This is a genomic window from Steroidobacter sp., from assembly GCF_036402275.1.
Taxonomy (GTDB): domain Bacteria; phylum Pseudomonadota; class Gammaproteobacteria; order Steroidobacterales; family Steroidobacteraceae; genus Steroidobacter.
Map to the genome: position 1 here is coordinate 171411 of NZ_DASWTF010000009.1, position 57671 is coordinate 229081.

Annotated in this window: 50 protein-coding genes and 1 pseudogene (2 of these 51 cut by a window edge); 20 read left to right on the top strand and 31 right to left on the bottom strand. The window is 62.8% G+C overall.

All coding sequences use genetic code 11. From position 1 onward, the window contains the following. The 9 genes in view from VGD45_RS03380 to VGD45_RS03420 are tightly spaced (at most 10 nt apart) and all read right to left on the bottom strand, a layout consistent with a single transcriptional unit that may run on beyond the window. A protein-coding gene (locus VGD45_RS03380) for a TIGR04290 family methyltransferase (RefSeq protein WP_331153859.1) crosses the window boundary here: on the bottom strand, nt 1-234 show its start. It extends 558 nt beyond the left edge of the window; only the first 234 of its 792 coding nucleotides appear in the window; the start codon lies at nt 232-234; its stop codon lies off the left edge, out of view. 10 nt (nt 235-244) lie between these two features. Further along, a complete protein-coding gene (locus VGD45_RS03385) occupies nt 245-1378 on the bottom strand; it encodes a CgeB family protein (RefSeq protein ID WP_331153860.1) in 1134 nt (377 codons plus the stop codon). Beyond that, the gene (locus tag VGD45_RS03390) at nt 1365-2501 is read right to left on the bottom strand and encodes a CgeB family protein (protein WP_331153861.1); all 1137 of its coding nucleotides are present in this window, start codon (nt 2499-2501) and stop codon (nt 1365-1367) included. The genes VGD45_RS03385 and VGD45_RS03390 overlap by 14 nt, the downstream gene beginning before the upstream one ends. Continuing rightward, nucleotides 2498-3622, bottom strand: coding sequence for a CgeB family protein (locus VGD45_RS03395; RefSeq protein ID WP_331153862.1), 1125 nt, complete (start codon nt 3620-3622; stop codon nt 2498-2500). Before VGD45_RS03395 ends, VGD45_RS03390 begins: the two co-directional genes overlap by 4 nt. Then, a complete protein-coding gene (locus VGD45_RS03400; protein WP_331153863.1) occupies nt 3619-4719 on the bottom strand; it encodes a glycosyltransferase family 4 protein in 1101 nt (366 codons plus the stop codon). The genes VGD45_RS03395 and VGD45_RS03400 overlap by 4 nt, the downstream gene beginning before the upstream one ends. After that, nucleotides 4716-5735 (bottom strand): Gfo/Idh/MocA family oxidoreductase, encoded by a 1020-nt coding sequence (locus VGD45_RS03405; protein WP_331153864.1) that lies wholly within the window; start codon nt 5733-5735, stop codon nt 4716-4718. The genes VGD45_RS03400 and VGD45_RS03405 overlap by 4 nt, the downstream gene beginning before the upstream one ends. Further along, nucleotides 5732-6709 (bottom strand): MDR/zinc-dependent alcohol dehydrogenase-like family protein, encoded by a 978-nt coding sequence (locus VGD45_RS03410; RefSeq protein ID WP_331153865.1) that lies wholly within the window; start codon nt 6707-6709, stop codon nt 5732-5734. The genes VGD45_RS03405 and VGD45_RS03410 overlap by 4 nt, the downstream gene beginning before the upstream one ends. Nucleotides 6710-6719: 10 nt before the next feature. Further along, on the bottom strand, nt 6720-7835 hold the full coding sequence (locus VGD45_RS03415; protein WP_331153866.1) for an NAD-dependent epimerase/dehydratase family protein: 1116 nt from the start codon (nt 7833-7835) through the stop codon (nt 6720-6722). Then, nucleotides 7832-8986 (bottom strand): NAD-dependent epimerase/dehydratase family protein, encoded by a 1155-nt coding sequence (locus tag VGD45_RS03420; protein WP_331153867.1) that lies wholly within the window; start codon nt 8984-8986, stop codon nt 7832-7834. Before VGD45_RS03420 ends, VGD45_RS03415 begins: the two co-directional genes overlap by 4 nt. A gap of 299 nt (nt 8987-9285) precedes the next feature. Between VGD45_RS03420 and VGD45_RS03425 the strand changes: the two genes are divergently transcribed. The 7 genes from VGD45_RS03425 to VGD45_RS03455 are packed head-to-tail and all read left to right on the top strand — an operon-like array spanning nt 9286 to nt 15948. Further along, nucleotides 9286-10425 carry an inositol-3-phosphate synthase gene (locus tag VGD45_RS03425; RefSeq protein ID WP_331153868.1) on the top strand — a complete coding sequence of 380 codons (1140 nt, stop codon included), beginning with the start codon at nt 9286-9288 and terminating at the stop codon, nt 10423-10425. Then, nucleotides 10373-10972 carry a histidine phosphatase family protein gene (locus VGD45_RS03430; RefSeq protein ID WP_331153869.1) on the top strand — a complete coding sequence of 200 codons (600 nt, stop codon included), beginning with the start codon at nt 10373-10375 and terminating at the stop codon, nt 10970-10972. Before VGD45_RS03425 ends, VGD45_RS03430 begins: the two co-directional genes overlap by 53 nt. Next, the gene (locus VGD45_RS03435; RefSeq protein ID WP_331153870.1) at nt 10969-12105 is read left to right on the top strand and encodes a CgeB family protein; all 1137 of its coding nucleotides are present in this window, start codon (nt 10969-10971) and stop codon (nt 12103-12105) included. The genes VGD45_RS03430 and VGD45_RS03435 overlap by 4 nt, the downstream gene beginning before the upstream one ends. Before the next feature lie 2 nt (nt 12106-12107). Beyond that, the gene (locus VGD45_RS03440; RefSeq protein WP_349263203.1) at nt 12108-12899 is read left to right on the top strand and encodes a sugar phosphate nucleotidyltransferase; all 792 of its coding nucleotides are present in this window, start codon (nt 12108-12110) and stop codon (nt 12897-12899) included. Next, complete coding sequence (locus VGD45_RS03445; RefSeq protein WP_331153872.1) at nt 12896-13825, top strand: glycosyl hydrolase; 930 nt, start codon at nt 12896-12898, stop codon at nt 13823-13825. The genes VGD45_RS03440 and VGD45_RS03445 overlap by 4 nt, the downstream gene beginning before the upstream one ends. Further along, entirely contained in the window at nt 13822-15057 is a 1236-nt protein-coding gene (locus tag VGD45_RS03450) for a phosphopentomutase (protein WP_331153873.1), read from the top strand. Before VGD45_RS03445 ends, VGD45_RS03450 begins: the two co-directional genes overlap by 4 nt. Nucleotides 15058-15063: 6 nt before the next feature. Then, nucleotides 15064-15948 (top strand): hypothetical protein, encoded by an 885-nt coding sequence (locus tag VGD45_RS03455; protein WP_331153874.1) that lies wholly within the window; start codon nt 15064-15066, stop codon nt 15946-15948. 7 nt (nt 15949-15955) lie between these two features. Here the strand turns inward: VGD45_RS03455 and VGD45_RS03460 are convergent, their stop codons facing one another. After that, nucleotides 15956-16996: a sigma-54 dependent transcriptional regulator gene (locus VGD45_RS03460; protein ID WP_331153875.1), complete on the bottom strand. Its 1041-nt coding sequence runs from the start codon at nt 16994-16996 to the stop codon at nt 15956-15958. Between the two features lie 161 nt (nt 16997-17157). Here VGD45_RS03460 and VGD45_RS34035 point away from each other — a divergent pair. The 3 genes and pseudogenes from VGD45_RS34035 to VGD45_RS03480 all read left to right on the top strand — a co-directional run bounded on the left by VGD45_RS34035 (nt 17158) and on the right by VGD45_RS03480 (nt 19772). Next, nucleotides 17158-17705: pseudogene (locus tag VGD45_RS34035) on the top strand (MBL fold metallo-hydrolase). Between the two features lie 96 nt (nt 17706-17801). Continuing rightward, nucleotides 17802-18977 (top strand): hypothetical protein, encoded by a 1176-nt coding sequence (locus VGD45_RS03475; protein ID WP_331153877.1) that lies wholly within the window; start codon nt 17802-17804, stop codon nt 18975-18977. Nucleotides 18978-19016: 39 nt separating this feature from the next. Then, nucleotides 19017-19772, top strand: a complete 756-nt coding sequence (locus VGD45_RS03480; RefSeq protein ID WP_331153878.1) for a ferritin-like domain-containing protein — start codon at nt 19017-19019, stop codon at nt 19770-19772. An 85-nt stretch (nt 19773-19857) separates the two neighbouring features. On the opposite strand, the gene VGD45_RS03485 is transcribed toward VGD45_RS03480, so the two are convergent. Next, a complete protein-coding gene (locus VGD45_RS03485; protein ID WP_331153879.1) occupies nt 19858-20097 on the bottom strand; it encodes a hypothetical protein in 240 nt (79 codons plus the stop codon). A 21-nt stretch (nt 20098-20118) separates the two neighbouring features. After that, nucleotides 20119-20301, bottom strand: a complete 183-nt coding sequence (locus VGD45_RS03490) for a hypothetical protein (RefSeq protein ID WP_331153880.1) — start codon at nt 20299-20301, stop codon at nt 20119-20121. Between the two features lie 114 nt (nt 20302-20415). On the opposite strand from VGD45_RS03490, the gene VGD45_RS03495 reads away from it, so the two are divergent. Continuing rightward, a complete protein-coding gene (locus tag VGD45_RS03495; protein ID WP_331153881.1) occupies nt 20416-21003 on the top strand; it encodes an alpha-ketoglutarate-dependent dioxygenase AlkB in 588 nt (195 codons plus the stop codon). Here VGD45_RS03495 and VGD45_RS03500 read toward each other — a convergent pair. Beyond that, the gene (locus VGD45_RS03500) at nt 20993-23059 is read right to left on the bottom strand and encodes a TonB-dependent receptor (protein WP_331153882.1); all 2067 of its coding nucleotides are present in this window, start codon (nt 23057-23059) and stop codon (nt 20993-20995) included. The genes VGD45_RS03495 and VGD45_RS03500 overlap by 11 nt on opposite strands. 188 nt (nt 23060-23247) lie before the next feature. Between VGD45_RS03500 and VGD45_RS03505 the strand changes: the two genes are divergently transcribed. The 3 genes from VGD45_RS03505 to VGD45_RS03515 are packed head-to-tail and all read left to right on the top strand — an operon-like array spanning nt 23248 to nt 26549. Continuing rightward, entirely contained in the window at nt 23248-23775 is a 528-nt protein-coding gene (locus VGD45_RS03505; protein ID WP_331153883.1) for a YfiR family protein, read from the top strand. Then, complete coding sequence (locus VGD45_RS03510; RefSeq protein ID WP_331153884.1) at nt 23772-26147, top strand: hybrid sensor histidine kinase/response regulator; 2376 nt, start codon at nt 23772-23774, stop codon at nt 26145-26147. Before VGD45_RS03505 ends, VGD45_RS03510 begins: the two co-directional genes overlap by 4 nt. A gap of 42 nt (nt 26148-26189) precedes the next feature. Next, entirely contained in the window at nt 26190-26549 is a 360-nt protein-coding gene (locus VGD45_RS03515; RefSeq protein WP_331153885.1) for a hypothetical protein, read from the top strand. A gap of 125 nt (nt 26550-26674) precedes the next feature. On the opposite strand, the gene VGD45_RS03520 is transcribed toward VGD45_RS03515, so the two are convergent. From VGD45_RS03520 to VGD45_RS03600, 17 genes are all read right to left on the bottom strand, one after another. Then, the gene (locus VGD45_RS03520; protein ID WP_331153886.1) at nt 26675-27442 is read right to left on the bottom strand and encodes an SPOR domain-containing protein; all 768 of its coding nucleotides are present in this window, start codon (nt 27440-27442) and stop codon (nt 26675-26677) included. A gap of 19 nt (nt 27443-27461) precedes the next feature. Next, complete coding sequence (locus VGD45_RS03525; protein WP_331153887.1) at nt 27462-27776, bottom strand: hypothetical protein; 315 nt, start codon at nt 27774-27776, stop codon at nt 27462-27464. A 108-nt stretch (nt 27777-27884) separates the two neighbouring features. Further along, nucleotides 27885-28655, bottom strand: coding sequence for a type III pantothenate kinase (locus VGD45_RS03530; protein WP_331153888.1), 771 nt, complete (start codon nt 28653-28655; stop codon nt 27885-27887). A 6-nt stretch (nt 28656-28661) separates the two neighbouring features. Further along, the gene (locus VGD45_RS03535; RefSeq protein WP_331153889.1) at nt 28662-29699 is read right to left on the bottom strand and encodes a biotin--[acetyl-CoA-carboxylase] ligase; all 1038 of its coding nucleotides are present in this window, start codon (nt 29697-29699) and stop codon (nt 28662-28664) included. A gap of 19 nt (nt 29700-29718) precedes the next feature. Beyond that, nucleotides 29719-30363 carry a glycerol-3-phosphate 1-O-acyltransferase PlsY gene (gene plsY, locus VGD45_RS03540; protein WP_331153890.1) on the bottom strand — a complete coding sequence of 215 codons (645 nt, stop codon included), beginning with the start codon at nt 30361-30363 and terminating at the stop codon, nt 29719-29721. Between the two features lie 10 nt (nt 30364-30373). Next, nucleotides 30374-31330 (bottom strand): citrulline utilization hydrolase CtlX, encoded by a 957-nt coding sequence (gene ctlX / locus VGD45_RS03545; RefSeq protein ID WP_331153891.1) that lies wholly within the window; start codon nt 31328-31330, stop codon nt 30374-30376. A 157-nt stretch (nt 31331-31487) separates the two neighbouring features. After that, nucleotides 31488-33506, bottom strand: coding sequence for an alginate lyase family protein (locus tag VGD45_RS03550; protein WP_331153892.1), 2019 nt, complete (start codon nt 33504-33506; stop codon nt 31488-31490). A gap of 10 nt (nt 33507-33516) precedes the next feature. Next, nucleotides 33517-34902, bottom strand: coding sequence for a hypothetical protein (locus VGD45_RS03555; protein ID WP_331153893.1), 1386 nt, complete (start codon nt 34900-34902; stop codon nt 33517-33519). Continuing rightward, a complete protein-coding gene (locus tag VGD45_RS03560) occupies nt 34877-35989 on the bottom strand; it encodes a glycosyltransferase family 4 protein (RefSeq protein ID WP_331153894.1) in 1113 nt (370 codons plus the stop codon). Before VGD45_RS03560 ends, VGD45_RS03555 begins: the two co-directional genes overlap by 26 nt. Next, a complete protein-coding gene (locus VGD45_RS03565; RefSeq protein ID WP_331153895.1) occupies nt 35982-37172 on the bottom strand; it encodes a glycosyltransferase in 1191 nt (396 codons plus the stop codon). The genes VGD45_RS03560 and VGD45_RS03565 overlap by 8 nt, the downstream gene beginning before the upstream one ends. A gap of 4 nt (nt 37173-37176) precedes the next feature. Continuing rightward, the gene (locus tag VGD45_RS03570) at nt 37177-38313 is read right to left on the bottom strand and encodes a glycosyltransferase family 4 protein (protein ID WP_331153896.1); all 1137 of its coding nucleotides are present in this window, start codon (nt 38311-38313) and stop codon (nt 37177-37179) included. 29 nt (nt 38314-38342) lie between these two features. Beyond that, nucleotides 38343-39650: an O-antigen ligase family protein gene (locus VGD45_RS03575; RefSeq protein WP_331153897.1), complete on the bottom strand. Its 1308-nt coding sequence runs from the start codon at nt 39648-39650 to the stop codon at nt 38343-38345. A gap of 253 nt (nt 39651-39903) precedes the next feature. Beyond that, entirely contained in the window at nt 39904-40935 is a 1032-nt protein-coding gene (locus VGD45_RS03580; RefSeq protein ID WP_331153898.1) for a sulfotransferase, read from the bottom strand. A gap of 116 nt (nt 40936-41051) precedes the next feature. After that, nucleotides 41052-42557, bottom strand: coding sequence for a lipopolysaccharide biosynthesis protein (locus tag VGD45_RS03585; RefSeq protein ID WP_331153899.1), 1506 nt, complete (start codon nt 42555-42557; stop codon nt 41052-41054). Further along, nucleotides 42517-44547: a glycosyltransferase family 39 protein gene (locus tag VGD45_RS03590; RefSeq protein ID WP_331153900.1), complete on the bottom strand. Its 2031-nt coding sequence runs from the start codon at nt 44545-44547 to the stop codon at nt 42517-42519. Before VGD45_RS03590 ends, VGD45_RS03585 begins: the two co-directional genes overlap by 41 nt. Before the next feature lie 30 nt (nt 44548-44577). After that, nucleotides 44578-46110: an undecaprenyl-phosphate glucose phosphotransferase gene (locus VGD45_RS03595; RefSeq protein WP_331153901.1), complete on the bottom strand. Its 1533-nt coding sequence runs from the start codon at nt 46108-46110 to the stop codon at nt 44578-44580. A 191-nt stretch (nt 46111-46301) separates the two neighbouring features. Then, a complete protein-coding gene (locus VGD45_RS03600) occupies nt 46302-47666 on the bottom strand; it encodes a hypothetical protein (RefSeq protein ID WP_331153902.1) in 1365 nt (454 codons plus the stop codon). Between the two features lie 356 nt (nt 47667-48022). Between VGD45_RS03600 and VGD45_RS03605 the strand changes: the two genes are divergently transcribed. The 3 genes from VGD45_RS03605 to VGD45_RS03615 are packed head-to-tail and all read left to right on the top strand — an operon-like array spanning nt 48023 to nt 52746. Further along, a complete protein-coding gene (locus VGD45_RS03605; protein WP_331153903.1) occupies nt 48023-49813 on the top strand; it encodes a glycerol-3-phosphate dehydrogenase/oxidase in 1791 nt (596 codons plus the stop codon). Continuing rightward, nucleotides 49810-50868 carry an NAD(P)-dependent oxidoreductase gene (locus tag VGD45_RS03610; protein WP_331153904.1) on the top strand — a complete coding sequence of 353 codons (1059 nt, stop codon included), beginning with the start codon at nt 49810-49812 and terminating at the stop codon, nt 50866-50868. Before VGD45_RS03605 ends, VGD45_RS03610 begins: the two co-directional genes overlap by 4 nt. A gap of 6 nt (nt 50869-50874) precedes the next feature. After that, a complete protein-coding gene (locus VGD45_RS03615; protein WP_331153905.1) occupies nt 50875-52746 on the top strand; it encodes a protein kinase domain-containing protein in 1872 nt (623 codons plus the stop codon). Nucleotides 52747-52762: 16 nt separating this feature from the next. Here VGD45_RS03615 and VGD45_RS03620 read toward each other — a convergent pair whose 3' ends face one another. Further along, entirely contained in the window at nt 52763-53524 is a 762-nt protein-coding gene (locus tag VGD45_RS03620; protein WP_331153906.1) for a class I SAM-dependent methyltransferase, read from the bottom strand. Nucleotides 53525-53668: 144 nt separating this feature from the next. Here VGD45_RS03620 and VGD45_RS03625 point away from each other — a divergent pair, with 144 nt between their 5' ends. The 3 genes in view from VGD45_RS03625 to VGD45_RS03635 are tightly spaced (at most 17 nt apart) and all read left to right on the top strand, a layout consistent with a single transcriptional unit that may run on beyond the window. Beyond that, nucleotides 53669-54856, top strand: a complete 1188-nt coding sequence (locus VGD45_RS03625; RefSeq protein WP_331153907.1) for a glycosyltransferase family 4 protein — start codon at nt 53669-53671, stop codon at nt 54854-54856. A gap of 9 nt (nt 54857-54865) precedes the next feature. Further along, nucleotides 54866-56812, top strand: coding sequence for an asparagine synthase (glutamine-hydrolyzing) (gene asnB / locus VGD45_RS03630; RefSeq protein WP_331153908.1), 1947 nt, complete (start codon nt 54866-54868; stop codon nt 56810-56812). Nucleotides 56813-56829: 17 nt separating this feature from the next. Then, on the top strand, nt 56830-57671 hold the 5' portion of the coding sequence (locus VGD45_RS03635; RefSeq protein ID WP_331153909.1) for a lysylphosphatidylglycerol synthase transmembrane domain-containing protein. The gene runs 163 nt beyond the window's last position; 842 of the gene's 1005 nt are visible here — the first part of the coding sequence; it begins with the start codon at nt 56830-56832; its stop codon lies off the right edge, out of view.

Genomic DNA, 57671 nt, shown 5'->3' on the forward strand with positions numbered 1-57671 from the left:
GGCGCCGCGCCTCGCCAGCTCGAAACTGTAGAAGCCCGCGTTGCAACCGATATCGAGAGCCGTCCAGCCGGATAAATCGTCGGGCACGGCGTCCGCCACGTGGCGCCATTTGAAACTGGGGAAGTCGCCGAAGGGATGATCGGGCGAGGTCTGCGTCCCGTCCGGGAGATGCAAGTTGTGAAACCACGGACCTAGGTCCGCGATCTGTTGTCGAATCGACGCCTGCGCCAGCATGTTCGATTCCTCAAGGAGCGGCGACGGCGTGCTCACCGGCTCCGGAGATCAGAGCTTTTCTTCGATCGGGACCGCCTCGCGCCGCGTTGAGGTAACGTTCGAGCTCCTCCGCACGGTGCACACTGCTGTGCTCGGCGCAGACGCGCTCACGCGCCGCGATTGCAATCTGCCGGGCCTGTTCGTCGCTCACCTCGTCCAGATAACGGGTGACGTCGTCCGTGGAGCTCGCCAGCAGAATCTCCTTGCCCGGCTCCAGCACATCGCTCAAGCCGACCCATTCATCCGAAATGATGGGCGTGCCGCAGGCGGCTGCCTCGAACAATCGAACGCTGGGTGAATACCCGGCCTTGCGCATATCGGCGCGCGTGAGATTCAGAGTAAAACGCTGACGCCCGTAGAACTGTGCATGCGAGCCCGGCGCCATGTGATCGATGCGCTGGACGTTTTTCGGCCAGGTCAGATGCGCTGGATACTGCGCGCCGACTACGGCGAAGCGACGTTTCGGCAAGCGGCGCGCCGGCTCGTTCAACAACTGCTCCAGCGCAGGCTGACGGTCGACGCTGTACGTGCCGAGATAACCCAGCTCGATATCGCGACGCACGTCTTTCGGCTGGTGCTGATCGACGTCGACACTGCAGTACAAAGGCCGCGCGCACCTCGCTCCGAAATCGCGCTCCAGGCGCTGCAGAGTGGGGCCGCCCGTGAAACTCAACATCAGATCGAACTCCGGAACTTGCGAAGCGGCCAGATATTCGCAACTGTCGTCTCGCAGTTTTGCCAATGTCACTGGAGTGTCGATGTCGTAAAACGCTTTGACACCCGTGGCATGCTCGAGCACCCACTCGCACACACTTCGGCCATCGTCCACATAGGAACCGACGATCACCGCCGCGGCCGCACGAATGCGCGGCGTGAATCGCGCGCGCAATTCCTCTACGTCCACATACAAGCGCGACTGGCAAAACGGCAGGATCGGCGCGTCCCGATTGCTCGCATACCACGGTTGATCGCGTTCCAGAAACAACACCTTGTGGCCGCGCCGATGCAGCCCGCGGATCAGCGAACGATACGTCGAGGCATGGCCATTGCCCCATGACGACGTGATCGACAGGCCGATAAAAATGATTTCGTCAGAGCGCCGCACGGTGCCTCTCCTCGTCAACTCGGGTCGACCGGACGCGGCCGGACAATTGCTCTACCAGTAAGGTCTTCACCTGCTGCGCGCGGTGTCGATAGGTGTGCTCGCCCAATAACCGACGACGGGCGCGTTCCCCGATGCGGCGCGCCTGTTGCGTCGTCAGCCGTGACAGCACCGCCGCCACCTCCTCGCCATTCGCGACGCGCAACACTTCCTCATCCGGCTCCAGGAACTGCTCCAGTCCTTCCCAGGCGTCGCAGAGCAAACACGCGCCGGCGCCGGCCGCCTCGAATACCCGCGTTGGCGGCGAGTAACCGACGTGCGCCATGCTGTCGCGATTGATGTTCAACACCGCGAGGGTGGAACAGTTGAATGCATTGTGGTCGCGTGTATAAACGTGGCCGACATAGTTGATGTTGGGACTCAGGGCGACGTTGCTGTCCCAACCTGCCCCGCCCATCAGGAAACTTTGCTTGGGCAGCAGAGCAGCGGGTTTGAGGAAAAATTCACGCACGCGGGCCTCGCGATCGGGCAGCCGGTTGCCGAGAAAACCCAATGCGCCATGGAATCGCGACTCCGCCGGGACGGGGTGATGCGTCATTGGGTCTAGCGCGTTGTATATAGGAACGCACCGGCGCGCCCCAAAGTTCACATAAGACTGAACGACGGGCGGCCCGCCGCCATACGTCAGCACCAAGTCATACTTCGAAACCTGGGCATGGAACGGGTCCTGGGGATTGTCGCGCATGCGCTGCAGCGTCGCCGGCGCGTCCACATCCCAAAAAACGGTCAGATTCGACGCTCGTCGCAGGCGCGGGACTTCGGATTCCAGTGCTTCGTCGAACACACCGACGCCGCTTGCCTTGACGATGATGTCTGCGTCGCGCGCCTGTTCGAGTGCGGTATGCATGCCGTCGGGCGTGGCTGGATAAACGACCGATTTGGCCCAGGGCGGATCGGCCATGTCGCGATGCTGTTGGCGTTCGAATGCGTCCGGCTCGTAGAAAGTGACATCGAAGCCGCATTCGTCCAGCGCCCGAATCATGCCCCGATAATAGGTCGCCGCGCCGTTCCAGTACGCCGACACCAGGCTCGAGCCGAACATCGCCAAGGTTACTTTCGCAGTCATGCCAACCCTCCAGCGGCGGAGCGGCGCACGGGCTGCGCTCGCAAACTCGTGAGAATGTTCAGCAGCTCGTCGACGCGATGCGCGCAGGAATGACGAGCTCGAATCGTTTCCAATCCCTGGCGCACGAGGCTTTCAGCCAAAGCGGCATCGGTCAGGACGGCGCGCAAGTGCCGCTGCATCTCGCCGCCATTGTTCGCGACGAGGTAGTCGATGCCCGGGCGGAACAGCGCCTCTGCGTCCTGCCAGGGAGCACTGATCAGCGGGATGCCGCAAGCCAGCGCTTCGAACATCCGGATCGTGGGGATGCCGTGCAGTTGGTTTGTATAGGTTTGTCGTGGCACATGGACCGTGCATCGATGCCGCGCAAATGTTTCTGGCACGAGATGGTTGGGAAGCCAGCCTCGATAGTCGATGCCCGCCTCTCGCAACAGGCCCAACGCGTGCCGTGGATAACGAACGCCGTATGCACTCGCGCTCAAGCCGAGCTGCTTCACGGGTTCGATCAGGAATTCCGACAGTTCGGCGCTGCGCTCGTCGTCGCCCCAGTTGCCGATCCAGACCAGATCGTTGCGAGACTTAGGGTGCGGCAATGGCTTGAACCGGCGAAGATCCGCCGCCTCGTGCCACACCCATGCTCGTGCTGCCCAGCCCTGCCGAATATATTGATCCGCGACGGCTTGACCGAATGCGAGCACGCCGTCGTAGTGACTCAGATCGATCGTCGCCATGGTGCCCGCATCGGTCACGCTGCGATGATGCGTATCATGAAACAGCGCTGTGCAACCCAACCGATCCGCGCGTTCGCCGATCCGTGAGATCCATTGCGGCTCGTTCCATTCGTGGACGATGACGACGTCGGCGTCTTGTAATGCCGCATCGAGATCCAGGCTTTTCGCGTCGTATCTCGTACTTCTCAACTCGGGGAACGTGGCTTCGAAGTCTCCGATCGCGGCCTCGCCGCGTTCGGCGAGCAGGTTGGTCAGGCTCCAGGCGTCCTCGGGCTCGTACACATGCACATCGTGCCCCCGATCGAGCAGCTCGCTGACGACGCCTCGCAGGAAATGGGCATTGCCGTGGTTCCAGTCCGAAATCAATGAGTGATAGAACAATACGAGCTTCATGCCACCGCTCGCTTGTGGCTCGCATGGTGGCCAAGTAGCTTTCGATATACGTCAACGTACTCGGCCACTGTTGTCTCGATGCAATATCGGTTGGCGCGCTCGGCAGCTGCAGCCGCCACGATTGTTATCTGCTCTGGATGCGCGATGAGCTGGTCGAGTACGCCGCGCAGATGTCGGCTGTCACGAGGCTCGAAGAATTCGGCTGCGCCATCCCAGAGCTCGCGCAGAGTCGGAATGTCCGCCAGGACCAGCGCGCAGCCGGCCATGGCGGCTTCGAGCACCGCCAATCCGAAGGGCTCGTACAGTGCCGGGTGTACGAAGATGCTGGCTCGTCGCAGCCACGCCTCGACGTCATCAGTCGGCAACGTGCCCAGACAACGCAGCGACACGGGCGCAAACGACTGGCCGTCCGGCCCCGTGACGTTTCCAATGACATACGCCGACCAAGAGGCGCCCGCCGACGCATCATCGAGCACATGCATGTTCTTGGACGCGTCCCAAGGACGGCCACAAGCCAGTACGATCGCTTCGCGATCGCCCGGCCAAGTGCGGCGCGCGGCGCGAGCTCGCGCGTTGTGAATTACTCGGACAGGTGCGTGAAATTCATAGCAAGCGCGCAACTGCTCCAAGAAAGCGGCGGTCGGCGCGATGACACAATCGGCGGAGTTCAGTCCACGAGCGACATTGTTTCGATACTCATCCCACCGCGCGGGTGCGGCTTCGCCGTGCACAGCCTGCCACCATGTCGCCACACACGAGTGGGCAACGCAGACCACCGGCCGACGCCAGGCCAACGACGCGTGTGTGTAGCCGTTCAAGTGGACCAGATCGACGGCATTGCCGGATGCGAGATCGAGCAGCCAGTCGCCGGCCGCGGCCACATCGCTCCATGGATCATCCATCCACTCGAGCCGATAATCCGATTCGACCAGGCTCACATTCTCGAGCGACTGAGCAGCCACGCGCTGCTCTTCCGACGGCCGTGGCCCCATCGTCGCCAGCACGACGCGTACATCGTACTCACGCAAGGCCGAACACAGGTCTAACGCATAGGTCCACACGCCACCGACCGCATCCGCTGTCATCAAGACCTTCATGCGGCGTAGACCTCGTCGATGAGCGCGGCGCTGCGAACGATGTGTTCAGCCTCAGGGTCGAACCGATTGCTAACCTGCAGCTGCGCCAGCCAGGCGCACAGCGCCCGCGAACCCCAGTCATCGCGCGACATGCCCAGCTTCTCGCAATCCGTGCCTCGAAAGATCTGCGTATCGAAGTCGTAGAACGAACCGCCGACATTGCTCCACGACGCGCCGCCCCGCGTGCCAGTCAACGTCATCTGAATCTGCGCTGGCTGCCCGATCTGCGCATACCACGAGCACGCCAGGCGAACGATCGCGCCATTCGCCTGAATGAACTCGGCATACGCCAGGTCTTCCAACGCACCGTTGCATCCCTGCACCGGCTCACCCTGCGCGAACAAACGGCTACGCACGCGTTCCGTCGGCGGCATGCCTTGCACCCATAACGCCAGATCGAGCAGATGCACGCCGAGATCCAGCAGGCAGCCGCCGCCTGCGAGGAATCGATCCTGACACCAGGCCTTATCGGGCCCGTAAGCGTTGTGGAAACAAAGATCGACAGCGACGATGTCGCCAATCGCGCCCGACATCACGCGTTGACGCAGTTCATGCATGCCGCTGACGTGGCGATAACAAAAGTCGATCCCGAGCAAACGATCGGCCGCGCGGGCCGCGGCGATCACTCGCTGCACATCGGCGAGCGTCGTCGCCAAAGGCTTCTGGCAGAACACCGCCGCCCCGCGCTCCAGGCAAGCGACGGCCTGACGAGCGTGCAATCCGTTCGGCGTGGCAATGACCACCGCATCGATATCTTCGTCGAGCGCAGCCTCGATGGTGGGCGATGCAATCGCTTGCGGATGCGCCAGCGCTGCCGCCTGTAAGCGCGTCGCATCGCTATCCACCAGCGCGGCAACTTCGGCCCGAATATCGGTTCGGAGTGAAAGTGCATCCAGTCGTTTGCGCCCGATCCATCCCAACCCAACGAATGCCACCCGTGGCGGCGCATCGACCAACGTTTCCAGGCGCGCGCTCACACGCGCCCCTCGTTCATCAGCAATGCCTTCACGAACCCCTCCGGCCGCTCACGCATCAACTTGAAACCGTCGTCCATCGAGCCCAGGGAGACCGTGTGCGTCAGCAAAGGAAATGGATCGAGCCGGCCCTCCAGCGCCGCCTGGATCGCCTTCTGCACGCCAGTGACATAACGGTCCATGGTGCGTTCGTGCGCATTGATCACATCGAGACCGCGCCAGTTCCATTGCTGCATATTCACTTGTCTCGGTCCATCCTGGTGATAGCCAGCGATGATGAGCCGCGCGTGCTCGGCGGTGATCTCACTGGCGAGGTCCAGCGCGGACTGCAAGCCGGCGACCTCGATCACCCGATCGAAGCCGCGCCCGCACGTGAGTTGCAGCGCACGCTCCGCGTCATGGCCGTCGTCCTGAGTCGTTATCGTGTCTTCGGCTTCCATGGTCAGCGCCAACTGCAACGCGAACTCGCGATGTGACAACACAACCACGTGCGCCCCCGCGTCCGCGGCGAGCTGTGTCAGCAGCAATCCCAGGAAGCCGCCACCGACCACCGCCACGTTCTGCCCGCTATGGATATCGCTGCGATCGAAGATATTCATCACGCAACCGAACGGCTCGCCCGGGAATGGCTCGTCATCCAGCTCTTCCGGGAGCGGCACCACGCAGTCGCGTGAAGCGAGGTCATATTGGGCATATGCATGTCCCGACATCATCGCAACACGCTGCCCCACTTCGATATCGTCGACTCCCCGCCCGACCGCATCCACCAGCCCCCAACCCTCATGACCCGGCGAGCCGGCTTCGAGCGGATATTTGAACCAGTTCCGACCTTCCCACACCGGCAGACCCGACGCGCAAATCCCGCAGCCCTGCAATCGCACGCGTACTTCGTTGTCCGCCGGCTCCGGCAGTTCCACCTCACGCACTCGCGTGGTCATTGGCCGCAACAGCGTGGCCGCTCGTTGTATGCCGCTCATGGTCGTTCTCTCATCCAGACACTCCGAGCCGCCCGGCATCCATGGGGGCGGCAGACGCAGCCATGTGCCCGTACGAAAGCTGTGGCTCGGAGCTCGCGAGCCAGTCGCACAAGGCTTCGATGCCCGATGCGATCTCCGTCCGGGGCTGCCAGCCTGTCGCTGCCTGGAAGCGGCCGGTGTCCGATACGTAATAACGTTGGTCGCCGATGCGCCAGCCATCGAACGAAAGCGCGACGCGCCGCTCGAGCAACTGTTCCAATTGGCGGATCAGCTCGAGCAAGCTGACCGTGTTGCCGGCGCCGCCGCCGATGTTGAAAGCCCGTCCTGAAAGCTTGTCGATGTCATGACGCGCCTTGGCGAACGCGTCGACCAGGTCGTCGACGAACAACACGTCGCGCACCTGGCGGCCGTCGCCATAAATCGTGATCGGCTCACGCGCCAGCGCTTTGCGGATCATGTGAGCCACCCAGCCTTGATCCTCGTTGCCGTTCTGATGCGGGCCATAGATGCAGCTCATGCGAAACACGGTGGTTCGCAAACCGAAGCTACGGGAGTAGTCGAGCACGTATTGCTCGGCTGCTCCCTTGGAGCAGCCATAGGGACTGTGAAAATCCAGGCCCCGCGATTCGTCGATGCCGCGGGCGCGGACGCGCTCCGTCAAGGGCATATAACGTTGGCCCTCGGCGCGCAGGCGCAGATCTTCCAACCCGCCATACACTTTATTCGTCGACGTGAAAATCAACGACGGCGCACGCACGCTGCGGCGGGCCGCTTCCAGCACGTTCAATGTGCCCGACGCGTTCACGTCGAAATCGAACACCGGGTTCACCAGACTGCTGGTTACCGCCACCTGCGCAGCCAGATGCACCACGTGCTCGACGCCTTGCATGGCCGTGGCCACTGCGTGCGGGCTTCTCACATCCGCATGCACAAAATCCAGACGATCGGAATAGTGCTGCTGCAACCATTCGAGGTTGCGTTCGCTGCCCGGACGTATCAATGAATCGAGAATGCGGACGCGCTCGCCGCCGGCCAGCCAGTGCGCCGCCAGATTGACGCCGACGAAGCCGGCGCCGCCCGTGATCAGGACGCTGCATGCCCGCCCGTTGCCTGCAGCGGCCGTCACAGCGTCAATCCTCTGCGATCCAGCTCGGCATTGGCTCGCATGAAGTTGTCATTCGCCGAGGTGCGTGCCAGCCATTCGGATAATTCCAGCAGACCTTCCTCAAACCGAACTTTTGGCGAGTAGCCCAGCAGACGCCCTGCCTTGGTGATGTCCGCGAAACAGTGGCGAATGTCCCCGCAGCGACACTTGCCCGTGATCACCGGCTCGACGCGGGCATTCACCGCATCGATGACGCTCGTGGCAACTTCCAGCACCGTGCGCGGCTCGCCCGAGCCAATGTTGAATGTTTCGCCGACGGCAGTGGTCGTCAGAGCGAGCTGACATGCTCTGGCCACGTCTCGGACGCTGACGAAGTCGCGTCGTTGCATGCCGTCTTCGAAGATCAGCGGCGGATTGCCATTCAGACAGCGCGACGCAAAGATCGCCAGCACGCCCGTGTATGGATTCGACAACGACTGATACGGTCCATAGGCATTGAAGAACCGGAGCGCCACTGTCGGAACGTTGTAAGCCGCGCCAAACATCAGGCACATCTGTTCCTGATCGTACTTCGACAGCGCATAGATCGATGCCGGCGCCACATGCTTCGTTTCCGGCGTCGCGACCGGCGCCAGCACGCCGTCCTCGGTCTGAATCTCCCATTCACCGCGGCAGAGTTGCTCCCGCGAGCGCAGGGGCGGCTCGCAATACTTGGCGCCGTTCCTGGCGTCGCGCTGTCGGTAGAGTCCTTCTCCATACACACTCATGCTCGACGCCACGACCAGGCGTTGCACCGGATGTTCGATCAGCGCTTCGAGCAGCAGAGCGGTGCCGCGATTGTTCACATCGACGTAACGCTCGATCTCGTACATGCTCTGCCCGACACCGACGGCGGCGGCCAGATGACAGACGTGAGTGATGCCAGCGAGCGCCGAACGGAGCGCGTCGCGATTGCGAATATCGCCTTCGATGCGCTCCACGTCGGCATGCAGATGGGCGGGAAAGCCTGGCTCTTCACCATGCACCTGCGCGTCGAGCGCATCGATCACTCGCACGCGTGAGCCGCTTTCCGCCAGCAGGTTCGCGACGTGCGATCCGATGAAGCCCGCGCCCCCAGTCACCAGCACCGTCGCGCCGGCGATCTCTTGATACGATGTCCAGAGCTTCGCCACTACGTTCTCCTCGCCAGATGTCAGTGAGGGCTCACGATTGCGGTGAGCCATATGCAAACGTAAGTAGCAACAAGCGTGCCGCTGCTTTCACAACGCGGCAGCGCTAAAGAAAGTCATGCGTGCAAACGCGACCGGGAAAAAAAGTTACAGACCTGCGCAGCGCTTACTCAGGTTTGCACCGCAACTCGGAATCGATTTATCGATCCGGATCCCCGCCGAGCGGCACCGCGCGCCGTGCTTTGTTCGTTTGCATGCTTCGTGCATCAGCCAGTTCGCGATCCACCGCACGGGAGACGCCATTGAACGCAGACACAGTCAACGTAGGCATCGTCGGGGCAGGCAACTGCGCCTCTTCCTTCGTGCAAGGCCTGCACTACTACCGGGACGCCGCGGACGATGCCGTGATTCCGGGGCTCATGCATCCCAGAGTCGGCCCTTATCACGTACGTGACGTTCGGATTACTTCTGCGTTCGACATTACCGCGCACAAGGTCGGCAAAGACCTGTCGGAAGCGCTACTCGCTCCACCCAACAACACGCGAGTGTTCGCCTCGTTGCCGGCGCTCGGGGTGAAAGTGGCGCGCGGCCGCACGCTCGACGGCATCGGCACTTATCTGGAAGACGAGCTGATCGAATCGGACGCACCCGAGAGTGACGTCGTGCAAGTACTACGCGACTCGGGAACCCAAGTGCTCGTTTCCTACCTGCCAGTGGGATCGCAACGAGCCACCGAATGGTATGCGCTGCGCGCGCTCGAGGCGGGCTGCGCTTTCGTCAACTGCATCCCGGTGTTCATCGCTTCCGATGCCGATTGGCGGCGCCGCTTCGAAGTCGCCGGACTGCCGCTGGTGGGCGATGACATCAAGAGCCAGGTCGGCGCGACCATCGTGCACCGGGTGCTTGCCAATCTGTTTCGCGAGCGTGGCGTGCGGCTGGACCACACATATCAGCTCAACTTCGGGGGCAACGCCGATTTCAAGAACATGCTCGAGCGCGAACGCCTGCTCTCCAAGAAGCTGTCTAAAACACGTTCGGTGACCAGCCAGATCGACGTCGCGCCCGGCGCCATTCACGTCGGCCCAAGCGACCATGTGGAATGGCTGACGGATCGTAAGTGGGCCTATATACGGATGGAGGGCACGGCCTTCGGCGGCTCGCCGCTCAATGTCGAGTTGAAGCTGGAAGTGTGGGACTCGCCGAACTCCGCCGGCGTGGTGATCGACGCTGTCCGTTGCGCGCAACTGGCGCTGGACCGCGGCGTAGGCGGCGCGCTGACAGGCCCGTCGAGCTATTTCATGAAGTCCCCGCCTCAGCAATACACCGATCACGTCGCGCGCCAGCTGACGCTCGATTTCATCGACGGCAAACCCGCTCAGGATCAAGGCCATGACCAACGAGCTCGTGCTCGTACGCCACGCCACGTGCGCGCGCATGGATGAGATGCTGTTGGGTCGCACCGTGGACGCGCCGCTCGCCGAGATCGGATTGCGGGAAGCCGAAGCCATGGCGCACGCCCTTGATCCTCACCATGAAACATTGATCGTGGTCAGCCCGCGACGGCGTGCGCAACAAACAGCCAGCGCGATCGCCGCCCGCTGCCAGGGCGAGCTGCTCACCTCGGCCGCGATCGACGAGCTGGACTTTGGCCACTGGTCGGGTCAAACATTCAGCGAGCTCGCCCACGATCCAGCGTGGCGTCGATGGAACGAGCAGCGCAATCTGGCTGCAACGCCCGCGGGTGAGCGGATCAGTGACGTGCAGGCGCGCGTCCTGGACCATCTGCAGCGACTGTGCCAGGCATTCCCCGGCCGGCCCATGGTCCTGGTCACCCACGCGGAAGTGATCCGCGCCGCGTTACTGCATTGGCTGCAAGCGCCGGTCGCTGCCTATCGGCGACTGGCGATCAGTCCTGCGTCCATGAGTCGCGTGAGCCTCAGCGACTGGGGCCCATGCGTGGACAGCATCAATTTGCGGGCACCCTTATGAGAATTGCGATTTTCGGCCTGACCATCAGTTCGTCGTGGGGCAATGGCCACGCCACGCTGTGGCGGGGGCTGTGCAAAGCATTGGCGCAGCTCGGCCACGAGTTCATTTTTTTCGAACGCGATGTGTCCTACTACGCCAGTGCGCGCGACTGGCCTTCGCTGCCGCCTTCCATGGGCGATAGCCAGCTCGTGCTGTACTCGGACTGGTCCACCATCGAGAGCCGCGCCCGACGCGAGCTGGCCAGTTGCGACACGGCCATCGTGTCTTCGTACTGCTTCGACGCGCAGGCCGCCACGGACGCCATCCTCGATGCGCAACATCCACTCGCCGTGTTCTATGACCTGGATACGCCAGTTACGCTGGATGCTTTGCGTTCGGGCAAGCAAGTTCCTTACATCCCCTGGCGGGGACTCGGCGATTTCGATCTCGTGCTGAGTTACACGGGCGGCGCGGCGCTCGAAGCGTTGCGAAGCGATCTATGCGCTCATCGAGTGCGTGCGCTTTATGGGCACGTCGATCCCGATGTTCATCAACCCGTCGACCCGGTGGCGCGCTATGAAGCGGTGTTGTCCTGGCTGGGAACTTACTCCGCGGACCGGCAAGCCATGCTCGAAGAGCTGTTCGTGGCTCCGGCGCGCCTGCGGCCGAATCGAAAGTTTTTGATTGCCGGCGCGCAATACCCAGAGCATTTTCCCTGGAGTAACAACGTTTACTTCGTCTATCACCTGCCCCCGCAGGAACACGCGGCGTTCTTCTCGTCGTCACGACTGACGTTGAACGTCACTCGCGAGCCCATGGCTCGCATGGGCTGGTGTCCTTCTGGGCGGCTGTTCGAGGCCGCGGCTTGTGGAGCGGCGGTGCTGTCGGACGAATGGTGCGGCCTGGACGACTTCTATACGCCGGGCAAGGAGGTCCTGGTGGCGCGCTATACCTCCGACGCGCTGGCCGCGCTGGACATGAGCGATGCTCAATTGCGATCGATCGGTCGCGCCGCACGAGAGCGAACGCTGGACGAGCACACCAGCCTGCACCGTGCCAAGCAACTCATTCACTATCTGGAGGAGCTTCGGTCGGCCTCGCACCCGCTGACCTCGCGGTCATCCACTCAGCAGTTCGACGCGGCGAGGCCATGACAATGTGGGGCATCGTTCCGGCCGCGGGTCGCGGCAGCCGTATTCAACCCTTGGCGTTTTCGAAAGAGCTGCTGCCGGTGGGCTCGCGCACTCTGAACGATACGCAACGGCCCTGCGCGGTCAGCGAGTACTTGCTGGAACGAATGATCCGGGGCGGCGCCGATAAAATTTGTTTCGTCATCGGCGCCGGCAAGTCCGACATCCTCGAATACTTCGGCGGACGGTTCGGCAGCGCCGATCTCGCGTACGTGGTGCAACCCCAGCCCGCTGGACTATGCGACGCCGTGTTTCGCGCGCGTGCCCTGGTCGCGCCGACCGACACTGTTGCCATCGGATTGCCCGATACGATCTGGTTTCCGGATGATGGCCTGGCAGCGCTGCCCGACGATGAGCTGTCGTTCCTGTTATTCCCAGTCGAACGCCCGGAGCAGTTCGACGCCGTGATCCTGGCGGAAGACCAGTTGCACGTGACCGAGATTCGAGTCAAGCAGCCCGACCCCGGCACGCATTGGATCTGGGGCGCTTTCAAAATGCCCGGCGCGGTGCTGCACGAACTGCATGATCTCTGGCGGCAGCGTAACGAGCGCGATGAATATTTCGGCACTCTGATCAATGCGTATCTCGCAGCCGGCGGCAACGCGCTCGGGATCAAGGCCGGAGAAGCTTACGTCGATGTCGGCACCTTGCAGGGCTATCGGTCCGCGATGCTCATGCTCAGCGAGACTCGAGGCGAAGGTATCGACGCCCCGGATGGCGGGATGCGCGAGTCCGCACGAGTCGAGGTACGCACATGATCGAAGCGGCCATGATCTGGAACGAACCCAATAACAAATCGCATTGGGATCCCGCAGTCGATCCCGATTGGGCGCGCTTCGCTCAGTTGGCCAGCCTCGCCGGTCGTGCAATTCGCTCCGCGAATCCAGACTTGCCTCGCGTGCTCGGCGGAATGTCACCTATCGATGCCTCGTTCCTCCAGAATCTGTCGGCGCGAGGCGTGCTGGAGCACATCGACGTCGTGGCAGTCCATGGCTTTCCGCTCGACTGGAATCTCTGGTGCATCGACGAGTGGCCACAAAAGATCGCCGAGATCGAGGCGGCGACTCACCTGCCGGTGTGGGTCACCGAAGTCGGCGTCTCCAGCTTCGGCGCCGAAGAGGTACAGGCTTGGGGCGTCGATCGAACCGCAGCGCTGCTGGTCGGCAGGAGCCCGCGCATTCATTGGTACAGCCTGTACGACTTGCCGCGCGCGTGGCCAGCTACGACGCGTCATCGGGAAGCGGAAGGCTCCTCGTACTACAGACACTTTTACATGGGCCTGCTGCGAGAGGACGGCACTCCGAAGCAGGCGCTGGAACGATTCGCACGCTGCACGCCGGACATGGGCATCTGCCAGTGGTTTCATTTCGAAGATCACCGACTCGACAGCGCGGTGACCTGGCTGAAGCGCATCGGCGTGCGTCACATACGCACAGGCCTGTCGTGGGCCGACAGTTTCCGGCCGAACGCGCTCGATTGGTTCGATCGGCAGATGGAGGCATTGCAGGACTTCGACGTCACCGTGACGTTCTGTTTCACGCCCGAGCATCTCGGCATCATGCCTCACCACACGAGCGCACCGCGCGAGCCGGAACTATTCGCCGAATTCTGCGCCACCATTGTGGAGCGATATGCGCCGGCCACGAACAGCAAACCCTCAATCAACCGAGTAGCAGTCGCATGAGCCGCGCTTTCATCATCGTGCTCGACTCCTTGGGAGTGGGCGGTGCGCCGGACGCTGACAGCTTCGGCGATACTGGCGCCGACACGTTGGGCCACATCGCGCAACGTTGTTCGGGCGGCGACGCCGATCGCAGCGGCCTTCGACGTGGCCCGCTATATCTGCCGAATCTCGCTGCGCTAGGCTTGGGCGAATGTTGTCGCGTGGCCACGGGCGCGGCGGCGCCTGGCATCGACGTGTCCGCTTGGCGCCATGGCGATGCCGGCGCGGCAGCAGAGGTATCCACAGGCAAGGATTCGCAATCGGGCCATTGGGAAATCGCCGGCAGTCCAGTCGATTTCGAATGGGGCTATTTCCCACGCACCCAACCGTGTTTCCCGCGAGCACTGACCGATGAGCTCTGCGAGCGCGGCGGCTTCGACGGCGTGCTCGGGAATAAACATGCGTCGGGAACAGAGATCATTGCCGAACTGGGCGACGAACATCAGCGCACCGGCTGGCCCATTTGCTATACGTCCGCCGATAGCGTGTTCCAGATTGCCGCGCACGAGCAGAGCTTCGGGTTGCAGCGTTTGTATCAGACTTGCGAGATCGCGCGCGAACTGCTCGACCCGATGCGCGTCGGCAGAGTCATCGCGCGACCTTTCGTCACGACCGAGCAAGGTTATCAGCGCACTTCGAATCGTCGCGACTATGGCGTGCCTCCGCCGTTTCCAACGTTGCTGAGTCGCGCGCGGGACGCTCATCGCGAAGTGGTCTCGGTCGGCAAGATCGGCGATCTGTTTTGCCACGCCGCCACGGGACGTGAGCTCAAGGGCAAAGACAACGACGCTGTGTTCGATCAGGCGATCGACGCCGCAAGCCAGCTCGCTCAGGGCGGTTTGATGCTGGTGAACCTGGTCGACTTCGACACGCTGTACGGCCATCGCCGCGATGTGCCGGGCTACGCCGCGGCACTGGAAGCGTTCGATGCGCGCCTGCCCGAATTCCTGCAGCAGCTGGACGACGGCGACCTGACCATCATCACTGGCGACCATGGCTGCGATCCGACCTGGAGCGGTTCCGACCACACGCGCGAGTGCGTGCCGGTGCTGGCGTTAGGAGCCGGTTTCGAACGACGATCGAGCACGCGACGTTCGTTGGGTCGGCGCGGCAGCTTCGCAGACATGGGCGCTACTGTCGCCCAACATCTGGGCTTGCCGCCCGGCGGCCATGGCCAATCTTTTCTATGGTAAGCCGCCATGGATCCATGGATCGACGCCATGCGCAGAGGCGACTTCGCGTCCGCCTGGATCATCTGTGACCGCATTCTCGCGGAGCGCACGCAGTCGGGAGAAGTGTGCACGCATCGACCGCGGCACGAACAATTCGTTTGGAGCGGCGCGCCGCTGGAAGGCCAACGCGTGTTCGTCCGCTGCTATCACGGACTCGGCGACACGGTGCAGTTCGTGAGATTGCTGGCGACGCCGCGACTGCGCGCATCGGAAATCACTCTCTGGGTTCAACCTGCTCTGTTGAAGCTGCTGCAGACGGTGCGCGGCATCGACCGGCTCCTGCCTTTGCACGAGGGCAATCCCGATGTCGATTACGATGTGGACATCGAAATCATGGAGCTGCCCCATGCCCTGCGGCTCGACGTGAGCGAGCTGCCGGGCCCCATGCCTTATATATATGTGCCGACTCCCGTCATGCCGGCGGGGCGACGGCGGCGCATCGGGGTGTGCTGGTCCGCCGGCGAATGGGATCCGAAACGATCCGTCGCAGCGTCGGACCTGCGATCATGGGCCTCGTTGACTCACATTCGCTGGTTCAGTCTGCAATACCCGCCGGAGCCCTGCGCGTTGCCGGCAGCGCCCATCGCTTCACGGGACATCGTCGAAATGGCCGCTCGCATGCAGCTGTTGGACCTGATCATCACTGTGGACACCATGACCGCTCATCTGGCGGGGGCACTCGGGCTGCCGGTGTGGCTGTTGTTGCCGTATGAGGCTGACTGGCGTTGGATGCTGGGTCGCGAGGACTCGCCTTGGTATCCCACGATGCGCTTGTTCCGCCAGCCTCGTCCGGGGGACTGGAGCACGGTGCTGGAACGAGTGCGCAGCGAGCTTGCGCACCAGGTCCATTGAAGTCGTTCTAATCCAGCGCTCGATACTCGTTCAGACGGTTGTACAGCGTCTTCACGCTGATTCCCAGCACCGCCGCGGTTCGCGTCTTGTTGCCCGAGCAGCGACGCAACGTTTCCTTGATGACGGCGCGCTCGATGTCGGAAAGCGACATGCCCTGGCGGAAAGTCACGTCGGCGTCGTGGCTGGCCGTGGGCTCGGCGATATCGGTGCCGTACTCGGAAGCGCCTCGCAGATCGACCTCGTCGTCTGCAAGAATGAATGCGCGCTGCACGGTGTTGTACAGCTCGCGGACATTGCCAGGCCAACTGTGCTCCTGCAGATATCGGATGGAGTCCGCCGAGAACTCCTTGTTCGCGCCCTCGGCTTCATTCAAGCGTCGTAAGAACGTGCGCGCGAGCAGGTACACATCGTCGCCCCGGCGTCGGAGCGGCGCGATGTGCAAATGGAACACGGCGAGCCGATACAACAAGTCTGCGCGGAATTTATTCTCGGCGAGCGCATCCGCCAGCGGACGATTGGTTGCGGCGATCACCCGGGCCTGCAACGGAATATCACGATCGCCACCGACGCGGTAGAAGCGTCTCGTCTCGAGAGCGCGCAACAACTTCACCTGCATGTCCAGCGGCATCTCGCCCGCCTCGTCCAGAAACAAAGTGCCGCGGCCGGCGCGCTCGAAATAACCGGCCTGCGAACGCATCGCGCCGGTGAAGCTGCCGCGCTCGTAACCGAACAATTCCGCTTCGACCAACGTCGCCGGAATGGCGGCGCAGTTCACCGCGACGAACGGCTGATCGCGCCCCGCGCTCAAGGAATGAATGGTTTCGGCCACCAACTCCTTGCCCGTGCCGCTCTCGCCGGTCAACAACACACTCACGCCGGTCGGAGCCACACGTTTCAAACGTTGAAATAATTCTTGCATCGGGGCGCACTGCCCGAGCAGTCGACCCAGACCATTCGCGGGCGGCGCCGTGAACTTGCGTTCTGTATCGATAGCAGGTAGCGGCCGCACGCCCGCCCAAGATTCGGAAACTGAAGGATTGATACTCACGACGGGCTCCAGGGTGCTCGGCGAAGGGAGTGCCGCGACAGGTCCCGGTCGCGAATGTACAAACAAAGTATCCGGTATTTTCGAATCGCGCATTTACATAGGATGCGCAAACCGTCGCTACTGAGCATTGCGGGAAAGCCGTGCACGGAACGCTTGCTCTCATGGACGGACACTCCATGAGCCTGCGCGGCCGGCTGACGTGTCACTGCATGCTAGTGGAAACAAATGATTGTCTCGTGCTCATAGACACAGGCTTCGGTTTGCGTGACGTCGCCGACCCGCGCTCACGCCTCAGCCGTTTTTTCCTCACGCTGCTGGCGCCGGAGTTTCGCGAAGAATTCACAGCCGTCCGGCAGATCGCCGCACTCGGCTACGACCCGCACGACGTGCGGCACGTCGTACTCACGCACCTGGATTTCGATCACGCCGGCGGCCTCGACGATTTCCCCAGTGGAGAAAAATGGTACGACTTCGAATGCTGCGTCAGCTGAGCGGCGTGCCGCCCAAGCTGTACGCCCGGCCTGCGTTTCTATCAATGGATGATGGAAAGGACCGACGCGCGCGGCTGGCGAATCAACGACGGCTGCGCGAGCTCAAACGCGATCACGCCAAGGCCGTCCGCATCATCAGCTCGCACGATGTGATGGAGTTCGAGGGTACTGCGCACCGTGCAATCGGCGCGCTTCCGGGAAGACCGGCACGCGCCTGAAAGCGCGCGATTTCGCTGGAACCCATCGCATCGGCCAGCGGTTCTCTGTTCTCGCGAGCGACCAGCTCAGCTAACACTCAGCGCGAGGACTATCAAATGACGTTGTCACTCTTCGAAGACCGCGGCACGCCGCTCGACCAGCAACGCTTCACCTGGCGCGAGCTCGCCGGCAAACCCATCAGCAAACTGGACGACGACGCGTTCACACGCGTGCGCGTCATCTTGATGAATGGCATCGAATGCGAAGCCCTGCGCTTCTCGCACGCAGCGGCGCGCTTCAACCTCGAATTTCGACGACCGCTCGCCGAAATCAGACGCGTCGAGCAACACCAGGCGACCATGATCAATTGGTTGCTCGGCGCCGATCATTCGCCCTTGGAAACGACCATCGGTTACGAGCAGGTCGCGATCGAAGTGACCGCGGCGCTGGCCCAGCAGGAGCCGGATCCGTATCTGGCGCAGGTATATCGCTTCGGGCTGCTGGAGGATTTCGATCACATGTATCGCTACTCGGCGCTGCTCGATCGGCTGGAAGGCAAGGATTCGAACAACATCCTGCAGAGCTACACCGACGTGCTCCCTGGCCGACCGACAGTAGTCGAACACCGCGCACCGGAACACGATTTGCGGCGGCCCTTCGACCGCAAGACGGCCGCGTCTCTCACCAAGCTCAACGCGCTGACCCTGACCGCGGCCGAGCATCAGACGCACGATTACTACATGAACATCGGTCCGCTGTTCGCAGACCCGGTCGCGCGGCAGTTGTATGCGGAGATTGCCTCCATCGAGGAACAGCACGTCACCCAGTACGAATCGCTGCTCGATCCTTTGCAGTCGGTGCTGGAGAACTGGCTGTTGCACGAGGCCATGGAGGCGTACACCTATTACAGCTGTCTCCAACAGGAACCCAACCCGCGGATCAAGGCGATCTGGGAACGGATGCTGAACTACGAGCTGGGCCACTTCCATCTGGTCGCCGAAATGTTCAAGAAGCATGAGCGGCAGGATCCGCAGGAAATCGTCGGCGAACGCCTGCCCGAGCCAATCAAGTTCGAGAGCCAGCGCGAGTTCGTGCGCGCCACGCTGGCGCGCGAAGTGGATCTGCGACCTCGCGGTCACGATTTCGTGGGGATGGAGCAGGAGCCGGAGCGCTCCATCACCTATCGCAATCACATGAACTCGGAAGGCTCGCCCTCGGAGACCGTCGCGTCCAACTACACCTGGCGGCCGGGGACCGAAGTGCTCACCCGCGCGCAGATACGGGCGGCCTAACGCTCATCGAGCCGAATTCGTACATGATTGGAGAAGACTATGCCTACTTCCACTGACGCCACCCGCTTGGGCATCAATCGCACGGGGCTGCAGATGTCGCCGCAACACGCGAAAGAGATGTTGGACGCTCCACAGGAGTTCGAGAGCGGTACAAGCGAGCAAGCCGATACGCTCGACGGCGAGGCTCTGTCAGCGACCCGTCTCGAATACATCGCCGACGCCGACCCCTTGGGCTCCGTGCCGGCCCCGGCAACGCTCAAAGGCGCGGCGAAGAGCGGCGCCAAAATGCTCACCGGCCGGCGGCCGCAGGTCTTCATCGACAAGCTGGCCGAGCGGCTCGCCTTCGAACGCGGCGGCACACGCCTTTACGATGCCGTTTGCGCCAAGGCGATCGCGCACACACCGGACATGAACGAGATCAATCCCGATGAGTTGCTCGAGATCCGTAATTCCGAGGCGCGCCACGCGTCGCTGATCAAGGAATGCATGGAAACATTGGGCGCCGACCCGACCGCGCAAACCCCGTGCGCCGATCTGGTCGGCGTGGAAACCATGGGGCTATTGCAAGCAGTGAGCGATCCACGCACGACGCTTGCGCAAACATTGCATGCGGCGCTTGCTGCCGAGCTCATCGACAACCAAGGTTGGGAAGACCTGATCGTGCTGGCGCGCGAGTTGGGCCACGACGATATGGCCAAGCGGTTCAAGACCGCGCTCGACGAAGAGGCAGTGCATCTCACCAAGGTGAGGAATTGGCACACGCTGCTGACGATGGAAACCAGCGAGCTGATGTAGCTCAGTCGTTACTCTCGGGCCGAAAGACCCACCCCTGCCCCCTCCCGCGCACGCCCCGCGCACGGGAGGGGGAAGTTGTTTTTTTCTACTGGTCTGGATCGGGCGGAGCGGCGGTCGTTTGCTCCGTCGACTTATCCTCCGCGTACGCGCGCTCCTGATCCGGGCGGGGATCTTGAGAACGTTCGCGTACCGACGGGCTCGAGTCCATCGGGCGACCTTCGCCCGGACCTTCGTTATTCCGCGTGGGATCGTCGCCGGCGATTTTTCCGTCGTTACAACCGGCGAGTGCGGCGAACGCGGCCACGAGCCAAAGAAATTTGCGCATGAGTGTGCCCTCGATACGATGCTAATTGCTGCCGTCACGGCGGGTTCGTTTGCGCTCCGCCTTGCTCAGCTGCACGAAATTGCGCTGCTCGTTCTTGTCTTCGTTACGGCCGCGCTTCTTGCGTGCGGTCGGCAGACCTAGCGCGCCTTTCGGGCCGGCCTTGCCGGGATTGCCACCGACGGAGGTGATGCGGGATGAGGCCATGGTTGCTCCAATGACACGGAATCATTAGGGCAACGCCGCCGCTGACGGCGGGTTCCTTGGCGAGGAGCGCGAGTCGTGAGTTTATTTTTCGGACGCCGGCCCTAGTATGGACGCATGAAGCAGGCCGAGATTTTTCCGCCGCCGCTGCCCGACGGGCTGATTTATCGTGAAGATTTCATCACGGCCGAAGAAGAGCAGCAGTTGTTGTCAGAAATCCGGCTGCTGCCATTGAAGGAATCGCAGTATCGGCAATATACCGCGCGACGGCGCACGGTGAACTTCGGTTTTTCTTACGACTTCACCCATCTGCAGTCCAGGCCGGCGCCGCCGATTCCCGAATTCCTGGCGCCATTCCGCGAGCGGGCGGCTGCATGGGCAGGCGTGCAGCCCGAAGATTTCGTGCAGGCACTGATCGCGGAATATCAGCCGGGCACGCCGCTGGGCTGGCATCGAGACGTGCCGGACTTCGAACTGGTCGTCGGCATCTCGCTCGCGGGAACGGCGCGGCTGCGCTTTCGTCCGTATCCCTGGTCGCCCGAAAAGAAAGCCCAGGTGTTCGCGTTCGAGGTAGCGCCTCGATCGGCGTACATCTTGCGTGACGAAGCACGTTGGCGTTGGCAGCATCATGTGCCGCCGACCAAGGAGTTGCGTTACTCGGTCACCTTCCGCACGGCCAGCGAGAAAGGGCGGCTCAGAACCTGATGACGATCTCGCCGCCGTAGCTCCGCCCTTCCTGCTGCAGCTGAGACTGCACGTGCTCTTCGGCGCCGGAAAACCAACGGTCCTCGTCGAACACATTGTAAACTCCGGCGGTAAGCTCGACCTTCGACCAGCGGTCGTGCGTGTTCAACGTGAAATTCGCGAGCCAGAAATCAGGACTGCGAGTGCCAGCCAGCGTCAGCGTTTCACTCTGATACTGCAGATCCAGATTGGCGAACAGCTTGCTGCGTAGAACGGGCAGCGAGGCGCTGAACTTACCCAAGTGTCGCGGCGAGTTGCTCAGCTCGAGCTCGGTGGCTACATCTTCCGCACGTTGAAGCGCCCAGCTGCCACGCAGGATGGCGCCATTGCGATACGAAGCTTCCAGTTCGATCTCGACACCCCGCGCACGCACGTCATCGACGTTGTCGTAATAAGGATTGGCATCGACGGTGGCCTCCTGCGTGATCAAGCCGTCGATGTGATACGAGTACCCCGAGAGGCTCAGGCGATACGTCGAATTGAAATAACGCTCGTAGACCAGCTCATAGGTCTGGATGGTCTCGGGCCGCAGCGCCGGCCGGTCGGCCTGATCCGGATAGTAGAAACGTTCATACGGATTGGGCGCGCGAAACGCTTCGCCATATAGCGCCTTGATCGCGGAATCGGGCGTCGGATTGTAAATCGCGGCGAAGCGCGGATTGCTGGTGCCGCCGAAGGTCTCGCCGTAGTGATCGTAGCGCACGCCAGCGGTCAGGCTGAAATCGTCTCTAAATCGAGCTTCCGCCTGAGCGAACACGCCGACCACCACGCTCGTGTCGTCATGATCCAGATACCAGACGCGCGGCTCGACGTCGTCGTAGGAAGCCTGAAACTCGCGCAAGTTGGCGCGGTACTCACCGCCCACCGCCAATGTATAACGCGCCGAAGGCTGCAAAGTGAGCTGCGCTTCCGTGCTCAGCCACTCGCCCGCCATTTCGTCGACCAACAGCGCGCCATAGTCGCCTTCGCCCAGCAACGCGTAATCGATGGGGAACTCACCCTCATACTTGTACGAGTCGTATGAGGCTCGCACCTGCATGCGGGCGCGGTCGCTGAACGCGTGCTCGTAATTCAGCTCCAGATAGCCGCGCGCATCGTCAGTCATGGTTCGAGAATCGTTGAACACAGTACCGAAAGACGCGGTCGGGATTTGCTTGTGCCGGTCGCTCAGGAACAGCGAGGCCGAGAAGTCGCCATAGCGCAGGCTGGTAAAGAACTTTGCGGCTTCTTCGTCATCCAGGCCAATCGCAAGCCCGTCGTTAGTCGCGCGGGCGTTATCGCTGACGCGCTGATCGAACTCGCGATAGTGGAAGTCCATGCCACCGCTCGAGTAATGCGAGGCGGACACCAGCCAGTCGACTCCGTTGCCGAATGTCTTGCCATAGGTGCCGCGAAACTTCTGAGTGTCGTAGCTCGCCGAGTCCACCGCGACCTCCGCGCCATCGACGCCGCGGCCGAGCTTGGTGATCACGTTGATCACGCCGAGGAACGCGCTGCTGCCGTAGAGCGACGAGCTCGGACCTCGAATGACTTCGACGCGATCGATGAGCTCGACGTCCAGCATCGACTCGCGCCCGACCGAACCGAAGTCGTAGACGTTGTCGTTCATGCGATGGCCGTCGATGAGGACCAACACGCGCGTGGTGTAATCGCCCGGTCGTAGGAAGCCGCGCACACCCAGATAGGTGTAGTTGCGGTCGTCGGTCACGTACAAACCCCGAACGCTGCGCAGAACGTCGGCGAGGTTGGTATGGCCGGAGCGCCGAATGTCCTCGGCGGTGACGATGCTGATGGATGACGGCGCTTGGGTCACGCGCTGCTCGTACTTCGACGCGCCGTAGACGGAGTGCACGTTCATCTCCATCAGTTGCTCGAGGCTCAGCGTCGCCAGGTCGCCGCCATCAGCCGCGGCCACCACCGGCCCGACCGCCAACGCAGTCAGCACACACGCTCGCACGAAAGTTCTTGCTGTCGTCGTCACAGTGGCATCTTCGGCGCGACCGCCGGCGCTGTTCATAAGACATCTCCTTAAGTAGCGCGCAGGCTCCCCGCAAATGCAGCAAAGTGAGAGCGCCATAGCATTCCGGCGCGCGCTTCGCGTCGATAACTCCAGCAGAATGCGCGCCCTGAATCGCCGGCATCGACTTCAGCTGTGAAGCGCGTTGCCGATGCAAGCGGAGCGCATTGCTACAGTTCACGATCCACATGAATTGCTTTCTGCACATCGTCTCGGCGCTCACGCTCCTGGCTTCGGCCACGGACGCGCGCGCCGATGCAGTCACGCAACGGGAAGATCAGTTCAAGGCTGCCTATGTGTTTAATTTCGTGAAGTTCGTCGACTGGCCCGAAGGCGTCGCCGCGGACACCGTGACGATTTGCTTTGCCGGCGGCGAAGGCGTCTACAAAGCATTGACGACTGGCATCGACAGGAAGCGCGTCGGCGCTCGCCGGCTCGCGACGCTCCAGATCGCGGAGCCGTCAGCGACGGGCGGGTGCAACGCTCTCTATATAGACGCGGCCATGGCGACGAGCTACACGTTCGCCAGCGAGCCGGCAGTGCTGACGATCAGTGACGCGGCGAAGTTCGCCGAGCGCGGCGGCATGATCCAGCTGTTCACCGAGAACCATCGCCTGCGCTTCTTGGTCAACGTGGACAGCGCTCAACGGGCGGGGCTGCGCATCAGCTCCGACCTGCTGAAACTCGCCGCCGGCGTGCAGCGGGAGCCGCGATGAGCGCCGCGAAGCAGTGGTTCGAACGGCTGCCCATCGGCGGCAAGCTCACCCTGCTCGCCAGTCTGGTGAGCGGCATGGCGCTGCTCATTGCCGGTCTGGTGCTGACCATCGCCGATTACCGCACCGATCAGTACGAGATGTGGCGACGGCTGCAGACTCAGGCCCAAATCACCGCTCGCGACAGTGAAGCTGCCGTTGCGTTCGACGACCAGGAAGCGGCAACCCGATCGTTGGCGGCGCTGAGCGCCGACGCGGCCATCGTCGCCGCGGAGATCCATTACACCGGCGGCGAAGTTCTAGCTCGCTACGGGCGCGATCTGACCGAAGCGGCCGACCGCGACGAATTCGTCCACGTCGAAGCGGAGATCGTGCTCGATGGTCACATCGGCTCGGTGCATTTGTGGGCCAAGCGTGACGAGTTGCATGCGGGCATTCTCAAGCGCACCCTGCTGCTCGCGGTCGTGATCGTGGGCGCGCTGCTGTTCGCCAGCCTGGCGGCTCTGCGCATCCAACGGTTCATTTCCAAGCCCATTCTGGCCCTGTCCGCGGCGGCTGAAAGCGTCACACGCTCACGCGACTACAGCCTCCGCGTGCATGCGTTCAGCAACGACGAGATCGGCCAGCTGATCGTGGCGTTCAACGACATGCTCGGTCAGATCGAAGCGCGCGATGCCGGGCTGCGGCAGGCACGAGATGAATTGGAGCAACGAGTCGCGGAGCGTACGCATGAGCTCGCGGCCAGCAACAGACTGCTCGCCGATGTCACACGGCGCGCCACCGAGTCGGCCGCGATCGCCAGCGCTGCCAACAGGGCGAAGAGCGAATTCCTCGCCAATATGAGCCACGAGATTCGCACGCCAATGAATGGCGTGCTTGGAATGACCGATCTGCTGCTCGACACCCGCCTCGACGCCACTCAGCGCGACTACGTGCAGACCATCAAGGACAGCGGCAGCGCGCTGCTGACCGTGATCAACGACATTCTGGATTTTTCCAAGATCGAGGCCGGCAAGCTCGATCTGGAGGCCGCCGACATGGATCTGCGCGACACGTTCGAAGACGTGGCGCGCCTGCTGTCGGTGCAGGCGCATGCCAAGGGGCTGGAGCTCACATTGCAGATCGATCCGGATCTGCCGCAGTCCCTCGAGGGCGACTCGGGCCGCATCCGGCAGATCCTGCTGAACCTGGCCGGCAACGCCGTGAAGTTCACCGATCGCGGCGAAGTGTCGATCGCGCTGAGCGTGCTGTCGAACGACGCGCACGGCGTGTTCATTCGCTGCGAGATTCGCGACACGGGCATCGGTATTCCCGAAAACCGCATCAAGGCGCTGTTCTCGCCCTTCACTCAGGTCGACTCCTCGATGACGCGGCGGTTTGGCGGCACGGGGTTGGGATTATCCATCGTGCGACGACTGATCGATCTGATGGGCGGCGACGTGGGTGTCACGAGCCGCGAGGGCGTGGGCTCGACGTTCTGGTTCACGGCCCGTTTCAAACTGGGTAACCCGGTGACGGGAATGTTTTCCGCGCTCACCGCGCCGATCAATGGCAAGCGCGTGCTGGTGATCGATGACAACGCCACCAATCGCAAGGTGCTGCTGGGTCAATTGGCGTTGTGCGGGATTCGTCCTTCGGCCGCCAGCAACGCTACCGAAGCCCTGGCGTTGATGCGTGAAGCGCAGGAGAAGGGTCAGCCGTTCGATGCGGCGTTACTCGATTATCAAATGCCTGACTGCGACGGCGCTGAACTGGGCAGCAAGATCGTGTCGGATCCGCAGCTCAAAGGCACCCGATTGATCCTGCTGACCTCTGCCGGACATCGCGATGACAGCCGCAGTTTTGCCGATATCGGTTTCGCGGGCTATTTGTTGAAGCCGGTGACGCAGCGGGATCTGGTGGCGTCGTTGCAGCTGGTGCTGGCACAGCAACCGGAGGTTTGGCATTTACGCTCGCAACCGATCATTACTGGCGAGCGGCTGCAGGCCGCCGGGCTGCGTAACGCAAAGGCGCGCATCCTGCTCGCGGATGACAATCTCGTGAATCAGAAGGTCGCTGTGAGGTTGCTCGAGAAGCTGAACTATCGAGTGGATGCGGTGGGGACGGGGCGAGCCGCGGTCGATGCGTGGCTCACGGGCAAGTACGATCTGATTCTGATGGATTGTCAGATGCCCGATCTGGATGGCTACGAAGCGACGCGCGAGATCCGCAAAAACGAACAAGGCGAGCGCCGCACACCCATCATCGCGTTGACGGCGCATGCGATGAAAGGCGCGGATGAGGAATGTAGAGCGGCCGGCATGGACGGCTATCTATCCAAGCCCATCGATCGCGCGTTGCTGGCCACGACACTGGCGAGTTATCTGGATCGCTGATTAACTCTCGGGATGAGAGTTGAGGTCGGTGAGGATATTTCGTTGCGCGCCATTGGAATCACGCTGGTGTCGCTCGCGCTCGCCGGATGTGTCACGGCGCCGAATCGTCCGTCGCGGCCGGCCAAGTCGTCTTATGGATGCATGCAGGCGGTCGTGCAGGACAAGTTACCGTCCGGCCTGCCGGATCCTCGTGCGCATTGTCTCGCTTCTGGTTTGATCGCTCGATATTGCAGCGGCAGCGAAGCGTATCTCGCCGGCGCCGGCAAAGAACTGCGCGACCTGCTCGGCGACGGCGATGCCGAGTGGGCCGATTGGCGCGCGGACCGCGCCGGCATCGACTGCGCCCGCTCGGCGAGTAATGACGATGCGTTAGCTACGTGCTGCGCGGACCGCGGGTACTGAGAAAAGATCAGTGGTTTTACGCAACCAGAAGACCCACCCCCTGCCCCCTCCCGTGAACGGGAGGGGATCTAAGTTTTTATTTTTTCTTCTTAGAAGATAAGGGGAAAAATCAAACTGTGGCGGCGTTAGCCCGCCTGCGGGCAGCCGCGAAGTTCCAAGCGAAGGATGCGACTCTGGCCCACCTGGAACAGGCTGGTGTCGATGGTCTCGCCGGGTTCTTTCAGGTCGACGTCGATCCAGAAGACCGAGCCGGCGCGTTTGCGGTCGCTGATCTGTGGTGTGAGGCCGATGGAGCGGACTTCTTCGGCGCGACGTTGGGCGCGCTGGTAATCGGAGAAGACGCCGAGTGACAGCACGTTCGGCGGATCCGTTCCGGGCATCAAATAAACATCGGTGATGCCGTTGTTATTGAGCTTGGTAAGCGCGGCTTCGGCATCGTCACGGGTGGGGAAGTCGCGAACGCTGACCCAGTAGCCGGTCCACAACTCGCCCTGCTCCACGCGCTGACGTGGCTGAAATCCCATGGTGCGCAAAGTGGCCTGCGCCTGCGATGCCTGCCCCAGATCGGCGAACGGTCCGACGCTGGTACAGGTCAGGACATCTTGACGCGCGGCCTGCGGGGGCAAGTCAGGCTGCACCGTGCCCGGTGACTCCACTGGCTCGACTTGCGGTGGGATCACTTCGCGAACGTCCGCGACGACTTCCTCTTCCTCAGGCTGCTGCTGGGCAGGCGCCGCGCCGTTCTGCGCTTCCTTGGCGAGGACGATGCGGGGTGGCGGCGCGGCCATGCGTATGGGCACGCGATCCAGACTGCTCACCTGCACATCGATCACTTGGGACCAGATGAAGTACAGGGCGTTGACCAGCACCAACAGCAAACAGAACGCGCGCATGGAGTAGTTATTCGAGCGGTCAACGCCGCTTCTGACCCTTCTGGCTGCTCTGGCCCCAATAGGCGGCGATGTCCGCCACTTCGGCGGGCGTCAGCTGCAACGGCTGCTTGTGCTTGACCTTGCCGGCGACGATGTCGCGAATCAGGCTTTCCAGCGAGGCCGCGCTTTCGCCTTCCCAGTCGTCCGCCTCATGACAGGAGATGCACTTGGCCTGCGAAGCTGCCTTGCCCGCCTGCACGTCGGCCGCCAGCACGGACGAGACCGACAGCGGCAACAGGCCGAGCGCGGTGAGCGCCGTACCTGCACACAGTTGTCGGGATCCAGAACTGGCCATCCAAGCATCCTCTATTCGCGGCTGCCGCCGCGCGCATGGAACGTGCCGGATGATACACGAAGGCCCCGCGATCACGGCGTTGGGGCGAAGCAGGCCTCGTGGATCAGATCATGGATGATTGGGGGATGATTCAGCTTGGGCTGCCACCACCGCCAGACCGCGCAGCACCAGGTCGGGAATTTCTCTGCTGGGCGTATGAATCGCGGCCTGGATCCGGCGGCACGCCCCACCCGTGAGGAGCAGCACCGGCGCCTCGCCCAGCTGCTTCCGCAGTGTTTCCTGCGCGCGCTCGACCAGGGCCGCGAGCGCCTGGACCGCGCCCTGCTGAATCGCGCCCAAAGTATTGTCGGCAAATAGTTCGTCGCGAGTCTGTCCGCCCGCCGCGCGCTGGGCGATGTCGCTGGTGTTCTTGAGCAGACTGGACACCATCAGATCGGGGCCCGGCACGATGACGCCGCCGAGATGCTGGCCGCTCGCATCCAGACCGTCGATGGTCATCGCCGTCCCGACGCTCACCACGCACAACGGCCGTGGCTCGATCGCCCGACCGCCCAACATGGCCAGCCAACGATCGACCCCGAGCTTGGCCGGCTCGGGATAGGCATTGCGAAGGCCGGCCTGGGCCGCCGGCGAATGAACGAACCGAGCTTCGATCTGCCAGGCGCCGGCGATGGCGGTCTGCGCGAGGTCGCCCATGCGCTTGCCGCCGACGTTGCCGATGAACACACGATCGGCGCGCGGCCCCGTGCTCAAGATGTGCTGAACGAAATCTTCGCGAGTCCAGTTGGCGTGCACGGCTGCGGCCTGTTCGCCCATGACGCCGTCGGCGAGGCGCGCCCACTTGATGCGTGTATTGCCGATGTCGATGAGCAGCAGCATCGCCGATCAGCTCTTTGCCGCCCGCAGGCTGACTTCGCCCGAAACGAACTTGCGCAGCTCGCCCTCCACTTCGACCAGCAGCGTGCCGTCTGCTTCGACACCGCGCGCCGTGCCTTGGGTGGTTTGCGAACCATTGATGACTTTGACAGGCGCGTTCGCGAGCGTGTCGAGCCCGTGCCACTCTTCTTTAAAGGGAGTGAAGCCGTGGACGGCGAACGTCTGCAGCATCTCCAACAGCTCCGCGACTATCGCGCCGATCAGCGCGTTTCGAGTCGGGGTCTTCTCATGCATGATCTCGTGCACATCGGCGATCAGCGCGGCCTCACGTTCCGCAAGTTGCATGCGCGTGGCCGCCGGCATGTGCATGTTGATACCGATGCCGATGATGACCTGCGCCGGCCCGGCCGTTTCGCCGCGCATTTCGATGAGGATGCCGCCGAGCTTCCGACCCTGCCATTGCAGATCGTTGGGCCACTTCAGGCCGACGCCTTGAACGTCGAGCCGATTGAACGCCTTCACTACCGCCACGCCGACCGCGAGACTGAGCGCCGAGAATGTCGGTGGCGCTTCCGCGAATTGCCAGCCGAGCGACATGCAAATTCCACTGCCGAAGGGCGCGATCCAGCTGCGTCCGCGGCGGCCGCGACCTGCGTTCTGCACTTCGGCCGTGCATAACTGAAAACGACCGGGCTGCGGGGGCGTGGCATCGCCGAGAAACCGATTGGTCGAATCGACGGTCAGCAACACGTCGGTCCGCTCCATGAGCGCGCGCGTCGCCGCCGGCCACGAGGAAACAATGGCTTCCTTGTCGAGCAGATCGACGGCACGCGGCAATCGATAACCCTGGCGAGCCACGGATTCGATGTCGACGCCCAGCGCCTTCAACGAGTTCATCAGCTTCCAGACGCCGCCGCGGGAAATCTTCAGCTTCTTGGCGAGCTGCTCGCCCGAATAGAACGTGCCCTCCGCGAGCATGGCGAGCAGACGCTGGCGGCGCGCCTGAGCTTGAAGCTTGGGAGTTTGGGCCTTGCTGCTGGTCGGCATCAGGATGGCTTTCGAAGGTTCAGCGAGGTCGCAGCAGCCAGAGCCGCTTGGCCCGGCTTTCGGTGCCGGTGCGCATGCGCTCGATGTTGGCGCGATGGGTGTAACAAACGAACAGCGTCATGACGCCGCCGAAGGTCAGCATGGCCGTCGACGGCGCGACTTCCGTCAGCGCCAGATACATGGGAAATGAAGCCACCGCGAGCATGGTGCCGAGGCCAACGAATCCCGAGAGCATCACGACCACCAGCCAGACCGCGAACACTGGCAGGACGGCGCTCGATTTCAGGCCGATCAGCACGCCGATCAACGTCGCCGCGCCTTTGCCGCCACGGAATCCATACCACACTGGATAAACGTGGCCGAGGACCACCGCGGTCGCGCAGGCCACCGCCAGCCAGTCGCGATCGACCTGCGGATCGATGCCGATGCCCGGCAGGTTGATGGGAGCAAGCAGCGCCGCCGCGACCCAACCCTTGCCGATGTCGATGAGCATCACCCAGGCGGCGAACGACCAGCCTTGGGTGCGCAAGGCATTGGTGCCGCCGGCATTGCCGCTGCCGAGCTTGCGAATGTCCACGCCGCCGCGCAGCTGGCCGACCAGCAGGCTGCCGATCAACGAGCCCAGTAAATAGGCGAGCAGGGTTTTGACGCCGAGTTCGAGCATGTTGCGCGAATTATAGGGGTTTCTTGCTGGGCAGATGCAGCTCGGCGAGCATGCAGCGGACGCTGCCGCCGCCGAGTCGTTCGATGGTGGGAATGGCGGCGGTGACGATGGGACCGGAGCTCGCTTCCAGGGTGGCCCGTTGCTCGGCGGTCAACGCATCGCGCGCTCGCTGGGACATGGCCACCACGCTGCCCGTCAGCGATGAGGCCAGCTCCAACATGTTGCCGGCGAAGGCGTTCATCTGGTCCAGCGACAATTCCACGATGGCACGGCCGGTGCCGCGCAACTGATTCACCACGCCTTCGCGCTCGTCTTCACGAATCGCGTTCAGGCAAACCGCGGCAAAGCGCTCCCCCACCGACATCAATACATTGGTGTGATAGATCGGCGCGCCGGCGGCGTCGAGCGCTTCGAAGGCGACGATGTCGTAATCGAGTTGTTGTGCGAAGTCGCCGAGCACGTCCAGATCCGTGCGCGGCGAGACGCAGGCATAGGCGACTCGATGAATGCGATCCAGCACCAGGCTGCCCGTGCCTTCGAGATAGCGGCCGGTGTGTTCATGGCGGGTCAGGTCGATGACGCGCGAGGTGTAAAAGCCGTGCTTCGCGCTCAATGCCTCGAGCAGATCCAGTCGCCGCTCCAAGCGGCGGTTCTCGGCCAGCATGGGGTACAGCACCACCGTGCCGTCGGCGTGAAAGCTCACCCAGTTGTTGGGAAAGATCGAGTCCGGCGTGTGTGGCTCCGGCGTGTCGTCGAACACGTGCACGTTCACGCCGGCCTGCCTCAACGCCCCGACCAGGGCGTCGAACTCGCGCAAGGCCGCGGCCTGGCTGGCCGCGTCAATGGTTCCGCCGTCGGAATCGAGTTGCTGGAAAGAGTTGGACGGCTGCGTCTGTGGATTGCCGGCGAAGGCCACCGGCCGGATCATCATGACGTCTGCCGCGGTCTGCCGATCGGCCAGGTTCATAGCGCCCCCTCAGGTCAAGGCGCCATTATCCCCTCTCCTCACCATCCCCCCAAATCTACAATCCCTTCGCTAAGGATGCTTCGATCAGCATGGTCTCCCGACCACCAGGCCGGTTGCGGTCAGGGTAGTCGATTTGTTCGGCTGCTGTTCTGGCGTCTTAATGCCTGAACTCGAAATGGAACCGGGTCACGAGCCGGACACCGCCATCGATGCGACCTTTGGCAATGACGGTGGTGGTCGGCACCTTCGAGTCGAAACTGCGGGAGATCCAGCCGGTGGGCTCCGGTTTCTCGACGCCGCGATACACATTGCAGCGCAGTTCCTCAGGCAAGGTCATCGAAAGCAATACATCCCCGCACGAGACTCGAACGCCACGGCCATTGGCCACGACCGCGCACTGCTCGGCGAAGTGCCAGAACATTTCCACCTCGTGCGTGCCGACGCCCAGCAGTTCATCGGTGACTTGCAGGCGCGACTGCTGTTTGTCGAACAGCAACTCGCGACGATGGATCACCGGATGCTTGAGCCTCCCATATCCCTCGTGACTCGCGACCCACCGATCGGCCAGTGGAGTGCGTTCCACCGCAAGCACCTGAGCTCGAGCGTGCTTGACCCAGAGAAAGTTACCACCGCTCACGGACTGGTCGACGCCGTCGATACGGATGGTGTTGTGCGCCGATGTTCCTTTGAAGTAGTCGCGCCACAGGCGCTGCGTGTGATACGCGTAGGTCCCCGGGTCGATCAATATTTCTCTGCCGCCGGCGCTGAGCGTGAATGACAGGGCGTCCGCATGCCCATGCGCGGCAATCGATAGATAACCCAACGGGCCAGCATCGGCAACGATGCGCACTTCACGATGCGTCTCGAAGCGGTCGCCGAGGATGTAATAACCCGCGTTCGGAAAATCCATGCGGACCGGCAAAGACACTTGTGACAGGTCGACGGCTTCGTACTTGCTCGCAGCCGCATCGCCCAGCAGCCAGCGCGTCTTGTCGTCGATGTCGCCGATAATGCGATCCAGCGCGCTGCCCGGCAGCGAGCTCGACTTGAATTTGAACTCCGCGTTGTCGAATAACACCGCCCCGGTCGCGAGCAGAGAGCGATAAACGTCCACGGGTTCGGGATCGAGCCTGGCGATGATGGCGTCGTCGGCGTCGCCGAAATTGGGCACGTGTCCGCCCGCATCCATGATGCTGGCAATGTATTGCAACATCCCGCGCAGGCGGAGCCAGTAAGCAGTACTGAAATCGCAACCATTCGTCCGCGCGATCAAGCCGCTGACGATCATCATGTCGGCGACTTCGTGGTGATACCAGTTGGCCTGTTCGCGGTTGACGCCGTCGGGGCCGTTCTGAAGCAGCATCTCGCGCTCCAGCTCGCGCTGGGCGTGCTCCTTCCAACGCCGGCTGCGCTTCCACAACGGCCAGGTGAGCGAGGCCACGAACAGCCCCATCAACTCGCCGAGCAAATGATTGTTCGCCGACGAGTATTTGGAGAAATGTCCGGCGATGAACTTGCAGTGCTGGTAAACGCTGGTCAGCCACCGTCGTTTGAAAGCCTCGCCCGCGGCGCCCTGGAAAATCGTCGCGCCGTCGCCGCCTAACAAATGCCACGCGAACGACCAGTTCACCAGACGAATCGAATGCTCCAGGCTGCTGGTCCAGTGGACGCCGGACGGATAGGGACATTGATCGAACCACGATTCCAGCAGCGTGCGACAGCCTTGCGCATATTTGTCGTCGCGCGTGAGATGCCACGCCTGCGCCAGCGTCACGAGTTGCGCATGGCGGCTCGGCTCCCACAGATATTTGATGTCGCCGACCAGCGCTTCGTCGCGATAGTTCAGCGTCTTGCCGAAGCGCAGCGGCGCCTGCCGGCCCGTTTTCGGATCGCGATTCCACTGCGGTGGAAAGCCCAGCGCCGCGGCGGACATTGCGAATATGGGGAAGCGCCCGTCGAGGATGCTATCCGCGGCCCGACGATACTTATCGACGTTGAACTCCGTCGGCAGCGTGGCCACCCAGGCCGCGCCTGTTTCATTACGCGCAGGCGGCGGTGGCGCGGAGGAATGCAGCGCGAACTGCTCCACGCTGGCCTGCACGCGCTGTTTGACTCGGTATCCGACTTCCCACCCGCTCATCGCCGACAGGCGATGCAGCTTCCACTTCAAACTCATTGCCTGCGCCTCACGCAATATTTCCGTGGGCACGCGTATTGTTCAGCAGCTGTTTCACCTGCGGCCGATGGATGACGAAAGGTGTCTTGCCGCGGGCCGTGCGCTCCAGCGCGGTCACGCTGCGAATTTCTACGTGCATGCTCCTTGGCAACTTCTCGCGAGCGTTGTGCATCAGTCGCTCGCGATCCCGTTCCGTGTACTGATCCGTCGCCAGCACCAGGATGACCACTTTGGTGGCGCTCTCTTGAATCACCTGGATGCGCACGATGTTGGCCACATCCCGTTGGAAATGACTGATGCCGGTCACCTTCACGCCGTCCGGCGTGATCAGAATGTCACTGTCACGCCCCAGCACTCCCGAGAACGTCCGCAATCCCAGCGCGAGCTCCTCCAGCTCCCGCTCGCCCCAAGCCGCCGGCGCGCGAATCAGATCGCCGGTGCGATAGCGGATCAACGCCATCGATCGATTCCACAGCGGCGTGCCGATGATTTCGTAAAGCTTGTGCTCGCCGTCACTACCGGCGGGCTCGAATTCCACATGCGCGTAGCCGGGCAGAAATCGATACTCGCCCGGCGAGGTCGCATAAGCAAAAGCCACGCGTTCCGCCTGACCGTAATAATCGAGCAGCCTGCAGTTCAAGGTGTCGCGCGCGCAGTTCCACACTCGAGCATGCAGAACTTCGGACGAGCACAAGGCTGCCGGAATATGCAGACGCCGTCCCGCCCGCTGCAGCAGGAAGCAGAGCGCTTCGAGCGAGGTTGGGTAGCCCAGCAAACAATCCGGCGCGAACTCTTCGATAATGTGCGCGTAGTGCTCGACCGTTGCGGCGTTCAAATGCGTGGACGACAACACGAGCCGATTCCCGCCGGCCGCGAAGATCCAGTACGGTGGCTTGAAGTCGTTGGGATCCTTGATGCTTTCGGTGCGCAACACCGCGCATCGGGCGGAGCGTGCATCGACACCGACCTTCTGCATCATCCGATCGATACACACCTGCTCGAACACCACCGAGCGTAACGAGCGCACGATCTCCAACGGCGCTCCTGACGTGCCGCCGGTGTTGGCCTTGATCGTGAACAACCGCGAGCCGATGGCGAATGCAGCGGGCATGGCGCGCACCTGAGCCTTGATCAGCAAAGGCCAGCTGGCGATGTCGCCTCCGCCTCGCACCAGCTGGCCGTAGCCGCTGCGACTTGCCGGCCACAACAGTTCGCTCAGTCGGTCGCGTGTCCAACTGCGACGCTCGTTGAAGCCAGCTCGCTCCAGACGATCGAGCTCGCGCTGCGCGTCCGCGTAGAACAAAGGATTGCGACGTACGGCCGTATCGCCGACCTGGAGCAGCTTGAGTTTTTTGACCAGCGCTTGCATGTCAAATACCAGCACCGCGGTGCTCACGCGTGACTGCACGCCGGCCGTTGCCATTCGCCAGCGAGCGATATAACGCGCACATGCGGTTCGAATATTCCTTTACGCACAATGGTTCTACCGTGGCTCGCGCGAGCCGACCCATGTGCGTCCGCTCTGCGTCCTGGGACACCAGCCTCTCGATGGCAGCGGCCAACTGCGCCACGTCGCCCGGCGTTACCAGCAGGCCGTTCGCGCCGTCCACCACATGTTCGGGAATGCTGCCGACTGGCGTGGAGATCGGCGCCAGGCCCCAGGCCATAGCCTCCAGCAGCGACATGGGCAAACCTTCGGCGTGCGATGGCAAGACGTACGCATGCGCCGCGGCCAGCAGCCGGTCGCGCTCGGCCGGCTCGACCCACTCGCGAATCTCGACAATGTCCTGCAGCTTCAGCTCGTTGACGCGTGCACGCAATCGTTCAGTGTCGCCATTCCCTGCGAGAACGAACTCGGCTCGAGCACGACACTGCGGCGACAGCCTGGCCACCGCCTCCACCAGTTCGAACGGGCCCTTGCGAGGCGAGATCAGTCCGAAGAAAACGAAGCGCACTTTGCCGCCCGTGGGCCGCTCCGGCACCGACTCCGGCAGCACCACCGGATTCGGCAACACCACGATGCGATGCTTTGGAATCCCGATGGATACGAAGAACGTCTTCCAGCGCTCGCCCAGCACCACCAGCCGCTGCGCGCGCGCCAGCGTGTCGCGCGTGATCGCCTTGGCCATCGGAGACATCTGCGCCCAATGTTGCTGATAAGCGGCGCCGTGCGCGTGCATAATGACGCTGGCGCCGCGCGCCATCGCCATGCGCGCCAGGATGATCTTGCGAATGTTACTGGCGCCGCTGGCGAAGTGAATGTGCACCACGTCCGGACGGTGGCGCAGCTCCAAGGTGAGCTTGGCGAGCGCCTGCGCGAAAGTCACGGCCTTGGTCCACTTGCCGCCATCGACCATGGTGGCGATGTGAGTCGCGTGTATTTCCTCGGGCAGTGCTTCGAGCAGTATCCGTTCCACGCCTGAGACGCCGCCGCGCACGTTCAGTGCAGGACCGAGCATCAAGATGTTGGCTGGCTCACGCACCGTTCACCGCTCCACGCGCGCCGAATATCTCTTGATAAGCAGCCACCATGCCCTCCCACGAAAAAGACTGCTGGACGCGCTCGCCTGCCGCGGCGGCCATGCGAGCGCGCAACACGTTGTCGAGCCGCAGCTGGTTCAGCAATTTCGGCAGCTGCCGTGGCAGGTCGGCGACGTCCAGGATGTATCCTTCCCGGCCATGCTCGATCATTTCTGCCGCGCCGCCGGTCCGCGTCAGGATCACGGGCAGCTGCATGGCCATCGCTTCCAAGGCTGCGTTCGAGAATGTTTCGGAGAGCGAGGGCAACACGAAGACGTCGAACGCTCGCAAAGCGGCGCGCACGTCGGGCAATGCGCCCGTGAACGTAACCGCAGTGGAGATACCTCGCTCTGCGGCCCGTTGTTCCAAGGTCGCTCGCATCGGACCGTCGCCCACCAACATCAAGTGCGCGTCGGCGCCCAACGCCCGCAGCTCCGCCACCGCATCGATCAACGGCAGTTGATTCTTCTCGGCGACCAGCCGCCCCACCGTGCCCACGACGAAGGCGTTCTCGCCGATGCCATAAGTGTCTCGCTGACTGGCGCCTTCGACGCACGCCGTCGAGAACCTGCCGAGGTCCACGCCGTTGTAGATGACGCTGGAGCGCGAACGCATCGTGCTCTCGGCGGAGAGCCAGGCATGCCGCTGCAGCTCGCAACCGTACACAGTCCAATCGAGATATCGCAGCACTCGGGTATAGAAGCTGCGCTTCCAACGCGCTCCACGACGCATCTCGGTGGTGTTCATCAGGCCGATGGTTCGGGGACGATGACGCGCCCAGCGCGTGGCCGTGACGACGTAGAGCGACGGATAAAGATTCACCGATACGACGTTCCGAGGCCGTTGCTCTTCGATGAGCTGTCGCAACGACGCGTTCGCCTTGAGCGAGTATCGGCCCTGCCGCGCCAGGAAGAAGGTCGCGACGCCGGCGGCGATGTCTGCGAGCAAGGTCGTGGGCTCGTTCAGATACGCGATGCCAACCCGCATGCCGCGCGCGGCGAAGGCGTTCGCCAGGCGGACGGTCTTTCGCTCCGAGCCGCCGACCGCAAGATTGTTCAGCACGAACAACACGTCCAACGCATCGTCGCTCACGGCCGGTTGCGGCGAGGATAGCTTGCGATCGAGGTTTGGTTGGGCGCTCGCCATGGTTTCAGCCGCTGGTGCCGTAGCGGAGAACCTGCGGGGTGTCGCGAGCCGCCAGCATCTCGAGATTGCGACTCGCGATATGCGTCGCTCCGAATTGCGCGATGGCGTAAGCACGGGCGCGCTCGCCGATACGCTGCCGTTCCACGTCGTCGCCCAGCAAGCGCACTATGGCGCTCGCCATGTCCTCGAGATCGGTGGCGGTATGGCCGAGCTGGCGTTGTTTGATCAGTGAATCGGGATCGAAAAACGCCACCACCGGCACGCCGCGCACCCACGCCTGCAGGAAGGTGTTCGGAAAGCCTTCGATCTGCGAAGTGTTTAGAAACAGCCTGGCCCGGCTGAACATCGCGCCCACCTCGGTGTAGGGCACCGCGCCGGGACAAGAGAGATTGGGAAGCGAGCTGGCCGCCTCCAGCACCGTACGGTAGTAATCGTCCGCTCCGGGCAAGGCACCGCCAGCAAGCGTGAAACGCACTTTGGGCAGGCGGCGCGCCAGTTCCAACACGATTTCAGGGCGCTTCACCGGCCGGAGATTCGACACCCACAACACGTCGATGTCCTTGTCCGGCTGGGGGCCGCTCGGCATCTCCACTGCCATGTCGAGCACTTCGCTCTTCACGCCGTAGTTCTGCTCGAGCAGTGTGCGCTGCTGCTCGCTCTGCGCGACGACCAGATCGGCGCGGCGTAGGCCGTATTCATAAATCTTGCGATCGCGCCAGAAGCGGATCAGCTGTTTGCCCGGGATACAGGCCAGGTCGGATGCGATGCGCAAGATGAAACGCTTGCCGTGACGCCGGCAGAACCAGGCAGTGATACCAGTGGCCACTCCCGCCGGCGACTGATAGTAGACGTCGGCGTCGATCTCACGCATCGCGCTGAGCATCCCGGTCAACCGAGGATGCACGAAGCGCAGCACTGGAATGCCCTCGTCGCGCGCGTACGGGGCGACGGCACGAATTCCATCTACCTCGGTGACGCGACCCTGGCCGTGGTCATGCACGATCATCGACACGTCGTGACCGAGCTCGCGCCAGGCCCGTGCCAGCAACACGTGCTGCACGGATTCGCCGCCCACGTATTTCGCGTTCTTCAGCTTGGCCAGTTGCGGATAGTCGTCGAGGCCGACAATACAAATCTTCATCGTTGCTTCCAGACACCCTCAACGGAACATCAATGGCGGACGGCGCCGATCCAGCCATACGGGTCCGCTCGCTGAGTCGCGACTACGGGCCGATCCACGACCACCGGTTCCAAAACGGTCTCTCGCGCGATCATGGCCAAACGCATGGTTACGCCGGCGTATGCCCAGAAATAGATCCAGGGCACATAAAGATCCACGAAGAATGTGGCGCTGGCGTAAGCCAGCGTCGAGAACACGAAACCCGCCAGCAATGCGCGCACGTGCGCCGGAGCGACGGCGAAGGATTGCAGCGCCGTGCGCACCGGCATCGCCAGCAGCAGCACACTGCAGATCAGCCCGATCAGCCCCAGGTTGAACCATTGCGCCAGATAATAGTTGTGCGGCGAATAGCGGAACGGCATGACCCAGTAGGCATTCCAGCCGAAACCGGTGAGCAGCGTCTGTGGATGCTGAAACATCGTGGCGATGGCCGTGGCCCAGATCTCGGTGCGGCCCGACGAGGTGCCGCCCATGTCCTTGGTGCTGAACTGGCCGATGACGCGCTCGTACAGCAGGTCGCCGAAACTGGCGCTGACCACCAGCACGATCACCAGCAAGGCGCCGCCGGCCATCATGCCCCAGCTGACCAGCTTTCCCATCGACAGGTAGCGACGGAACAGATAGGCGCCGAACACGGTCGCAAAGAACGTGGCGACGAACGCGCCGCGCGACACCGTCATCAGCAACGTACACGCGGTGAGCGTGGCGCCGGCGATCCAGAACCATCGCCACCATCCTTTCACAGCCGCCGCCATCGCGACGGCGGCAGGCAACGTCAGCGCGACGAACGCGCCGTATTGGTTCGATTCGCCGACCGCGCCCTGCACTCGTCCGTCGCCTCGACGCTCGATGTCGCCGATCTGCACATAGCCCAGCGCATCCAGGACAGCGACGGCATGCGACACGATCCAGGAAAGCAGCAGGCACTTCAGCAGGAACACCGCGTCCTTTTCCGAGCGCGCGCCGTAGAAGAACACCAGGAAGAACAACAGGAAGTCGACCATGCGATTCTTCAGGTCGAGGGCGCTACGCAGGACGTCGTATCTGGGATAGTCGATGAACAGGACGATGGCCAGGTACGTAAGAATGGAGTAACCGATCAACACCGCGAACGCGACATTCATGGCCGGCAGCTGAATCCTGAACTTGCGCCCGACGGCGTAACTGAACACCAGCCCCGTCACCAGCAGATACAACAGAAAGTTCTTGATCTTGACGCCGGGCGCAGGGCCCGGATCCCAGTTGAAGACGCTGCTCAGGGTGAGAAACAACGTCAGGGCGGCCAGCAGGAAACGCATCAGAGTGCACTCCCCGGGCGCATCGCCCGGTTGCTCAGGATCAACCGACCGCCATCATTGCTCTGCCCGCACTGCACGTATTCATCCATCTCGGTGACACCGCTGCCGCAATCCAGAGCAAGTTGCATACCAGCAAAAAAAAGCGTGTTGCGTCAGCCGCCCGGCATTGCAGTTTGCCGAGCGGCGCTTGTAATTATTGCAACGACAGCTTCATTCCTTACATCGACACGTACACCGCCTCACGCGTTCGGCTTCATCCCGCCATGCGCCGATGCGTCGCATGGAAGCGCACGGCGGCCGTGACGCCTCGGCGAGACATTCCATTCGCCACCAGACTCACGCCATCCTTCAGCTTCAACACTCCCTGCATCAGCGGAGACAGCGTGGCCTGCTTGACGGCTCGCACCGGCGTGTAACCCAGCGCCTGCATGGTGTGCCATGCCAGCGACTCGATCGCGACCAGCTCGCGCGGCGTCAAGCGACTTTCGAACTTGCTGAAGTTGTCGCGGACGATCTCGCTGCGGCCAGCGGCATAACCGCGCTGCTCGACCGATTGCGACAGCTCGGTCAGCCCGGCGAAAAATTGCAGATCCAAAAACATGCAGATGCGCCGCAGCTGCGTATCCGGATCCTGTAACAGCTCTTCGAATCTCACTTCCAGGCAGCGCTCCGGCATGCTGGAGCACTGGCGATGCGCGGTGAGGACGTCATGGCCCCAGCGCCAGGCCGAGCGCCGGATATCCTTGCCCCAGGCTTTGCGCATCGAGACGCAGTGGTCGCGCACGTCTCGCACGATGTGCACGATCCGGGCGCCGGGAAAATGTTGGACGAGCAGCGGAATGTGACGGATATAGGCCGGCGATTTGTCCGCCCAGATCAAGCCCGAGCCGCGCCGGACATCCAGTTCGTAACGGGCGAAGCCTTCGAACAGTCCGCTCACGTCGAATTTGCCGTCGCAGGCGGCGCGCCAGTCCTGCCATCGGAACGGGCCTCGCCCCGCCGGGCGGAAATTGAAATAGTGGTTCGCGCCGCTCAAGTCGTTCGCGAAGCGCTCAAAAGCCTCGGCAGTGGTCGGACTGCCGTGACGCTGCACCCATTGATCGATGAACGGCAGGAAGTCCGTCTCGGCCGCGAGCAGGCGCAGGCGCGGATGATTGCTCAGCAGGCCGCGGAGTAACTTGGTGCCCGAGCGGGGCATGCCCACGATGAACAACGGGCCTTCCCAGACGGCCGCGTCGCTCGACGCATGCTGATCGACGGGCTCGGAATGTTGCTCCAGTGTCACAGTAACTACCTCGTTACGGGAAAGTGACCCCGTTGTTACCACTGGAAGCCAATGCATCGACCGTGCCCAAAGTTCAACGACAGGACGTCGCAACTCGGCGTCAGGGGGCGTGAGTATCAGGGTTTGGCGGGCAGGCTCTCGGTTTTGCGCAAGCGGCCGAGCATCGCGACGGCTTCGGGCACCCGGAACGCAACCAACAGCACGACGAACAGGCACATGAACACCGCCGCGCCGAGCACGACTCCGACCAGCCCGAAGTGATCGATCCAGAACGAGCCGTAGAACACGATCGACGCCACCAGCGCCGCGAGCGCAACCCGCGCCAGATCGCCCCAGCGCGCGAGATCATCGATGCCAATGTTGTAAGCACGCATGGTGCTGCGACCGAGCACCACGCCTTCGGTCCAGCGCGAGATCACGAACGCCAGCGCCGCGGCCGGCAGACCCCAGATCGGCAACACGGTCACCAGCAACAAGAGATTGAGCAGGATGGCGAACAGGCTGCCTGTCACGATGGGCGCGGTCTTGTTGACGGCGCGCAGCGCCACGCCGAAGTCGAACACTTCGCGCACCAGCACCAGCAGATAGATCTGGAAGATCAGCACCGCTGGCTCATAACTGGGCGAGAACAAAGTGACGACGAAAGTGTGCGCGAACTCGAACAGCACCACGCCGGCCGCCGTCAGCAAAATCATCGAAACCACGGTCGAACGCCGCCACAGCGCGAGCGCGCCCTCGCCTTTGGCGTTCTTCAACGCCGCGAGCTCCGGCAGGACCGCGTCGGACACCGAATTCCTCAGCACGCCGATGACGGGCTGGATGTGAGTACCGATCGCATAGTGGGCCAGCGCCACGACGCCGAGCGTTTTGGTCACGAACAGATTGCCGAGCGACTTGTTCAGCGTCACCAGGACCAACGCCAGGCCCACGGGCAGGCAATAGCGGAACTGCTCGCGCCAACAGGCATCCTCGGCGCCCCGATCGGCGGGATCGATGCTCCTTCCGGCCCGCTGCCACGCAATGAACGAAACGGTCATGCGCGCGGCCTCCAGAGCGATCAACGACCAGATGATCGGCATCACGTCGCGCCAGATGGTCGCCGCCGTGACCACGACCAGAATACGAGCGATCAGCCGGCCCGTGGTGTACGCGAACACGGGCACCGGCCGTTTCTGCGCGAGCCAGTAGAACTCCCAGAAATCCAGGTTCACGAACAGCAGCACATACAGAGCGACTGGCAGCGCCACGGCGCCGAGGACTGCGCCGTTGGATAGATAATCCGCCAGCACGGTGACGCCCACGACCAGCATGCTGGTGCCGAACGTCATGATCACCGCCTGGCGAACCATCTGCCGCACGCTGTGCGGTCGCGATGGAATGAAATACAGCAGGCTGTTGTTGATGCCGAATGCGCAAATGGTCGTCAGCAAGCCTGCATACAGCAGGAACTCGCGATAACGGCCGAACTCTTCGACCGTCAGCAAGCGCACCAGCAAGATGGGGCTGATGACCACCAGCCCCTGATTCATGAACCGCGTGATCGAAATGATCGCGGTTCGACTCACTAACCCGGCGATGACTCTACTCCTGCGACGGCGGCGCGCCCTGCGAGGGCGACGCACCGGTGGCGCGCCAGACCTGCGTCAGTCCGTCGCGGCCTTGGTAAACGACTTCGAACTGACTGGAATGCAGCACGGCATCCATGTCGCCACGCATGCCCTTGCGTTTGTCGTCCTGATTCTCGCCGCTGCCGATGACGAAAATGCGATTGCCACGCTCCCTGCGCAGCAGCTCCTCGAGCATCTTCGCGCTGCTGATCACCCCGGCGCCCGTGTAGAAATCGCGGATCTTGCCGTCGACCAGCTCCACGTAGCGGCGCGCGTGATTCCGGCTGATGAGCCAGTAATCGACGCCGCCCAGATAATACGTCTGTTGCAAAACATCTTCGGCGATCACCACGTCGGCGGGCACGATGTTCTGCGCCTTCATGAATTCGGCGGCGCCTTTGTGATCGGGGTGCGACTCGTAACCCGAGTTCACCGTGTCGGCGACGACGAACGGATTCACCACGAGCATGGCCGTCACGGCGGCCGCGACTGTTTGTAGCGGCTGGCCTCGGAGCATCGATGAATTCCGCGCCTGCAACTTCGCCTGCAGCCACTCAGCGCCTTTCTGCGCGAAAGCAAACCCGCACAGGATCATCGGCAGCATGGACGCCACCGTGTAACGCGGCGGCAGATTCCAGACGAAGTAACCGATGGTGAACATCGGCATCCACACGCCGAGCAGTCCGAACAGCGCGTAATCCGCGACGCGACGGCGCTTCATCAAACGCCACAACCCCCACAGCAACGCAGCCATGGCCAACACACCCGCCACTTCCGAGAAAGAAAGAATCCGGTAGTACGGCCAGATGCTCGGCTGCCCCACCAATGCGCCGACGACTTTTTTCAGGGACCCTGGCGTCGAGGCCAGCAGGCTGAAATGAATCAACGCCAGCAAGCCGCTACCCAGGGCGAAAATGCGCAGCCTGCGCCAGATGCGCGGTCCACCGTAGCGGCGTGCGATCACCGTGGCCGCGATGAAGAGCAATCCCGCCACGTGATAGTAGAGCCTGAGTTGCAGCAGCAAGCCGACCAGCAGCAAGCTCGCCACACTGATCGCGGCCACTCGCTGAGGCACCACGCGCGACAAATGAATTGCGAAGAACGCGATCGCCAGCCCGGCGGTCCACAAAGCGATTTCGAACGTGAGCGCGAATGACTGCGGCGCCCGGCTGCGATCCCACAACGGCGCGCCCAGATCGGCGGCGTATTCCGGCGGCGGCACCGGGTAGTGCGAGTCCACCCAGCGGTCGATGAGCAGATACGACACCATGACCAGCGCCGCGGCGATGCCGCCGTACAGCAGCTTGCGCAGATCGCCCTGGAGAATGCCGGGCATCATGAACAGCAGAACGGTCGTGACCGCGAGCGCCTGCAGATCGATGCCGATCACAAGGGCCACGACGCCGCCGATCAACCAGCGCAGCCGGCCGGTGCGCTCCCACGCAAACACGCACACCATGCACGCGGCGACGGCGGCGAGCAAAAAGATATACATGCGCGCCGTCTGCGAATACACGATCATCGAGGGCAGCAGCGCCACCGCTGTGGCGAAGGCCAGATTCCAATACGGTAGCAGGAAACGACGCCCCGCCAGCCACGACAGCCAGATGACCAGCACTCCGCATAGCGCCGAGGGCACGCGAAAGGCCCATTCCGATTCGCCGAACAACTGCACCGAGCCGGCCATGAGATACAGCTGCGTCATGCCACGCGGATAAAACATTCCGCTCGGAAGGATCGGCGCGCCCTCGCGCACGATGCTCATCACGGCCATGGCCATCGTTTCTTCGTCGCCATGCAGGCCGACGTTGCCCAGCCCCCAGAAACGCAGCCACGCGCCCACGCTGACGATGACCAGCAGCATCGCACGATGCGCCAGCCGATCCCGCTCCATCGGCACGGTGATACGGAACAACTCCGAGAGCGAGCGCATGAGCTCGCCGACGTGCGCCGTAAAAGTGGGAATCACTGGAGTCAACCCGCGATTGGCTGCATCCGACAACATGTGGCTGACCTCTTTATGGTCGTCGTTGTCCTAATAAGCCTTATCCGTGTTTAATAGTTTCGGCACCGTCAGAAATAAGATTTTCAGATCGAGCCACAGCGACCACTTGCGCAGGTACTCGAGGTCGTAGTGCACCCGCCCCTGCATGTCCTGCAGGCGTGGCGTCGCGCCCCGGAAGCCTTTGATCTGGGCCAGGCCGGTGATACCGGGCGGCACTTTATGACGGACCATGTACCCCTTGATGAGACGTCGATATTCCTCGTTGTGCCCGACCGCGTGCGGGCGCGGCCCGACCAGGCTCATGCGTCCCTGTAGCACATTGATCAGCTGGGGCATTTCATCCAGCGACCAGCGGCGCAGAAAACGACCGAGCGGCGTGACCCGCGAGTCGTCGCGGCTGGCCTGATCCAGCCAGCCCGCGTCCTCGGTGACGGTCATGGTGCGGAATTTATAAATCACGATCTCGCGGCCATCGAGCCCGTAGCGCCGCTGCCGGAACAACACCGGCCCTTTGCTGGTGAGCTTGATGGCGGCGGCGATCGCCAGCAGCGCCGGCCCGGTGGCCAGCAGCACCGCAGCCGAGATCGCCAGATCCATCAAGCGTTTCGCCGCGCCTTGATAGCCGTGGAACGGACTTTCGCGCATGGCGATGACGGGCACGCCGAGAATCTCGCCGGTGCGCGCCTGGAATTGATCGGAGATCATCACATCCGGCAGGTAGTAGAGCGACACGGTGGTGTCGCCGAGCTTGTCCAGCAGGTCCTGCACGCGACGGATGTGACGGAGCGGCAGCGCGATGAAAATCACATCGATTTCATTTTGCTTGATGTACTCCGGCAGCTGCGACAACGGACCGAGCAGGTTGTGAGTATCGGACGCCTCGAGCCGCTGCGCGCTACGGTCGTCGAAGAAGCCATGCACATGCATGCACAGCTCCGCATGGCGCGAGAAGCGCTCCGCCAGTTGCTGGCTGGTCTTGTTGTAGCCGGCGAACACCACTCGCCGAGCGTTGCTCGGCCGGCACAGCACACGGCGTGCGATCTCATCCAACACCAGCATGCTCGGAACCAACAGCGCCGGAGTGGCCACCGCCCACAACAGAATCACCGGCGTCGAATAAGCGCGGGGATAGCCTGCGATGAAACCAATGGCCAGTAACGCCAGCAGCAACACCGACCAGCGCACCAGCAAGCCGAGCGCAACCACCTTGCGAGGTGCGATCAATTCCGCCGCGGGCGTGCGCGGCGACTGCAGTAAAGCGATCGACAGGATGGTGACGATGATGGTCACCGCGCTGAAATATTCAGTGGACGCAGTGCCGGTCAGCTCGGCAAGCACATATAAAGTGAGAATCGATACCGCCGCGGGGGCGGCGGCGCGCATGGAGAAGTAGATCGCGGCCAGCGCCGTTTGCCGCTTGAACAGCAGCGGCGGCGTGATGTCATAGGCGGCGGTCTGCGGGGGAATGCCGGTGTCGGGAAGTTTTACTTGTGACAGCCGCGGCTGCGGTGCGCCGGCGAGTTTCACTCTAGGCCGGACCGCGCTGTCTGGAATTGCGCTCATCAATGGAGTCCACGAACTCTCGAGATTATCGATGGGAGGAGCCCCTCGATATATAAGAGCAAGATGCGTACCACGAGCGCGCAAACACAGAGGTACGACCGCCAGGACGGTTTCAACTTATCCGGTGCGCCCGCCGATGTCGAGCGGGCGCACCGATGATCTGACGTATTTACAGAGTGTTGTTGTAGAAGTTACCGATTCAGCGTCGGCGCTTGCGGCGGATTGGCAGCTCGCCCTTCGACTTGCGCCGCCATGCGATGCAGCCACAACTCGAGATTCGTGTAGCCGCTCGCAGTGACCGTGTTCGGGCTGGAAGGCAACGTCAACGTGCGACGGTTCTCGGCCAACGCCGGCCAGCCACCGCCATTGCGGGCGCAGCGGGTCGTGCCATTCGGGGCCACGCAATTGATGATCCGGCCAGTGCCCGCTCGTGTCTGCTCGATGATGCGACGATCGGCGCTATCGCGATCGGCCGGGCGTGCGCCCGAGTAATGCAGCACATACTCGCGCACCACGTTGTCGGAGGTGGGCAGCGTCGTCATGCCAGCCGGCCAGGCCAACGGGTAGTTGGAGCGGAAGCTGGACAGCGACAATGTGCCGTAGATGGCGCCCGCCAGGGACCACGAGTCCGAAGTGCTGCCGGCGCCGGCATTGTCGGCGAGGAAAACTTTGGCGCCGCTGCGCAGAGTCGCCGAGTCGGCGCGCAATCCGATCGGCGGATTGTCGCCGGAGGTATCCGGGCCGCGCACGAACACGTTTCCGACGACGGAGTTTTGCGTCACATCGCCGCGGCTCTGCAGATCGACAGCCGTATTGCCCCAGTTATAAATAAGGTTGTTCACGATGACGGCGCGAGTCGCGGCGGTCATCGGCAGCCGCGACTGCATGTTCGCGAACAAGTTGCCCGCCAGAGTCGCGTTACCGTCGACAGGTCCGAGCAGCACGCCATAGCCATGCTTGCCCTCGGGATGAATGGAGTCGTGCAGCGGCTCGGCGAAAATATTGTTGAGCAGACTGATGTTGTTCCAGTACTGCCAGGCGCTGGCGACCTCATCGATCGACCAGGTGAAGGTGCAGTGGTCGATCACCACGTTGCTGATCGGCGCGGTCTCCGGCGCCTCGATCTTCAGAGCATCGCGATTGCCCGGCGGCTCGCCGGTCGGATCGTCGCCGGGGCGCACGCGGATGTGCTGAACCAGCACATCGGAGGTCTTCACCAGCAGGCCCGCGCCGCGCAGCGTGATGCCGGGCGAAGGAGCGGTCTGGCCCGCGATGGTGATGTAGCGGTTGCGCAGCGTGAGATCGTCGGTCAGGCGAATCGTGCCTGAAACTTCGAATACGCAGACACGCGGACCGGTCGCGTCGACACAGGCCTTGAGCGAGCCGGCGCCGGAAGCGTTCAAATTAGTTACGCGATGAACCGTGCCGCCACGGCCCGCGGGAGTGGTGATGCCATGTCCGATCGCGCCGGGCAACACCGGCACGGCATTGGCGAGAGGCGCCATGCCGCAGGCAAGCGCCACGGCGACCGAGAGTCGGCGAATCAATGGTTTCATGGCGGGAATTTTCCTATTCATTAACGTCTTGACTCCATGAAGAGTTTCAACAGCGGCCGCTCGGGCCTCCATTCAACGGGTAGCTTGTGCAAACACGTGGGTTCGAGCAGCGCTTGCAACTCACAGGAAAAGTTACAAGTCCGGTTGCAACGATTACATCGGCCAAGCCCTGAACCCCGGCCCAGCCGTCCTAGGTACCCGTAGGTCGATTGCCTGCTCGGGATCGGCGACATGCGCCGCTCTCGCAAACACCTGCTGCGCCCGTGCGGACGCCGTGTGCCCAAAAAATCCCTGCTCAATGGGCACTGAAAGTGCATCGCAAGCGTTGGACTGGACCATCCCGAGAACGTGCACGAATGCAACGCAGACCCGCGTCTCTGACTCAACGCGAATACGACTTGCTGATCATCGGCGGCGGAGCCTTTGGCGCAGCGGCCGCGCGCGATGCCGCTTTGCGTGGACTGAGCACTGTGCTGCTGGAGCGAAACGATTTCGGCGGCGGCGCTTCGGCCGAATGTTTCAAGATGGTCCACGGCGGCATTCGCTATTTGCAGCACGCGGATGTGCCTCGCCTTCGCGGCTCGTGCCACGAAAGATCCGCGCTGTTGCGAATTGCTCCGCATCTCGTCAGCCCCCTGCCTATCGCCATTCCCACCTATGGTCACGGCCGTAGCGGCAAAGCGTTTTTGGGCGCCGGAGCCCGCGTATACGACTTGCTCACGCTGGATCGCAATCGCGCCATTCGCGATCCTGACCGTAAGATCGCCAATACCCGGCTGCTTTCGCGCAGCGAGATGCTGGAGATGTTTCCTCACCTGCAAACGCCGGACCTGACCGGCGCGGTCGTGTTCGAGGACGGGCAGATGTATAACGCGGCGCGTTTGGTGCTCGCGTTCGTCAAAGGAGCCGTGAGCGCCGGCGCCGATGTATGTAATTACGCAGAAGCATTGCAGTTTCTCTGGTCGGGCAACAAAGTGCGTGGCGCCAGGGTCAAAGATCGCCTCAGCGGCGACGAGTTCGAGGTTCGCGCGCGACTGACTTTGAACGCGGCCGGCCCCTGGGCCGATTATCTGCAACGCGATGCAGAGCGCTTCGGCGAGGCCAGGCGCTTGCCCTTCTCGCGCGACGCCTACTTCATCGTCGATCGCCCGCCCAGCTCCTCGTACGGCATCGCCATCCAGGGCTTGAGCCGCGACAAGGACGCGCTGCTCGGCCGCCAGACCCGCCATCTGTTCGCCGCGCCCTGGCGAGATAAAACACTCCTCGGCGTGTGGCATACGCTATTTCCAGAGTTCCCCGATCTGGCCTGCGTGCAGCCGGGCGAGATCGAGGAATGGATGGCCGAGATCAACACTGTGTATCCGGCTCTGCAACTGAAGCCCGCGGAAGTGAGTTTCGCGCACTGTGGGCTCGTGCCGTTCGGTGAAACCGCCACGGCGACCGAGCTCAGCTTCGGCAAGGAATCGCGATTGGTGGATCATCGGCGAACTCACAACGTGCACGGTCTGGTCAGCCTTGTTGGCATTCGCTTCACCATGGCGCGCGTCGACGCGGCTCGCGCCGTCGATATGCTGCTCGAACAAATGGAACGTGCTCCTGTCGCGCGGGCCACGGATCGCATTCCGCTGCCAGGAGGCGAGATCGAAAACTTCGGCGCGTTCGAAGCGGACGCACGGCGCGCACTGCCAGCCGGCGTGGCCATGGACAGCCTGCACGGCCTGCTACGCAATCACGGCACGCACTATCGCGCAGTGTTGAACGAATGCCGGCAATCGACGCTCGTCAATGTTCCAGGCACCAGCACCCTCACCGCCGAAATTCGTCACGCGGTGACCCAGGAGATGGCCGTGCACCTGGACGACGTAGTTATGCGCCGGACGGATCTTGCCGCCGGTTCGCATCCAGGCCGGGCAGCATTGCTCGCCACCGCGGCCGAGATGGGCCGACTGTTGTCGTGGTCAGCCGAGCGCCTGCATCAGGAGATCGCCACGACGGAACACACTCTGCAAAGGCATTTAGCGCGCGACTCCAGCTCGAAGGCGGAGTCAATTCATACGGAGCTTCACGCAACTGACGGCGCCAGTGCGACGGCATCGCCGAGTCATGGCGCGATGCTTGCAGAAACCACGGTAAGAGCGACTGCATGACTGCTTTCCCGAATACAACTCCCCAGAAATTGCTCGTAACAGGGGCCACGGGCTTCATTGGCTCGCGCCTCGCATTACGCGCCCATCAACTCGGCGTCGATGTGCTGGCCACCGGTCGCGCCGAGCTGCATGTCGAAGCCGAGCGCTTGCAGGAACTGCGCGCCGCCGGGGTCCGCGTCGAGGTAGGCCTGCTGCAGGATCTCGATCTGCTCGAGCGTCTGCTTCCAGGGCGGGATACGGTGATCCATCTGGCCGCCGCTCAACACGAGGCCGAGATGCCCGAGTCCTATTTCCGCGCCGTCAACGTGGACTCCGTGCGTACGTTGCTGGGCGCCTGTCGCGACCACAACGTACGTCGCTTCGTCTACGGGAGCACCATAGGGGTTTACGGGGACGCAAGCGAATCGTTGCTGGACGAAGACAGTCCGGTGCGTCCGGATAACGTCTACACCAGCACCAAGCTCGAGGCCGAATCACTGGTGCATGCGTTCGAGCCGCACTTGGAAACCTGCATCGTGCGCATCGCCGAGACCTACGGACCTGGCGACCGCCGTCTGCTGAAACTGTTCCGAAGCATTGCTCGCGGCCATTTCATCATGATCGGCAGCGGCGCCAACCGTCGACAATGCATACACGTCGACGACCTGGCGCGCGGCCTGATGCTGGCCGCTCAACATCCGGCCGCCGTGGGTCGGACGTTCGTCTTCGCCGGCACCGAAATCATGACCACGCAGGAAATGGTTCGCCGCATCGCGATGGTGCTGGAGCGCCGGCCGCCGCGCCTGCAATTACCAATGTGGCCGTTCGTGGCCGCCGCAGGCGTCATGGAGACCACGCTGCCACCGCTGCACATCGCGCCACCCTTGCACAGCCGGCGGCTGGATTTCTTCCGCAAGTCTTTCGTTTTTTCCACCGCGCGGGCACAGTCGTTGCTTGGCTTTCATCCGGCGATCGATTTCCGAACTGGGGCGGCCGACACCGTCAGCTGGTATCGGGCGCGAGGCTTGCTGCCGCGTCCGGCAGTCACGGAGGTCGCCGATAGGCAATCGGCTTGAAAAACTATGTCAGCGCGCTTTCACGGCTCTCCCTTTCGCTCGCGTCACCGGCCTCTGCACCGGCCGGCGACCTTGGATCTCGATACGACCACGGATGTTCACGAGGAAAGCACCGCTGACCTCGATCCCGCCACGGCCGACATAGTTCCGAGCGAAGTGCCGCGTCCGACGCTGGCGAGCACGACGCTGCCGCGAGTAACCGCCGAGCCGCCCATCGAGCCTCCACCGACTCCGACAGAAGCTCCGATCGTAGCTCGCGAAGCTCCTGCAGCTCCTGTTATCGAAGCGCCAAAGGCGGCGCCTGAAATCGAGGCGCCTCGCAAGATCGCGGCGTTGAAGGCAGTCGAGACCAAGCGGCCGGCGCTGGCGCCCGGCAAAGTGTTGCTGGATCGTTATTTGCTCGAGCAGGTGATCGGATGCGGTGGTACGGCCATCGTCTTCCGTGCGCGCGACATGCTGTCGGCCAAGGGCGCAGCTCCGAATCTGCAGGTGGCGATCAAGACGCCGCGACCGGAGCTCGGCGATCCCGAGCGCGCGGCCAAGCGCCTCAGGCACGAGTTCGAGCATGCGAAGCTGCTGTCTCATCCCAGCATCGTGCGCGTGCTCGATCTGCACGAAGACGAAGGCCGATGCTTCATGACGATGGAATTGGTCCACGGCAAACTGCTTTCGCAAATGTTGCGCGACTGGACCATGCTGCCAGTACCGCTGGCTTACAAAATTCTCCGCCAGTGCGCACAAGCCCTGAAGTACGCGCACAGCCACAACGTCGTGCACGGCGACTTCAAGCCCGGCAATGTTTTCATCACGCCCGAAGAAGGCGTGCGCATCGTCGACTTCGGCACAGCCGCCGGTCCCAATGCCAGCGATTCACGCATTCCCGCGGGCACACCGACTTACGCGAGCCCTGAAGTGCTCAGCGGCGATACGCCGGACATGCGCGACGACGTGTTTAGTTTTGCTTGCGTAGCGTACGAGCTCCTTACCGGCCAGCACCCGTTCGGCCGGCAATCTTCGTTGCAGGCTCGTGAAGAAGGGAAGATTCCGCCGCGAGCATGGAACCTGTCGACCTCGCAGTGGCTCTCATTGCTCTCGGCCCTGTCATGGAAGCGCGAGCAGCGTCCAACCAGTGTCGAGGATCTGCTGACGCGTCTGAATCCTGAGCAGCCCGTGACTCCGGTAGACGCGCCTGTTCACGTCGCGCCCGAGGAAGTTGTGCCCGCCGAACTGCCCGAAGACCTCATGCCGAAGCAACGCAGCTGGGGATTTTTCGCGTTCATCGCGTGTGCGTTGCTGGTCGCTTACTTCGCGTTCCTGCGCCAGAACGCGCCTGACGATGGCGGGCCGCCTGCTCCCGCCATCGTGCCGTCCGCGGCGAGTGTGCCAGCTGCGCCAGCGCCGGCGACGGCTTCAGTACCGGCAGCGGTGGAAACACCCTCGGCACCGCCGACACAACCGGATGCAACGCCGGCGACGACCGATACTCCGCCTGCAGTAGCTCCGACAGCTGCAGCCAAGCCGCGCGCCGCCGCGACGCCGATGAGTGAGATTTCGTTCGAGTCCTCCAGCATCGTCACCAGCGAAACCTCGGTGGCGGCCGTATTTCTAATCAAGCGCGCGCAGCCCTTGTCGGGCCGCGTCAGTGTCAGCTGGAAAGCCATCAGCGGCAGCGCCGACGCGGGCATCGATTTCGCTTCGTCAGCCACCGGCTCGGTGACATTCGCGGACGGCCAGGCACAACGCGCGATCTATGTGCCGCTACGAAACGATCTGCTCAAGGAGGAGGATGAATCGTTCTTCGTCGATCTGGTCGCCCCCAAATCGGCGCGCCTCGGCAAGACCGCTCGCGCCGAGGCCATCATTCGCGACGACGATTGAGCCGCCGTTCTTCTCGTCAGCTGCGCACCGCCACCGCAGCGACTTTCTTACTCAGCACACTCACCTTCTTGCCGTACATCCGGAACAGGATGCGCATGCCGAGCTCCAGCACGCTGGTCACGGCGAGTCCGACGTAGTTGAGCGGATTCTTCCAGAACACATACAGCTTCAACGCGAACGGCTTGATGTCGCGGAAACCGCCGAGCTGCAGCAGCTGTCCCAGGCTGTATTCCGTGACGATGTAAAAATGATCGATGTTGTGCGCAAGGTTTTCAGCGCCCACGAACGGATTGGCGCCGTTCATCGCGTACACGATCACCCGGCCGCCCGGGCGCAGCGCGGCGTGACACAACTGCAGGAATTCGATGGTCTCCTGGTGCGTGAGGTGATTCAGTTCCTGCTCGGGAATGATCACGTCGAATTCGCCTCGAATGTTCTCGAGATACGGAAACGCTTCCGCGGTCTCACAGGGCAAGTTGCGTCGACGCGCATGCTCGACCTTGGCAGGATCCGAATCGATGCCCACCACGGACCTATAGCCCGCCTGGGCCAGCACATTGACCAGATACCCTGGCCCGCAGCTCACCACCAGAATCCTCGCGTTCTTGTCCGCGGGCAGATGCGGCAGATAGTTGGCGCGATAGTAGGCGGCGAACGAACTGTAGCCGGCGTCGATATTGGCCGGCGCCTGCCAGTACGAGTCGAACGGTTCGAGCCGCGCCGCCAGGACACGACGCTGCGGCGCTGCGCGCTCGGTAACGTTGGGCTGAGCACTCATTGCGGACATCCCCAGAAATTTCTGACCGTGAGGTCATTCGGCTAAATACCGCGGGAACGGCCTTGGTTCCCCGGAATTACATGATCGGCGGCGCCTTAACCGAGGTCACTGCAGCGGCATGGAACTTGCTCCTGCTCAGCAACGATGCGCATCCTTTTTTGTAACTACGAATATCCGCCGCTGGGCGGCGGCGGCGGCGTGGTCATGGCCGCGCTGGCCCGGCAACTGGCCCGTCGTCACGAAGTGACAGTACTCACTTCGCGAGCCGGAGATCTAAGCTCCGAGGACCGCGATGGCGGCGTGCGAGTGCTGCGCGTCCCGGTGTTTTTTCGACGGGAGCTGGCGGTGGCGAATTTTCCATCCATGGCGGCGTATCTGCCGGCGGGCCTGCTCCGGGGCCTGCGCTTCGGCCGAAACGAATTCGACATCGTCAACACGCACTTCGTCGTGCCGACCGGTCCGCTCGGCCATGCGCTGGCCCGCTGGCTCGGCATTCCGAATGTTTTGTCCGTGCACGGCGGCGATCTGTTCGATCCGAGCAAGAGCAGCTCTCCGCATCTGCACGCGCCGCTGCGCGCGGCAGTTCGCTGGATGCTCAAAACTGCTGACGATGTGGTCGGTCAGTCTCGCGACACGGTTCGGCATGTCACGGAGTTGTATGGCGTGCGCAGGTCGGTCGAATTGATTCCGTTAGGCATAGATCGGCCGCCGCCCGTGACCGTGGCTTCGCGTCAGGATCTTGGGTTACCGCAAGATGCTTTCGTGATGATCACCATCGGGCGACTCGTCGCTCGCAAAGCCACGACGCAGCTCATCGAGATGTTTGCCGCGAGCGATATTCCCAATGCGCACCTGGTGATCGTCGGCGACGGTCCCGACGCGCCCGCTGTCGATCGTCGTGCCACCGAGCTTGGCGTTCGCAACCGTGTTCACATGCTTGGACAAGTCTCGGACGCCGAAAAGTACGCCGCGCTGACCGTGGCCGATGTGTTCGTCACCGCCAGTCAGCACGAAGGCTTCGGCCTGGTGTTCCTGGAAGCGATGGCCTTCGGGCTGCCGGTGCTGTGTTACGACCGCGGCGGTCAGACCGATTTTCTGGTCACTGGCGAGACCGGCCACGTCGTGAAGCTGAACGACGAGGAATCCTTCGTGTTCGCCCTGCGGCAGCTGCATGCCGACCGCGAGGCGCGCGAGCGCTACGGCCGACACAATCGGCAACTCGTCGAGAACTATTTCATCGACACCTGCGCTGCGCGTTACGAGTCCGTATTCGCCGCCGCCATCGAACGTCGGGCAGGTACTCCGCGAGGCCTTGCCTCGCCCACTTCTTGAGCTCATCTCATGTGTGGAATTGCGGGCATCATCAACTCCGATCCGCAGCGTGACATCGCGCTGAAACGCATGCTCGGCGCGCTCGAGCATCGCGGCCCGGACGGCGAAGGCATTCATCACGACCAGTACGCGACGCTGGGCCATCGCCGCCTTTCCATCATCGATCTGGCCGGCGGCCGGCAGCCGCTCTACAACGCGGATCGCTCGCTGGTGCTGGTCTGCAATGGCGAGATCTACAACTACCGCGAGCTGCGGCGGCGGCTCGAGCAGGACGGTCATCGCTTTCTGACCAACAGCGATTGCGAAGTCATTCTGGGTCTGTACGAGCGGCACGGCGATCGGCTGCTCGATCACCTGCGCGGCATGTTCGCGTTCGCGTTGTGGGATGTGAAAAGGCGTCGGCTGCTGGCGGCCCGCGATCATCTCGGTCAGAAACCTTTCTTCTACAGCACGGGCCAGCAAGGCTTCGCGTTCGCGTCGGAGATCAAGGCGCTGCGGGCGCTGGACCGGCGTCGGCAGCGAATGAATCTCGCCGCGCTCGATCAGTACCTGGGCCTGCGGCTCATCGACGCGCCGCTGACCATGTTCGAAGGCATCCACAAGCTGCCGCCCGGTCACCTGCTGACCGTGGAAGCGGGATTCGAGCCACTGATCCGCCGCTACTGGCATTTGCAACAGAGCCCGAAGCTGACCGGCAGCGAAGAGGAATTGCTGGACGAGTTGCAGGCGAAGCTGCAGGAAACCCTGCGCCTGCACATGGAAAGCGACGTCCCGGTGGGCGCGTTCCTGAGCGGCGGCATGGATTCCAGTCTGCTGGTCGCGATGCTATCGCGCGACCTCGAGGTGAAGAAACTGCCGACCTTCACCATGGGCCTGAGCTATCAACGTTTCGACGAGGCGCCAGCAGCCCGTGCCGTCGCGAAGCTGTTCGATACGGAACATCACGAAGAGCGCGTGCAGCCGGAGATCGCCGCGCATCTGCCGGATCTGGTGTGGGCGCTGGACGAACCCTCCGATCCGCTGTCGTTGTGCACGTGGTTGTTGGCAAAGTTCACGCGCCAGCACGTGAAAGTCGTTATCGGCGGCGATGGCGGTGACGAGCTGTTCGGCGGCTACGATCGTTACTACGGCAATCTATACGCCGCTCACTACGGCCGTCTGCCCGAAGGGCTGCGGCGCAAGCTGCTGGCGCCGGCGATGGCCATGATTCCCGAGTCCGGCTGGTACAAGAGTCTGGGACATCAGCTGCGCTGGCTGCATCATCTGTCGTTCCATTCGGGCAGCGCGCGCTATGCGGCCAGCCTGAACTATTTTTATTTCGACGCCGACAAGCGCCGCCAGCTGTACACGCGCGAAGTGCAAGAGCGCTGGCCCGACCTCGACGCCGAGGCCGCCATTCGTCGGCCGTATGAAGAATCCGAAGGCGGCGAGCTGGACCGCATGTTGTATGCGGACAGCCTGGTTCGCCTGCCGAATCATCCCGTGATGATCACGGACCGCATTTGCATGGCGCACGGGCTCGAGGCTCGCAGTCCGTTCATGGATCACGAGCTGGCAAGCTTTGCCGCGCGGCTGCCGGCTTCGCTGAAGGTGCGCGGCGGCACGCTCCGTTACATCCAACGCAAACTGGCGGCGCGCTATCTGCCGTCCGACATTCTCGATCGACCCAAGCAGGGCTTCTCGTCCGCCCTGCCCTATCTACTGCAAGCGGAATACACGCGCCTGTATCGGACCTGTCTGCGGCAATCCCGGCTGGTCCAGGATCGCGTGCTCGATCGCCAGGCCATCGCGCAACTCGTCGACGAGCACCTGGCCAAGCGGGCCGACCATGGCAACCGGTTGTGGCTGCTGATCAACGCCGAGATCTGGTATCGCATGTCCATCCTCGGGCAATCCAAAGAAGATCTGCGTCGGGAACTGGTCGCCGACGCGCACGGGGCTCGGCGCGCCAGTTGAGCGACACTGAATAAACAATGAAAACGTGGCTACGGATCATCGTCACGCTGCTGTTGTGCGCGCTGTTGCTGATCTACGTCGTCGACGTGGAGTTGGTGTTCAGAACGCTTGGCAACTGCGATCCGTTGTGGGCGTGCGCGGCGCTGGCGGCATTCACGCTGGACCGCGTGCTCATGAGTTACAAGTGGGGACTGTTGCTGGCGATCCGCGGCTATTCGATTTCGCTCGCGCAGAAGCTGATGGTCTACTGCAGCGCCATGATGTGGGGCCTCGCGCTCCCGAGCACCGTGGGCGCCGATGGTATTCGGGTAATGCTCGTTCGTCGCTTCGGCGTGCGCGTCGACGACACGCTCGCCACCATCCTGGTCGAGCGCGGCATCGGATTCATCGTCGCTCTGCTGACCGCAGTCGTCAGTCTGATCATTCTTCGCATGGTGCTGCCGCAGGCCCCCGTTTACGACTATGCGCTCGCGTTCGGCCTGGCCGGGCTGCTGGCCGGCATCGTCATCCTGGTGTTCTCGTTCACCGATCATGCCTTGAGCTCGGTGCTGCGGCTCATTCCCAAGCGCTTCGCCGACAGCTCGGCAGCGCGGCTGCTGGAACGTTTGCACGAAGCATATGCATCGCTGGCGTCCGATCGGCCTCGGATCACCGCCTTCTCGGCGCTGACGCTGGTCGAGCACGTCACGGTCATCGTTTGTTACGGCCTGGTCGCCCGAGCCCTGGAAGTGCCGTTCAATCCAATGTTCATGTTTGCGGCCGTGCCGCTAGCCATCCTGGTGTCGCGCCTGCCCATTTCTCTGGACGGCATCGGTGTATATGAAGGCATATTCATCGCCATCCTCGCGTTGGGCGGCGT

Coding starts and splice junctions, on each gene's coding strand:
- VGD45_RS03455 (WP_331153874.1), top strand. CDS start 15,064: ATGGATCCATGGATCGACGCCATGCGCAGAGGCGACTTCGCGTCCGCC.
- VGD45_RS03410 (WP_331153865.1), bottom strand. CDS start 6,709: ATGAGCGGCATACAACGAGCGGCCACGCTGTTGCGGCCAATGACCACG.
- VGD45_RS03480 (WP_331153878.1), top strand. CDS start 19,017: ATGCCTACTTCCACTGACGCCACCCGCTTGGGCATCAATCGCACGGGG.
- VGD45_RS03510 (WP_331153884.1), top strand. CDS start 23,772: ATGAGCGCCGCGAAGCAGTGGTTCGAACGGCTGCCCATCGGCGGCAAG.
- VGD45_RS03570 (WP_331153896.1), bottom strand. CDS start 38,313: ATGAAGATTTGTATTGTCGGCCTCGACGACTATCCGCAACTGGCCAAG.
- VGD45_RS03400 (WP_331153863.1), bottom strand. CDS start 4,719: ATGAAGGTCTTGATGACAGCGGATGCGGTCGGTGGCGTGTGGACCTAT.
- ctlX (WP_331153891.1), bottom strand. CDS start 31,330: ATGAACCTGGCCGATCGGCAGACCGCGGCAGACGTCATGATGATCCGG.
- VGD45_RS03610 (WP_331153904.1), top strand. CDS start 49,810: ATGACTGCTTTCCCGAATACAACTCCCCAGAAATTGCTCGTAACAGGG.
- VGD45_RS03595 (WP_331153901.1), bottom strand. CDS start 46,110: ATGAGCGCAATTCCAGACAGCGCGGTCCGGCCTAGAGTGAAACTCGCC.
- VGD45_RS03485 (WP_331153879.1), bottom strand. CDS start 20,097: ATGCGCAAATTTCTTTGGCTCGTGGCCGCGTTCGCCGCACTCGCCGGT.
- VGD45_RS03500 (WP_331153882.1), bottom strand. CDS start 23,059: ATGAACAGCGCCGGCGGTCGCGCCGAAGATGCCACTGTGACGACGACA.
- VGD45_RS03435 (WP_331153870.1), top strand. CDS start 10,969: ATGAGAATTGCGATTTTCGGCCTGACCATCAGTTCGTCGTGGGGCAAT.
- VGD45_RS03520 (WP_331153886.1), bottom strand. CDS start 27,442: ATGCGCGCGTTCTGTTTGCTGTTGGTGCTGGTCAACGCCCTGTACTTC.
- VGD45_RS03620 (WP_331153906.1), bottom strand. CDS start 53,524: ATGAGTGCTCAGCCCAACGTTACCGAGCGCGCAGCGCCGCAGCGTCGT.
- VGD45_RS03550 (WP_331153892.1), bottom strand. CDS start 33,506: ATGAGTTTGAAGTGGAAGCTGCATCGCCTGTCGGCGATGAGCGGGTGG.
- VGD45_RS03625 (WP_331153907.1), top strand. CDS start 53,669: ATGCGCATCCTTTTTTGTAACTACGAATATCCGCCGCTGGGCGGCGGC.
- VGD45_RS03615 (WP_331153905.1), top strand. CDS start 50,875: ATGTCAGCGCGCTTTCACGGCTCTCCCTTTCGCTCGCGTCACCGGCCT.
- VGD45_RS03450 (WP_331153873.1), top strand. CDS start 13,822: ATGAGCCGCGCTTTCATCATCGTGCTCGACTCCTTGGGAGTGGGCGGT.
- VGD45_RS03430 (WP_331153869.1), top strand. CDS start 10,373: ATGACCAACGAGCTCGTGCTCGTACGCCACGCCACGTGCGCGCGCATG.
- VGD45_RS03575 (WP_331153897.1), bottom strand. CDS start 39,650: ATGCGTTTCCTGCTGGCCGCCCTGACGTTGTTTCTCACCCTGAGCAGC.
- VGD45_RS03395 (WP_331153862.1), bottom strand. CDS start 3,622: ATGAAGCTCGTATTGTTCTATCACTCATTGATTTCGGACTGGAACCAC.
- VGD45_RS03590 (WP_331153900.1), bottom strand. CDS start 44,547: ATGTTGTCGGATGCAGCCAATCGCGGGTTGACTCCAGTGATTCCCACT.
- VGD45_RS03535 (WP_331153889.1), bottom strand. CDS start 29,699: ATGCCGACCAGCAGCAAGGCCCAAACTCCCAAGCTTCAAGCTCAGGCG.
- VGD45_RS03525 (WP_331153887.1), bottom strand. CDS start 27,776: ATGGCCAGTTCTGGATCCCGACAACTGTGTGCAGGTACGGCGCTCACC.
- VGD45_RS03445 (WP_331153872.1), top strand. CDS start 12,896: ATGATCGAAGCGGCCATGATCTGGAACGAACCCAATAACAAATCGCAT.
- VGD45_RS03505 (WP_331153883.1), top strand. CDS start 23,248: ATGAATTGCTTTCTGCACATCGTCTCGGCGCTCACGCTCCTGGCTTCG.
- VGD45_RS03600 (WP_331153902.1), bottom strand. CDS start 47,666: ATGAAACCATTGATTCGCCGACTCTCGGTCGCCGTGGCGCTTGCCTGC.
- asnB (WP_331153908.1), top strand. CDS start 54,866: ATGTGTGGAATTGCGGGCATCATCAACTCCGATCCGCAGCGTGACATC.
- VGD45_RS03490 (WP_331153880.1), bottom strand. CDS start 20,301: ATGGCCTCATCCCGCATCACCTCCGTCGGTGGCAATCCCGGCAAGGCC.
- VGD45_RS03565 (WP_331153895.1), bottom strand. CDS start 37,172: ATGGCGAGCGCCCAACCAAACCTCGATCGCAAGCTATCCTCGCCGCAA.
- VGD45_RS03390 (WP_331153861.1), bottom strand. CDS start 2,501: ATGACTGCGAAAGTAACCTTGGCGATGTTCGGCTCGAGCCTGGTGTCG.
- VGD45_RS03475 (WP_331153877.1), top strand. CDS start 17,802: ATGACGTTGTCACTCTTCGAAGACCGCGGCACGCCGCTCGACCAGCAA.
- VGD45_RS03495 (WP_331153881.1), top strand. CDS start 20,416: ATGAAGCAGGCCGAGATTTTTCCGCCGCCGCTGCCCGACGGGCTGATT.
- VGD45_RS03605 (WP_331153903.1), top strand. CDS start 48,023: ATGCAACGCAGACCCGCGTCTCTGACTCAACGCGAATACGACTTGCTG.
- VGD45_RS03530 (WP_331153888.1), bottom strand. CDS start 28,655: ATGCTGCTGCTCATCGACATCGGCAATACACGCATCAAGTGGGCGCGC.
- plsY (WP_331153890.1), bottom strand. CDS start 30,363: ATGCTCGAACTCGGCGTCAAAACCCTGCTCGCCTATTTACTGGGCTCG.
- VGD45_RS03440 (WP_349263203.1), top strand. CDS start 12,108: ATGTGGGGCATCGTTCCGGCCGCGGGTCGCGGCAGCCGTATTCAACCC.